Below are 57671 nucleotides of genomic sequence, written 5' to 3'. Positions count from 1 at the left end.
TCTGCAATGGCTTCAGCAAAGTTTGCGAACAGCAGTGTGAAAAGCAGGATGAAAAACACGGTAATATTAAAGCCTATGCGTTCTTGAGAATTAAAGTAATTTGGAAAAATAGTCATCAGCAGAACGATAACCGTCCCTACCTCGACAACAAACATAACTGGATTTTTCATCATCGTAACTGGATTTAATTTCACAAAGCTATCTATGACGGCATGTTTAACCGCATCTCCCGACAGCAAATTATTCTTCTTATTTTTATTCATTATCGTTCACCTCATCCGTTAGCGGAGTGTCAAATATTCTGCAACCGGCCCAAGCACGATGACCGGCAAGAAGGTTAATGCACCAATTAAAAGAACAGTACCAATTAGTAATATAGTGAAAAGTCCATTATCTGTACGGAACGTCCCGATTGTTTCTGGAACAGGCTGCTTGCGAACAAGAGATCCTGCAACCGCAAGCATCGCAATCATCGAAATATAACGGCCGGTCAGCATGACTAGCCCAGTACTAATATTCCAGAACGGCGTATTGTCGCCTAATCCCTCAAAGCCGGAGCCATTATTCGCTGCCGATGACGTATATTCGTAAAGCACCTGGCTAATGCCGTGGAACCCTGGATTCGTTATCGCCCCGTGACCCAAATCCGTCATAAAAGCAATGGCGGTAGGCACTAATATAATGAAGGGATGAACTAGAATTGCTATCGCTATCAGTTTCATTTCTCGCGGCTCTACTTTTCGTCCCAGAAACTCTGGCGTTCGCCCGACCATCAGCCCGCATATAAACACAGCTAGTATGGCGTACATGAGCATATTGATAAGCCCTACTCCCTTGCCTCCAAAGACGACATTAAGCATCATTTCAGCAAGCGGGACCAAGCCGCCAAGCGGTGTAAGCGTGTCATGCATATTGTTGACGGTACCCGTTGTCGCAGCGGCTGTTACCGTTGTGAACAGTGCTGATTGCGCGATACCGAACCTTACTTCCTTGCCTTCCATGCTTCCTTGAGTAGCGTCGATTCCTAGTGCGCTCATTGCAGGATTGCCTGTTTTCTCCGATGTGTAAGCAAGGCTTAGAAACACTAGAAACAAACACATCATGGCGGAGAATACAACCCAGCCCTGCTTTTTGTTTTTAGCAAAAAGCCCAAATGCATAAGGCAGTGAAGCCGGCAACGCCCACATCGACAAGATTTGAATCACATTCGTTAATGGATTTGGGTTTTCAAATGGATGAGCCGAGTTCACTCCAAAAAAACCGCCGCCGTTTGTGCCCAAATGTTTGATGGATTCAAGCGAAGCTACAGGACCAATTGCAATTTGCTGCATGGCTCCCTCTAGCGTTTTAATTGTGAATGTCGGATCAAGCGTTTGCGGCACCTGAAGAGCGACAAGCACTAGCGTGATAATAAAGGAAATCGGAAGAAAAATTCTTGTGTGTGCTTTTACAAAATCCTCGAAAAAGTTGCCGATCGTCGTTCCTTTACTCGTAATCCCACGAACAAACGCGATGGCAACCGAGAAGCCCGTCGCCGCTGACGTGAACATCATCATCATGATGACCGCCATTTGGGAGAAATAAGATAAGGCACTCTCCCCGCTGTAATGCTGAAGATTCGTATTGGTAATAAAGCTGATGACTGTATTGAAAGTCAGTGTAGGCTCCATGGCTGCCATGCCATTTGGATTAAACGGCAGCGCATTTTGGAACCGCAATATCAAATAGCTGAAAGCAACTAAAATTAAATTGGTTGCAACAAAGCTGAGTGCGTATATCTTCCAGCTCATGCCCTCTCTTTTTTTGAGACCAATAAGCTTAAATATAAATCGCTCCGTCCCTCCGAATACTTTGTCTAACCGATTGTGTTCATTTGAGAACACATGATAGACGTAAGTACCAAGCGGCTTAACTAACAATACAAGAACGGCAATGACGATAAGCAATTGTAAAATATCCATCTTGTAAATCCCCCTCTATTAAAACTTCTCCGGATGAATTAACGCATAAATCAGATAAACGAAAACAAATACAGCCACTATCGCTATGACAGTCATTGGCCCTCGCCCCCTGTTTTCTCAATAACACTGGAGCACCAAGTTAAAAATCCGTAAAATAAACCGAAGCTAGCTAACAACGCCCCGAACATATAAAAATCCTGCATGTAAACCCCTCCTGCATTATTTGTTGCTTAATAGAAAACCGACTTCACCGGTATGAGAGAATACGATATGATCCGCTCCGAGCCCCTTGTAAATAGCCCTTGGATTCCATTGTTGTGTGATGACGTAAATGGACTTTGAGGTCCAAGCTCTGCAGCACTGAACAAAGCGGCAGCTAAGCGCCAAGCTGCTCTCGAATATAAATACCTCGCTAATGTTCATCGAAGGAACATTCCAGCTTTGACGATCATTCGTATTGATATACAAAACATTGCTGATGCCCTGCTTGCGAAGCTGTTTTTGTTCCTGTTTGCTATTGGTCAAAACGATAAATTTTAATTGATGAAACTGCAAAGTTCGTATAAATGATTGGCCGGCCTCGTTTAGACCAGCTACAATAATATGCTCTTCCTGCAACCGAATTCTCCTCCATATGGTAAAAAAGGCAACAAAAAAGAAGCCTTGGGATAAGAGGAACTTTTCCCGCGGCTTCTTTGCCCGCAGCAGAATAAGCCGCGGGAAGCACGATGGCTGTTGCCTCTCTCGAGTACACTTACGAGGTTAGCTGTCGGATTCGGGCCTTGAGAGTTGCCCTACGCTTGATCATTTTCAAGCGATTCACCCCATGAAGCGAAATCGTGATTACACACGAATCGTTCGTTGGTTCCCCCGTTCCTGCTGCTGCAGGACTCAGCGTTTTCTTACATTTTGTAGCAAATAAAGCTTTTTTGGGCACAAAAAACCACAGAGGTCTATGACACTCTGCGGTCGAAGTTAATCGATCACAAGCTTCATCATTCCTCTCTCGGTCCACGCTTACGAGGTTAGCTGTCGGATTCGGGCGGTGAGAGTCGCCCTACTTTGACCGGTATCCATGGCACCTGTCAAAGATTCACCCCTGCTCTGCGTTTGTTCGACTCTCACATCGAACAGGCGCATCGCGTCATTATTGGTTCCCCCGCTTCCGCTTTCACGGAAACTCAGCGATCAGTAAATCGAAACTTATTTATAAATCCTGTATCGAATATTACTCCTCGCTATAAATACTGTAAAGGCAGCCTGCTACCTAATTTAGCCAGTTTCAGCCTTGCAGAGCGATTCGCAACGCTTACATTCATTTCGATCTCTCGATATCTCACTATTTCTCAATTTTACTCTTGTTTTCAAAAATAGTGTTCATTCCCTTTCTAACGATTTTATGCGTGAATAATCAGATTTCTCTATAATCGAGAATGGAAGAGAATAAACGAGTATTTCGAAGAATAAATATCTTTTTGCTGCCATAACGAATGGATTTCTTTTAATATGGCATATGGCTGCCTTTTCACGATATACCACAGTTTTACAATATTGCATTTCGGGTTTACCATAGACGGCAAGCCAATATGGCTGAGTATTATCGGTGAATTATTCAAATCGAGGAGAGATCTCATTGATGTCTACACCAGTTGAAGTACCCTTACCAAGCTTGGATAATCATCCTGCTGCCTTGTTTGAAATTAAACGAATTCAAATGTTTGTGCTGCCGGCTTCCATGCTTGAATCGAATGGTTACCGTGTTTGCCTAAGACTCTCCACTGCTGGTGGTCATGGCTGGAGTGAGCTGTTTATTAAAAAATCCGAGAAGCCTCGCGACTGGATCAGATGGAGCAGTATGCTGCTAAGGTTCATCGGCACACTTCCTCTTGCGTCACCTTTTGTTTTTCAAACAGATCCAATGATGAAGGACGAGCGTATATATCATTTGTTTGCAGCCGCTGCATTGCATATAGAATCCAATCATTACTCTTTTCCAAACTGTGAATATGACCGTGAAGAGCATACTTTATTTAAACAAGCTATCTCCTATGTATCGTTATTTTAAGCACTTCTGATTTACAGATGCGCTAATGAAGGGTATAATTAAGAGTAAACTATTTACGCTGAATTTTTCGAATGAAAAAGCGGGGGAACCATCGCGATCGACCGAAATCGATTCGCAAGGGGTGAATCCAGGGATTTGTAACCCTGGTAGGGCTTTCTCTCTAGCCCGAATCCGACAGCTAACCTCGTAAGCGAATAAAGGAGAGATGTATATGTTGACAAATTGTGCACGAAATCTGCATCTTTTTACGGAACAGACCCCTTATTTATCTGTCACACGAATCGAGCTATTCGTCATTCCTGCTCTTGCCGTCGATTCTGCAGGCCATCGCGTATGTCTTCGTTTAACAAGCAATCAAGGCTTCGGCTGGAGTGAACTATTTGCCAGCGACACAGAAGAGCCCCTTGACTTAGAACGATGGAGCGACCTACTTCAGTCTTTTATCGGCAGCATTCCTCTACCACCTCTTAACCAGTATCATTATGACAAAACGGATCAGGATGGGCGCGTTCTCGACTTATTCGTCTCCGCCGTCAAGCATGTCCTAGCACAATCCGCCGATGCAGCCCCGTACAGCAACGACCATGAAGAGTCTGTTTTGCGTCAACGTTCCGTCTCCTACATCTCTTTGGATTAATTTCGTTCATAAGAAAAAAAAGACAGTCCAGAACAGATAACCTAGTTCTGGACTGTCTTATTGTATTTAGGATTTAAACCTTCGCTAATGCAGCACGCTGCTCTCTGACTTGGTAAGTAGCCAGCATCATGTTGCGCAGTGAAGCAACCGTTTCTTCCATTCCGCGTGTTTTCAAGCCGCAGTCCGGATTAATCCAGAAGAGCGTAGGATCGAGCACTTTAATGGCGCGCTCGATCATGCTGACCATTTCTTCCACGGACGGTACACGCGGGCTGTGAATATCGTAAACGCCTAAGCCGATGCCTTGGTCATAGGTGTTCTCCTCAAAGCTATGAATCAGCTCGCCATGGCTGCGCGAGGTTTCAATGGAGATGACATCCGCATCCAGCGCAAGAATGGAATCGATAATATCATGGAACTCACAATAACACATATGTGTATGAATTTGTGTTGTGTCACGCACAGCTGAAGTCGATAGACGGAACGCATGCACGCCCCATTTTAAATAGGCATCCCAATCACTGCGTTTAAGCGGCAAGCCTTCTCGCAAAGCTGGCTCATCAACCTGAATCATTTCGATGCCTGCAGTCTCAAGCACCTTTACTTCCTCTGAAAGTGCAAGCGCAATTTGGTATGCAACCTGCTCCCGTGTGATATCGTTGCGGACAAATGACCAGTTCAAAATCGTAATCGGACCCGTCAACATCCCTTTTACCGGACGACTTGTCAGCGACTGCGCATACACGCTTTCGGTTACTGTCATTGGCTCAGTAAATACAACATCGCCATAAATGACCGGCGGCTTTACGCAGCGGGAACCATACGATTGAACCCAGCCGCCTTTTGTAAATGCGAACCCATCCAGCTTTTCTCCGAAAAATTCGACCATGTCCGTACGCTCAAATTCACCGTGAACGAGGACGTCAATGTTAAGCTCTTCTTGGATTTCAATCCAGTTTTTAATTTTATCGTTGATAAATGAAGCGTAGTCCTGTGAGCTGAGCTCATTTTTTCTCCATTTTTGCCTTGCTTGACGTACATCCAGCGTTTGCGGGAAGCTGCCGATTGTCGTTGTTGGAAGGAAAGGCAAATTCCACTTTTGCTGCTGCAGCTTTTGTCTCTCCGCAAATGGCTTCTGCCTCGTTGAAGGATGCGCCGCTACCGCTGCTGCATCAGCAGCTTGGCGATTGCGGGCAGGAGAAATGGATAAATGATGAATCCGCTCGCCGTTAAGCTTAAGCTCAAGCTTGCGCAGTTCTGAGATGTCCGCCTCATTTACTGTCGCTGTTTCACTTAGCCACACAATTTCATCCAGCTTTTCTTCCGCGAATGCAAGCGCCTCACGCAGCTCTACTGGCAGATTGGTTTCGTTTTTTGCTGTTACCGGCACATGCAGCAGGCTGCATGACGATTGAACGATCGTGCGCTCAGCTGGAATGTATGCCGAAATCCTTTGCAGCAATTCGAGCTTTTGCTTATAGTCTGAGCGCCAAATGTTGCGTCCGTCTACAAGTCCGATACCAGCGAGCTTATCCTTCGGATAACCAAATTGCTCAAGCGACTTCAAGTTTTGCTCCAAACCATGAACGAAATCCAAACCGATCGCTTGTACCGGGAGAGCAACTACAGCTTCATAATGCTCAACTGCCTCAAAATACGTTTGAAGCATTATGTTAAGCGCTGGCGCTGCTTGGTTCAGCCTTGCATAAATCGATTCAACCCATTGCATCTCTTCCTCAGAAATAGAGGTAACAAGGATGGGCTCATCGATTTGCACCCATTGTACGCCTTCTTGCTCAAGCTCCTTAAGCAGCTGAGCATAAAGCGGTATAAACTGCTCAATGAGCTGCGGAAGCTGCTTGGCATCGTAGCCCTTCGATAGCTTGAGGAAGGTGTATAGACCGATAATGACAGGTTTACCTTCAATACCAAGCTTTTCTTTGGCTTCGCGGTACGCAATCAGCGGACGGTTTTCCGTCAGTACCGGAGCAGCATCCGCAAGTTCTGGCACGATATAGTGATAGTTGGTATTAAACCATTTGGTCATCTCGCAGGCTTGTGCTTCCTGTGTCCCTCTCGCCATTGCGTAGTAGGTCTGTACGGGAACAGGACCTCCATCATAGGAAAAACGATCTGGCACAAGGCCAAACATCGCTGCAGTATCCAGCATTTGATCATATAACGTAAAATCATTAACAGGGATTAAAGAAATTCCTTTATCCTTTTGCAGCTTCAAGTTGTTAAGACGAATACTTTCAAGGGTTTGAAGAAATACCGTTTCGTCCAAATCACCTTTCCAAAAAGCTTCAAGTGCTTTTTTCCATTCCCGATTTTCGCCGATACGCGGATATCCAAGTACACTGTTTTGCAGCTTGCTCACGTTCATATTTCCTCCTAATAAATGTAATTATTATGAAATAAAAGCACAAAAAAGAGCGTCGTTACCTTAAAGAAGCAAAGGTAAAGACGCCCGGCGTTTTAATAAACAGCGGTTCTGTCTTAACACCTCCCTATCTCCCGTAGGTAAAATCAGTGTCGTTCAAATAGGCAGGTCTCCTGGCTCCAGAATCATCATCGTAAGCTTGCCTTCCCAACCGGTTAAGATCAGTGGCGTTAGCGCTTAGACTCCTCTGTTACAGTGGCGGGACCGCGTCGGTTTTGCACCGGACTTCCCTTTTAAGCTCAAGCTATACAGCAAGAGCACCTATTTCCACTTATTTCAGTTGTTGATCGCATTTTTTAGGATCACGAATAACTATACACGCAAAATAATAACCATACAATGGAAATCATTATAGTATCAAAAAAAGACTCTCCTCTAAGCAGCCTGCGCTGCAAAAGGAAAGCCTTATTGGTTTTTATATAATTACCTAACCAGCCAACCGCCATCAACAGCCAAGATATGGCCGTTCATATAATCAGAAGCTGAAGAGGCTAGGAATACCGCTGGTCCAATCAAATCCTGCGATGTACCCCAGCGTCCCGCTGGTATGCGCTGCAAAATTTGAGCGCTGCGAACAGGATCCTCGCGAAGCGCTTCGGTGTTGTCTGTACTCATGTAGCCTGGGGCTATCGCATTTACCTGCAAGCCTTTAGCTGCCCATTCGCTAGCAAGCGCTTTGGTAAGACCGGCAACGGCATGTTTGCTGGACGTATAACCCGGAACATTAATTCCGCCTTGGAAGGTTAACATCGACGCAATGTTAATAATTTTCCCTGAGCCCTGTTCAATCATATGTTTCCCAGCCAGCTGGGAAAGGAGAAATACAGAATTCAAGTTAACGTCGAGTACATCCTGCCAGTCCTCGTAGCTATGCTCTGCAGCTGGTGTGCGGCGAATGATACCCGCATTGTTGACCAAAATATCGATGCGTCCCAGTTCTTCAACTGTACGATCAACAATTCCAGCAAGCTTCGTTCGGTCAGCAATATCGGTCTGAATTGTAATCGCTTTGCGTCCAAGCTCTCTTATCGCTGCTGCCGTTTTGTCAGCAGGCGTTTGGTTCGTGACAAGCGCGATATCCGCACCCGCTCGTGCTAATCCAAGCGCAATCGCTTCTCCAAGCCCGCGCCCTGCACCTGTGACGACAGCTGTTTTACCCGTCAAATCAAACAAACTCATCGGCTCAGCTCCTACCTTTAGTACGCTTCCCATTTTCCGAAAGCGCTGCTTTCATCATTTTTATATTTTGTGACTCATACCTCGCCGCAACGTCCGCATCTATACCTTCGTCTGTGATGATATAGTCAATTTCATGCAAACCGGCAAACGTTATTAGTGCACCCTTATCGAATTTGTTATGATCGGCAAGGCAGTAGACGACCTTGGCATTTTCCATATACAGCTTCTTCAGCTTCGTCAATTCTTCTGTGAATATGGTAAGCCCATATTCCATATGAATGCCGGTTGTGGAAAGAAATAGCTTGTGTACATTCAGTCGTTTAATCCATTCCTGCGATTCTGCGCCGATAAGCAAATTGTTATGCCGGTAGCCCCCGGGAATAACAAGCCTTACTTGGTCCTTCGCAGTCAGCTCCCGAATGATAAGCAGATCGTTCGTAAGCACCGTAACCGGGATGTTGGGCAGACGTTTTGCCATTTCGAGCGTAGTACTGCCAGCATCAAGCGCAATAATATCATTAGGCTCGATGCAGGAAAGAGCAAGCTCTGCAATCGCCGCCTTCTCCCGCTGATGCTTGCTGTTTGGGAATTGCAGCGGATAAAGGCTGTCTTCGCCTCTATGCTGGGGCACAGCTCCGCCATGAGTCCGTTTCAGCAATCCCTTCTCTTCCAGCTTCTCTAAATCTTCACGAACCGTTTTCTCCGTGACTTGAAACAGCTCGCTTAGCTCGGAAACTTTAACCGCGCCAAGCTGCTCCAATTTATCTATAATCTTACGATGCCGTTCGGCAGCAAGCATAGTGCACCCCCTGTAGCGAATGTTTCTATTTTAGCTCGCTTGCAGGTACGGCGTCCATATCTGTAAATGTGTAGTTCTCTCCAGCCATCGACCAGCAGAATGTATAATTGCTTGTGCCCACTCCTGAGTGGATCGACCATGGCGGTGAAAGAATCGCTTGGTCATTGGCAACAACAAGATGTCTCGTCTGCGAAGGCTCGCCCATCATATGGAATACGCGAGCATCATCATTCATGTCGAAGTACAAGTATGCTTCCATGCGGCGGTCATGGACATGAGAAGGCATCGTATTCCAGACGCTTCCCGTTTTCAAGCTCGTTACACCAAGCATAAGCTGGCAGCTTTGGATGCCGTCTGCGTGGATATATTTATAAAGAATACGTTCATTGGAAGTCTCCTGCGAACCAAGATGAGTCGGATTCGCTTCCTCCATCGTCATCTTGCGTGTTGCAATTTCAGCATGCGCAAGCGCGGAACAGAAATAAAGCTTCGCAGGGTTTGCTTTATCTACACTTGACAGCAGCACCTGACGTTTGCCCTTGCCAACATAAAGCACGTCGAGCTTATTCAGCTCGTATACTTCCCCATCAACGGAAATCGAAGCAGGTCCGCCAATATTCAAGAAGCCAACCTCGCGGCGCTCCAAGAAATATTCGGTTTTTAGCGTTGCAGCATCCTCCAGCTCAAGCGTCTCGTTCACAGGCAATGCTCCGCCTACAACCATTCTGTCATAATGCGTATATGTCATTTTTAATTGATCTTGCTCAAACAAGCTTTCGATCAAAAACTCGCTGCGCAGACGTTCCGTATCATATTGCTTCACATCAGTAGGATTCGTAGTATGGCGTACTTCCATTGGATAAAAGCCTCCTAAAAGTTATTTGCGTTAGACTCGCCTCGCAAGCTACGCTAATGTTTGTTATTGTTCGTTTTTATAATAACACACATTTACGAACATAAAAAGAACATTTTAAACATTTTGGATTAGCATGAACATTTTATTATCGAGAAGATTGTACAACAAAAAAAAACGACCTCCGCGCACATCATTTGCGAAGAAGCCGTTTGTTGTTTTAGAGGAAATCTAATGAAGCTTCCACCTTCGATAAACATAAAGAGATACCGCCATAAACATGCCGTATACTAAGACGGTAACGAATACGTTTCTTGGATCCGTCATAAGCGTATCACCGATCGTGGCGAACAGCAGCATCGCTGGAATTTTGCCAATCGATGAGGCGATCGCATAAACGGTAAAGGAAACACGGCTTAGCGCCGAGTACATATTAACTGCAATGGATGGAATGAACGGAATGAGCCGAGCAAACATAATCGTTAGAAAAGCATTCTGCTCAAACATCACCGTTAGTTTGCCGATGCTTGGATAACGGTAGAGAAACTTCTTCCCCCACTCTTGGTAGCCATAGCGGATAAACAGAAACATCACAATGGATGCTGCCGCTGAGCCAATCCATGTCACTGCCGCGCCTAACACTGGGCCAAGAGCAGCACCAATGAGCCCGCCGATTACGGGATACGGGATGACAGGAAATAGTGCGACGAGCGTTGCCATAATGACGACGAGCGGCACATTATCCGCTTGCTGAAACCACGTCAAAATCACATCGCCATAATGATAAATAAGATAAGCAATACTGGCATACAAAGCAGCTAAACCTGTTTTTTTGAGCATTGTTGTACCCCTGAATAGTAGATATCTCCAGCTTATCATTATTGATGATAAATACGAGCAATGCATTGTGTCAAATTTAAGATCGCCAGTGATCAGTCGTTCAGTTCTTGTTTAAATGCAGCAGCGCATATTCCTTCGGAAGCAGTACAATCTTTTGTGCTTTCCATGCAATGGTGTAAGCACCCGAATCCCATTCCATAAAACTCTCGACCTCTATCCCTGCGCGCTGAAATTATGCTCTTTCGTTAAATCCACAATGAACGATTAGGATCAAAGCATCCACCGAAACCAACGGCCATGACCATCTGTTTCCGCTAACGTTTCCGTTTGCTCCTTGCCCTCCAAATAATAATCAAGATGAAGATTTGGGTCCCACATATTATTGTTTCGCTACTCTCCTAATGTTGTCTGTTAATTCAACTTTGTCTTCATGAGTCATTTGATTAGCTACATGGGTGTGAAACACACCAATAACACAATCCGCCGTTATTTTAGCAACCATTTCTGCAAGTCGTTTCACGCCATTCCCCTGAAACAACTCCATCTGCTGCCCTTTTAATAAAGAAGCTGCTTTGCCAAAATTCACAATCCGCTCATTATGCTCAGGCCATATCAACGATTTTAACCAAAGATAATCGTCTGCCTCTTCCAGATTATTAACATGCAAATCTATTCCTATCCTTGTAATCACTGGCGGACTTTGTTTTAGGAGATGCAAGGCAACGTCTCCACGAACTTCCGAGTGCAGTACCAGTTCAGCATCTATACTTCCATAGGTTTCACTATCGTTATATTGATAACTATACTTATCCCAAAAAAGCTGCAGCCCCGCACTTGTTCCGATTTCAATGATTGCTAATGGTTTTTTCGTTTTTTGATACATGTAACAAAATGCAGGATACAAGAATGCACAGCGTCTAACCTCATTCGTTTGTACAAGCTTGTTTTGGAGAAGATGAACAATCTCGTTTTTATGCTGATGGCAAAAGTGTTTAAAAAAAGGGAATGCCTCCGCCGCCTCTCTCGGATCGTTAACTATGCTGCCGTAAAACTTTTGCAGTTCGTGGCTGCTCTCTTTGCGCAGCAAGTACTGCACCGCAGCAAAAAAAAGATTGGGAACTGGCTGGCCTTCTCTGCAATGAGAAGCCATCTGAAGCATTTCATCATCATCTGCAATGGCTAATGATAGCTGTTCATATAAACGGCTTGAGCCATTGCATTCCCTCGTCGCGAACACCATAAATTGCTCAGTCAAAATAGGCTTGTTCAACAATGCCATCCCTCCAATTTCCCACTTAACGGCATTGTATCATGGCTATCGATAAATCATATTTCAATGATTTTATAAACTATATAGATTTCTTTTATCAAGTGTATGAAGGATGATAAAGGATAAAAAGAGCTATTTACCCAAAAAACCACCTTCAGATTTTATGACTTGCCCGGTTATCCACTGCGATTCGTCACTCGCCAAGAAGCAGATTGCTTTAGCCGCATCCTCCGGCAAACCGATGCGTCCCATAGGGAACATTGGCAAAAAGCCTGCTTTCATCTGCTCATCCATCCAGCCAGAATCGGTCGGACCTGGATCAAACCCATTCACTGTAATTTGAAGCGGAGCCAACCCTACAGATAACGGCTCGATTAGCCCGATCAATGCGCCTTTAGTTGCTATATAAGCCAAATTATTAGGATCGGGCCCTTTTGAAACCATAAAAATAATTCTGCCCGATGTCCCTTTAATTTGGTTTTTCTCAAATCGGCTCGCAAACGCTGTGCTTAACAATATCGGCCCGCGGTTATTCACGGCATAATGTTGGTCCAATATATTTATATCCAAGCTTTTGTAATTGGAAGGTACGCAATAGGTGGCGTTGTTAATTAATATCGTCGCGTGGCCTAACGACCTTTCTACTTGTTCCATAATAAGGGATGGTGTTTCCACATTAGTAAAATCCGCTTCCATATGACTTGCCCTCACGCCTAAGTCTTCTAGTTCTTTACGCAGCTGCTCAGGCCAGTCCTTCTCTCCCCCATTGCCTTCCGTTTCATCAAAGGCATGCCAATGCGTAAAGAAAATGTCCGCTCCTAAGCGTGCAAGCGAACGGCAAATCGCTGTTCCAATTCCCGTGGATCTGCTCGCTCCTGTAACGATCGCTATTTTATTTTTTAATGAGATCATTGCATTACCTCCATATTCCTTTGTCCTAAACTTATAAGCTATCTATTAGATTTAATACATGCTGTTTAATCTGCTTTTTCTCATCGTCAGATAGAGCACTGGATCGAAAATTTTGTAAATTGTCATCAGGTATGATAATGGTTGATGGCTCCTGAAGCTCTTTTTTTCGATTATCTCCATCTTCAGACATCGTGATATGAGACTTGCTGAATTTCGTATGTACGATTTCTGATTTAACGTATTTTCCATCCAGATCATAATAATCCACGACCATTTTGGTTTCAGAGCTTAAATAATTTTTATTTTCTGCAAAAGCAGTAATAGAGTTCACCTTCTTAAAGCCTGTTTGTTCATAAAAGCCATCTTTATTTTCCTCTGAAATTTCTATGCTAAATGCCTCGATATGCTCGACTTTAACTGTATTGCTGCAAGCGCTTAACAATACAACAAATGCAGATATTACGCTTAACTTCATTGCAGCAGCTAACCAATCTGATATTCTCATGACTTTCATAGCTTCACTCCTCATCGCAATTTCCAATAAAATCCCATTACTTTATGATTGCAAAGCTTTCCTCATTTGTAAAGGTTTTATCTATAGACAAAAACAGCCCTCTACCATCGCGGCAAAGGACTGAATATTGTGCTTGTCCTAACAAAAAACGAGGTGGACAAATCTCCACCTCGCATCCAAACTCATTAAAATATTTTCCGACCAGCCGCATCAGCAATGCCCGATTTGCGGTAGAAATACGTATTGATCACGTCGCGCCAGTGCTTCGCATGATCAGCTTGAAAGGCCAATCGCTCAGCAACATGTGCAAACCTTGCTTCATCGATTTTACCGGCCAAACCAGCCCAATCCCGCTTCATCTGCTCTGCTTCCTCCGCACCCGCAAAATGGGTATCGTAGATATGCTGAATGACCGTCTTGCCAGAATGGAGTACATGGGTATAAGGCACATGATGGAAAAATAACAGCAGCTCATCTGGACAAGTGTCCAAACTATCATACTGCGAACGGTTTGGTTCATTATACTGTGCGGTATATCCTGTTCCGCTCGCCTGCGTCCGGTCAACGCCGATACCGTCACGATCTGCAAAATGGTAGGTTCCCCATCTTGAATACTCGTAGCCATCGATATCCGGACCAAAATGATGGTTAGGTGTGATCATCCAGCCTACGCCAAGCGGCGCCGTATAGCTTTCATATAACAGCCACGACTTCATCAGCATGTCACCGATTGCTAAAGCTATCACAGGATCATTGCCAAACGTTGCGGCTATCCACTCGTGCGAAATCTCCTCGGCTGTTAAAGCCGGGTTCCAGACCAGCCGGCCATATCCGTAAAGATTGGCTTGTGCGAGAATATGCCCTGTCCAGCTCTCTTCATTCCCAATATTGCTTACTGCTGCAATTCCGCTATATTTCATGCCGTACAATGTACCATCCACCACTCGCTTAACTTCAGTCGATGCACCTTCCGCATAGGTATCGAAATCCATTACCTGCTTCCACTGCGGGACGAGATAACAAAGATGCTTCTGTTGACCGGTATATTCTTGAGTGATCTGGAACTCCATCATCTGGTTCGTTTTCTTCATCGCGCCAAACAACGGGGATACGGGCTCGCGAACCTGAAAGTCCATCGGTCCATTCTTAATTTGCAGAATGACATTACTCCGAAAACGACCATCGAGCGGTTTGAAATGGTCAAATGCAGCACGCGCTCGATCGATCTTCCGATCACGCCAATCCTGCATGCAGTCATAAACGAAGCAGCGCCAAATGACGATGCCATCGTGAGCTTCCAGCGCTTCAGCGAGCATATTCGCTCCATCTGCATGGTCACGTCCATAAGCAAATGGCCCCGGCCGATGCTCAGAATCTGCCTTCACGACGAAACCACCGAAGTCAGGAATGAACGCGTAAATCCGTTCAGCTGTTTCCTTCCACCACTGCTGCACACCAGCATCCAGCGGATCCGCAGTGGCCAGACCTCCGATTTGCAGAGGAGCAGCAAAGTTAACACTCAGAAACAGCGTAATTCCGTACCTGCGGAAAATGTCTGCAATAACCGCAACAGCAGGAAGCTTTTCCTCTGTGATGAACATCGTTTCAATCGCATGGACATTCACATTATTGATAGAAATCGCATTGAGGCCAACGGATGCGAGCATTCTCGCATAATCGTTTATTCGATTAAAATCACTCGTTATTTCTCCGTTTTGATAAAATATAGACTGTCCCGCATACCCTCGCTCTACCGAACCGTCAGCATTATCCCACTGATTAATCATTCGAAGCGACATGGCTGGAGATTGCTCGGCATTCAGTTCTTTCACTGGCTTACCGGCGCCTAATAGACGCAGCAAATGAAACACACCATATAATACGGCTGTATCTGATCCGCCGACAAGAGATAAATTGCCATGGCCTTGCTGAGAGCTATACCGAAGCATATATCCCGCTTTGGACGGCTCCCATCTATCCGAATCCATTAATACGGAGTCCACCATAATATGAAGGAAACCAGCCGTCGCAGGCTCAGCCCGCTCCTTTACTGCCGGAATTATGCCGATTAAGGCATGAATGCCATGCTGCAGCTCTTTGATTGCCGTTTCCAAAACGCCAGTCGCCACGCCACTAAAGACGATCTGACCAAAAAGAGCCAAATACTCCTTTTTCAAATGCAAATCCTCTATCCGCTGAGGATTCAGCCAAGCCTTATACGTGTGACTGTCCATTTATTAACGTGCCTCCTTGTAAGCTGGCTCAGAGAGATGAGTGCTGCTTCATGATGCGCCAGAACGAACCTTTTGGCTCATGGTTCTCATCAAATAGCATTGGCCAATTTTTCCGTCCACGTACAGGAAAATCACTGAGCCACGTATAATCATCCGCCGCTCCCCAGAACGTAACCGCATCAATATGATTGCGATATTCCGTCAGCAAATGAAAAACAGCCTCATATCGTTTCTCCTGCAGCTCCTGCATTTCTTCAGTAGGCTTTGCTAAGTCGGTTCGTACATCATCATGGCGGAACATCGATATATCAAGCTCTGTTAATTGCAGTCTTAGGCCAAGTGAAGCGTACTTCTCGATAGCAGCCCGTATTTCATCTAAATGAGGATGATATAAGCTCCAATGCGCTTGAAGGCCAACGCCATGAATCGGGACATCCTGCTCTAGCAGCGATTTAACCAATTGATAGATTTTATCGCGTTTCATAGGGTTCGACTCATTATAATCATTATAGAAAAGCTGAGCTTTAGGATCTGCTTCATGTGTGAATTCAAACGCTTTGGCAATATAGTCCACTCCGGCGATATCCAGCCATTTGGTTGGACGCAGCATAGCTGCGCCTTCGTCAGAAATGACTTCATTTACGACGTCCCAAGCATAAATATCATCTTTATAACGGCCAACAACGGTATGAATATGCGATTTCAATCGATCCAAAAGCTTCTCGCGGCTAACTGGGCTGCCATCCGCTTCTTCAAACAGCCAATCGGATGTCTGATTATGCCAGACCAGTGTATGCCCTCTCATTCTTTTCCCATGCTCTCTTGCAAATGCGACGATTTTGTCTGCTTCTTCGAACGTATAGGTATCTTCGGAAGGGTGCAAGCTAACAAACTTCATTTCATTCTCAGCAGTCAAGCTGTTAAAATGGGTGGCAATGAGATCGCGAGCCTGAACAATGGTACGCGGATTAACCGCTGCGCCTATATCAAATGAATCTTTAAATGCTTCGTATAACTTAGGAACAGAACTCGCTGTATTGCTGCTCATCTTATTTCCCCCTGTCTATTAACCTTTCACGCCGCCTACGGTCATACCTTTTACAAAGTATTTCTGTAGAAACGGATATACCATAATGATCGGCAAGGAAGCCACAATCGTCATCGTTGCCCGAACCGCAAGCGGTGTCACCGAATTCCCTCCAGAATTGGCCGCGCCCGAGAATGCATCGGCAGCCGTCTTCGCCGTCAAGGATGCATTGGAGTTCTGAAGAATTTTTTGCAGCTCATACTGCAGCGTACTGAGATCGATATTCGAGGAATTGTACAAGAACACGTCAAACCATTGATTCCACTGATACACGGCTGAGAATAAAGCAACCGTTGCAAGTACAGGTACGCAAAGCGGCAGAACGATGCTGTAGAACATTTTGAAGTCGCCTGCGCCATCTATTCTTGCTGATTCCAAAATACTCTCTGGCAGCCCTTCAATAAAGGAACGAATAATGATTAAGTTAAATACGCCGATTAAGCCTGGGAAAATATAGACCCAAAAATTGTTGATCAAGCCTAAATCACGGATTAACAAGAAGTTGGGAATAAGTCCGCCATTAAAATACATTGTCAAGATGAACGCAATCGTTACGAATTTTCTAAGAACGTATTCTTGCCTAGTAATCGTGTAAGCGACCATCGCTGAGCAAAAAACGGTAGCAATCGTTCCAATTACCGTTCGAAGGATTGAAATCAGCGTTGCATGGAATATCGTTGCTTCTTTTAGCACATAGGCATAATTGTCCAGTGTCCATATCCTTGGCAGCAAATATATGCCGCCCTTAATCGAATCCGTCGCATTGTTAAGTGATACGGCGGCCGTATTCAAGAAAGGATATAAGGTCACAACCATCAGTAAAGTAAGAAATATATAATTACAAATATCAAATATGAGATCGCCGCGTGATGAGCGGATGCGGCTTGGTTTGTTTGACACAGCTTCCGATGCCGAATGACTCATGTTGTACCCCTCCCTCTAAAACAGTCTGGACTCGCCCATACGTTTTGCAAGATTGTTCGCTGCGAACAATAAAATAAAGCTGATAATGGTTTTAAACATGCCCGCTGCAATCGATAGCGAGTAATTGCCTTGCGCAATCCCGTATTTAAGAACAAATATGTCAAGGTTTTCGGAAAAATCGACGTTCATGCCGTTCCCCAGCAAATACTGCGGCTCGAAGCCCGATTCCAGCAAATACCCGATATTCATAATGAGCAATACGATAATAACCGGTTTAATACCCGGAAGCGTTACATACCACATCCGTTTAATTCGGCCTGCTCCATCCATCTCTGCTGCTTCATATTGCGCAGGGTCAATCATCGTCATTGCCGCAAGGTAGACGATTGTATTCCAGCCTACATCTTTCCATACAGAGCTTGCTCCAAAAATGGTCCAGAATTGTTCAGGTATACCGAGAAACAATATTTCCTCGCCTTTTTCCACCCATCCGATCCAAAGCAGCATTTGATTAATAATGCCATCTGGAGATAACGTTGTTTGAATAATGCTTGCCGCAACTACCCATGAAATAAAATGGGGCAAATAGCTGACCGTTTGAACAATACGTTTAAAAGCTACCTTCCTGACCTCATTTAACAACAAAGCGAGTGTAATTGCCGTAACGAAGCCGAGAACCAGATTGATTCCGCTCATCGCTACTGTATTTCTTAAGACCCGAAGAAACCTTTCGTCCTCGAATAAAAATTTAAAATGATCAAACCCAACCCATTTCTGCTCACTAAAGCTTTTCGCTGGTTTATAGGCTTGAAAGGCGATCGTCCACCCCCATAGAGGCATATATTTAAAAATAAACAACCACGCTAGAAACGGCACAGACATAAGAACAAGCACGCGCTGCTCAATGAGCTTTTTCGCAAAATTCTTCAGTCCCGACGGCTTCTTAGGCAGCACCAGGTTTGACGATGACATATCGGGCTTATGTTCCATCTTGAATCTCTCCTTCCGGACTGAATGATGCTGGATAGCAAGCAAAAGCGTCTTCGGCGACCTCTGGACGCCGAAGCAGCTTTGACGGAGAAATATAAGGCATTTATAAGCTAATAAACTTATAAATTCTTATATTTGAAGAAAGGCCGGCATATTGCATGCGCAAGCCGGCCTTTCACCGATCCTTCTATTTTATTGCTTGGATGCTTCAATCAATTTCTTGACTTCATCTGTTGTCCATTTCTCGTAGGCAGCTGTATCCAGCTTGCCGAATGCATCTGTATATTCTGTCCATACCTTCTCAAAGTCAGCTGGTTTCGCAAGGACAAGCTTAGGGAAGTATTTTTTCGTAAGCTCATCTTTTTTCGTTTCCCAAATTTGCTGCGTGGAGCCTTGCTCCTTCGGAATGCCCCAAGCAGGGTACCATGGACGATCGTCCGGTGCTGCAAACAGTTCGGAATACGTTTTCACGCCATATTTTTCAAGAATAGTCTTGTCTTCATTAGTTAGGCTCATTTGGAATACTTCTGCTTGCATTCCTGGTGATACGGAGTTGCCATCCGGCAGAGATGAGCCATTGTTGTAAAGCGGCCAGTTCCAAGAATAATATTTAAATCCAAATTTTTCGTTGAAAGCTTCATCGATTTTGGCGATTTGTTCCGCTGTACGGTACATTCTGCCATTTTCATTTACTTCGTACGTTTCCCCTTTAATTCCCCATTTCTGAAGAATTTGGTTCTCATCTGTTAGAAGATTATCCAAGTATTGAACAATACGCGCAGGATCCTTCGCACTCACGGTAATACCCATGCCGCGGTTTTTAACAAAGCCTGGAGGATCCAGGTATTGATCCTTTTGGCCGTCAAAAGTAACTGGCAGCGGGAAGTATACGAAATCATCCTGTGTTGGATCTTGTTTAGCGGCGTCTTTGAGCGCATTTTGAGCATTAGCAAACTGCCAGCCGTAATCGAAGAAGCCAACCACTTTATGCGAAGTCAATTTAGCTAAATATTGATCAAAATTATCTACGAAGGAAGCTTTATCGAACAAGCCTTCAGCATTGATCTCATTTAGCTTTTGAAGCCAGCGCTTCGTATTTTCATCCGCAGCGTATGTTTTTGCTTCGAAGGTGTTCATATCCACGATGACGTTGCCGTCATTCGGGTAACCTGCCAAATGGTTTGGAGGGTTGGAAGTTGCGAAAAATCTCCAGTCATGTGTCAGTGAAACATAACCAGTCAAATCCTCATCCTTGTGCTTCTCTACGAAATTTTTAATGAGATCCATGTAACCATCAAGCGTTGTTACTTTCGGATAACCCGCTTCTTTTAATACTCTGCGTTGTACCCAGAATGCACCTTGGTTAATGTTCGGATCCGGAATATACTCGCCAACTGTATTAGAGAATGGCAGAAAGTAAATTTTGCCGTCCGCGGCTCTCATTTGATTGAAATACTTGCCGTATACCCGTTTAATATTAGGGCCGTATTGCTCAATAAGATCGTCCAGTGCAATAAACGCACCTGCATCTAAAATCTTGTCGATTGCAGCATCCGGAATCATAACATCTGGATAAGCGTTGGATGCGATCATCGTGCCAACCTTTGTGTTCAAATCGCCAACCAAATGCTCGATTTTAAAGTTAACGCCCGTTTGATCCTCCAAAATTTTACCAATCGTCGTCTCGTTGCTGTTAATGTCCTTAGCTGCTGCAACACCATTGAAATAAGAAAAAGTAACTTTTTCAACCGGCTTATCTGTTTCTTTCCCTTCACTTGCAGTATTTGCAGGAGTGTTTGTGCTGTTTGTTGGCTTTGTTTCTCCGCCATTGCCGCTGTTCGAGCATGCAGCAGTAAAGATCATAAAGGCAGTCATACAAGTCAATAATATTTTCTTTTTCACTTTCCCCAGCCCCTTTCGAGTGCAACTTTTTTGTAAGCACTTTCATTATAAGTAATCTAAAATACTTTGTTTACCCAATAAACTATAGTTCAAACTTTAAAAAACATATACGATATTCGTTTTACGAGCACCTCATATTTCAACAGGAACAGCAACCCGAATAAATGTACCTTGTCCAGGCTCACTCTCAATTAATAGTTGAAAACGGTCTCCATAAATTAGCTTCAAGCGATAAATGACGTTCTGAACGCCAATTCTTTCACCCAGCTCTTCGTCGCTATCCAAATAGCCATAAAACTGTTTTACTTTTTGTTCATTCATGCCAATCCCATTATCTCGGATCGAGAAAATTAACGTGTCCTCCTCGCGCTCAACTTGCACCTGGATGCTGCCTCCATGCCTTAGCGGCTCAATGCCATGGATGCTTGCATTTTCTACAAACGGCAAAAACATCATTTTTGGTACCTTACACTCTTTAGCAGAAGGATCGATATGAATATGGTAATTCATCCGATCTTCAAAGCGGTATTTCTGAATTTCGAGGAAACACAAAATAAATTCAATTTCTTCACTAACCATAACGCGGTCCTTGCCCCAAGTGAGCGAGGTTCTAAATATTTTTGCCATATTGTGTATGATCTTGGCCGTCTCCATCTCATCCTTGATAAGGCTTCGCATTCGAATCGTTTCCAGCGCATTAAACAGAAAATGAGGATTGATCTGGCTTTGCAACGCATTCAACTGCGCTTTCCTCCGCTCAAGCTCCAATGTTTTTGTCTGAATATCCGCAATATAAACATCATCAATCAAGCTTTTCACTTGTATCGTCATTCGATTGAATTCACTCGTTAATTGTCCAATTTCATCCAAGGATTCCCCTTGCTTTATCGTATCAAAGTTTTGGTTTTTCACTTTTTTCATATGTCTCAAAATACGAATAAGCCGTTCATGCAAAGAACGTGATATCCATAATATAATCAGTGTCGGTATAACAATATTTAAACAAGCCAGCACGAAAACAAATTCTCTGGACTGTCTAACATCCTTAAGCACCTCTTCCTCCGAAATCGTCCCTACAATGCGCCAATTTTCCAAATAACTCACATAGGAATTCGTTGAAGGAAATTGGATCGAATCCTTTGGAAAAACCAATTCATCAAACGATACCGGTTTTCCGCTCCAGTCCACCTCAGGGTCTGTCGTATACTCCACATGACCTTTATCATCAATTAAATAAATGTTGCCCTGCAGGTTCTGATTTCGAAATATTTGGTCAATCGTGCTCGTTTTCAAATCGATTTTCAAATACTTTTGCCATTTATTTTTGGATTCAAAATAATTCATCTCACGGATAATGCTGAATGTGTTCCGCCTATCCGCGCCATCGCTTTTCAGATACAAATCCTCCTGCTGCGTTCGAATGAAAATAGGGTAAGAATTGTCTCTTTCTTTGAGCAATTGGTACCAGTCAGACTGTTTAATTTCGTTTGATAAATAACCAACGCCGCCTGAATGCAGCATTGTTGGATTTTCTACGAAAATTTTTATGCTTTGAATGGAGGCATAAACAGGAGTATAGCTATTCAAAATTCTCCGGAAATACGTATCATAAGCTTCTACATAAGCAGCAGGCTCTTGGTAGTCCGTTTCTAAAATTTCGTTTAAGTTGTAATCGGTATAAAACACAGCGGAAATGGTAACGGCATCCTCGACTTCGGCGCGGAATTCGTTGTTGATCTGTTCTACTGCTCGTGTAATATCCTTCATCCGCTGATTTCTCACATTATCCGTCGTCACATTATAAAAAATAACATTGGTTAACACGATTGGAAGAAACACCGAAAAGATATAAAGGATGAGCAGCTTATTCCGCAGACGAACATTGTTGAGACTTAGGCTCAGCTTCACGGATATTCTCCTTTTCTTGTGCTAACGGATGGTTTAAGAAACTACGCCTACAAAAGCTTATTTCGGTATTCTGTAGGAGTCATATGCTCGATCTTCTCGAATTGCGTTACAAAATAATCTGCATTGCTGAAGCCAATTTTCTCTGCAATCTCATATATACGCATGGTGCGCGATTGTCTCAGCAGCTTTTTTGCCTCATTCACTCGAAGCTGGAGTAAAAATTCATTAAAATATACGCGGTATGTCTTTTTAAATAATTGGCCTAGATAGACCGGATTGACATAAAATAGCGCAGCAATGCTCTTCAAGCTGATGTTTTGCGAATAATTAGCTTCAATATAGCTTTTAATTTTTTGAATATCACTCTTCAGCTGTTCCTTCCTAAGCTCTGCAATACTTTGCTGACTCTCTTCGATAAATGCATGAAACAGTTTTTTTAGTTCACCGAGCGATAAATTAGAATCATGCCAGTTTAGGAGCGGTCCCAGTGTATGCAAGGAGTTTTCATCCCCCTCCATATTGCGGATCGTTTTCAAAATCCCCATCAAGCATAGCTGGATGTTCATCTTAACCGCTTCTGGAGCATATCGTTTCTCGCGAAAATCTATAAACCATTTATCAACAATTGTTTTCACTGCCTCCAGCTGCAGCTCTTCCATTTGCTCCATAAATAAATTAAATTCAGCAGGATCAAACCCGATATAATTGAGCCTCTCCAGCTTTTTTTGATCGAAGCTAACGATGCGATTGTCCTCGTATATATATTTGTGTAAGCTGGCTTCCTTGGCGGTCTTGTACGATTCTCGGATCTCCGACAAATGTTGAACAGCAGAACCTGCGTAAAGAAATACACCTTTTCCCAAATGTGCATCCAGCGCATCTCGAAAGGCCGTTAACAATCGCTCGAGATCTCCACCGCATCTTGCCAGTAAATAACTAGGCAGCAAAATCCCGATACGATTGCGATGCTCATTTAAGCAAATAGGCTGATCTGCAGAGGTTATACGCGTAAGCTCTTGTTGAACAAGCTCCTTGAAGCGCGTGTAGGGAACTTTCTCCTCATACGGATGCCAGTTGTAGTTATCGTTCAGCTCAGCAAGCAAATAATATAAACGATCAGCTTTACTCAGGTTCAAACGCTGCTCCCATTCTGCAATGGACGCCTCGCTCGCTTCACCGAGAATGAGTGATTTAATCATTTCACCGCCAAGCAGCCTTTCATTTCTAGCCAGTTCCTCTTGCTGCAGTATTAATTTATCTTTTAATTTAGTTAACGTAGCGGCGAATTCAATCTCATCGACCGGTTTAACAACGAAATCATGAACGCCATAACGCATCGCTTGCTGGGCATAATTGAAGTCATTGTAACCGCTAATGATAATAAAATAAGGTACTGCTATATTTTCCAGCATGACGCATCGAATCAGCTCAAGTCCATCAATGACCGGCATACGAATGTCCGTTATGACAAGCTCTGGCTGCACACGCTTGATCAGCTCAAGCGCATCCTCTCCATTGTCAGCTTCCCCTACGATCTGAAAGCCGCAGGTTTCCCAATCGATCAGCTTCATTAAGCCTTTGCGGGTAAATGGTTCATCATCAACTAGAATAGCACGATGTAATTGCATCATATTCCTCCTCTTATTGGGGGTTAGACCACTTTAAAAACGGGATCTACAGGCAAGTAATGAACAGGAATAGTAGAATATTTATGGCGAAGCCGATCAGCCAGCAGTTTCATACCCGGCTGCTCGCTTTCGGAATGACCTAGAACAACTAGTGCTTGGTGCCTGCCCAGGTGGACGGCATCCCTTACATACTCTGGCGTCTCCCACTCCGGGCCTTCACCGTATATGATCAAGTCCAGCTTATAGTTTGCAAATAAAGGAATCGCGTTGTCCCCTCCACCTCTGTAGCCGGCCAACAATCCAATCCGGCTGCAACTCATGGATAAATCCCCTACTGTACGCACATAACGGATTCCCAGTTTTTTTTTGATATGCTCGATCACTTGCTCGAGCTTCATCGGTTGAACGGCAACGATTGATGCGGCGGGCAAATGCTCCGTCACACGATCATTCCAATCCAAGGCGTGAATAAGCCCCTCCATAATGCCGTCTGGCTCGTACCGATGCCAATAATCGTGGAAGCGATAAATCGCCAAACCCGATTCTTCAATAAATCGGCTTTTAGCCTTATAAATAGGATCATTCACGTAAGTAGATTCCTTGGCATCATGGTGGCTAAAAAAGGTTCCTTCATGCGTAATGATGAGGTTCGCCCCCATTGCGACAGACCATTCGAGCACCTGCTGCGAGGCCATAAACGCAACGACAATGCCCTTGACTTCCGTTTGTGGATTTCCGAACTTTAACGTATCCACGCTGCCTGTAATTGGAGTAACAGGGGCCAATAAATCATCCACAACATTTTGTATTTTTATCATTTTATAGGTGCACCCCTTCAGATTTATTATGACATGTAATTGAATAAAAAGATGAAATAAAGCGTATTCATATTTAATTAAATTGTAATTTCAAAAAATAAACTACACAATGTAAAAAGTATAGTGTCAACCCTATAAACTATATATTTTGCAACAAAAATTCTCCACCATCTGCAAGAAACACAGCCTCGAGAAAATCACGCGCAGGTTCGATTTTCAGGCGGCTGACACCATACTTAAAGGTAACGTTGGGAGCTTCATATCCCTTACCTATACTACAAACTAAAAGTATATTATCTTCTTTTGGTTCGACAATGTGATACTCCATCCACGGAAAGTTCGCTGTGAGCGTCTCACGTAGCTCGTTGAAAATCTTTTTAGCACCTGGATTTTCAACGAGTGTTTCCTTAGAAATGATCCATACCTTCTTTGATGGGTCTGGATCTTTTATAGCATGCTCAATCATGAGCTACAGTCCGATCCTAGAGTCCATGCCCCGCTGTTTAATAAGCCAATTAACGAATGCTAATCATAGATTTTTTTATCCTTGCGCGCGTGATGGATAGTAACTCATCATTTACCTCCAGCACCTCCGGTCGGTGCAGACATGAGAACTAGATGCGGAGAAGTAAAAGAAAAAACGCATCAACGGAAACGGGCGCGACATGAATGGATCATGTCCCGCCCGTTTGATTGCATGTCATTCTAGTTTCCGTTGTTAGCCACCATATCGCCAGCTATTGATTACTTTAATTACTAATTAATTCTTCTAGTTTCTCCTTACTTGGTTTCATTCTCATTCTATAAAGCGCGTATTTAAGATTATGATTTGCTAAATCAATATCCTCTTGAAGTGCGCTCGGGTTTTCGGATACTTCTTTAGCATTTGCAAGAGCATCTAAAAGTTCTGCTTTTCCTGTTTCCAGATAATGATCAAGATTCAGGTTTTGGGAAAATTCAATATGGGCATCAAGCCAAGCTTTATTCACTTCGGGAGAACTTTTCAAAGAAAATTTAGCGTATACGGTAATGCTTGCGGTAATAGCTGTTTCGCTTGTAAATTCATGTTTAAACGTATGGTCATCCAGAAACCAGCCTTCAAATATAAAGCCGCCCAATAATGTTGATGTTGGAAGCTCAGGGATTGTGGCGCCATGTAAAATTCCCGTAATCGGGCTAACCGCGGCTACTGCACTGCCTCCGTTTGAGTTAAAGCTAACCGTATAATTGACCGGCTTAGCTTCTTTCGTATTGTAAACCTCGAATTCGCAAATGCTTGGAAAATCCCCTTCAGCTTGTACAACAAACAATCGCACTTTTTGGGCTTGTACCGATTCAAACGTAAATACATTAGACCCTTTGGCAAAGCGATCTCCCGTCTTTATTGTTTTCCAATCTAAACCGTCATGGTACTCAAGTCTCCAGTTTCTAATCGTTTTAAGATAATCAAATTCATAAATATCGATTTTGTCAAAAGTGACGACGGATCCAAAATCCACTTCTAGCCACTGGTCATTAAATGCTTTTGCAGCCCATCGACTGTTATCCCAATCTATACGATCTCCATCAAAAGCCTTGCTAACCGGATAAAGAGGATCTTCCGAGCTTGCTTGGTATGTTACGCCTGATTGTCTTGCAAGGTTTTCATTCGATGTTGTTTGTATTTCCATCCCGGCTTGTTTATCTTCGGCATATACAGAAAAAAAACTCGGAAAAATCGCTGTCATCAAAATAACCACGGATAGCAACGTGCTAATCATTTTTATTTTCACTGCATTCACTCCCCGTAAATTTGTTCCGAACGTTGGCGGTCACCTATTATACAAGTTATAAAGCACCACAGCTGCCTGCGCTCTAGTTGTCGTTCCTTTCGGATCAATTCCACTGCCGTTGCCCGATATGATTCCTTCTCTCACCAATGACGCTACGCTCTCTAATGCATATGGAGATATTTCCTCCACATCAGCAAATGAATCTAGATCAGACTTATCCCCTAGGCTAGGCGCTTTTCCTGCAATCTTCAGCGCTCTATCTATCAGTACGATCATTTCCTGTCTGCTAATCTCGGATTCCGGATTAAAAAGATTGTTTCCTACACCGGACGCCAAGCCAAGCGCCTTGGCTATCGCAATCTGCTTATAATAGTGTGCATCCTCTGCCACATCATGAAAATTATTTTTGGCGTCTGCGCTAAGCTCCAAGATGTCTACTAACAGCTTCAAGAAGTTTGCTCTTGTTATACTCTTTTCAGGCGAATAGCTAGTTTCACTTGTTCCATTTATGATGCCTTTGGATGCAAGTACCGATATCTGTTTTTCAGCCCATTTAACGCTTGATGTATCGTCAAATGTCTTTTTTACAAAACCTACCGCATAGATTGCATTTGCTTGTCCAGATACTGTAACTGTTCCGGTTGCCGCAACATATTTGCCATTAGCTACAATGGCAATTGAACCGTCTTCCGCCACTTTATATACTACAATATATTCAGAATCAGCCCGTTCCTTTTCATTTGGAGCATAATTTATGGATACTTTTGCGGTTGCATTTATTTTTTTATTATTTTTCAAAAGTTTCACATCCACAATCGGTCTATCTCCTACAAGTCGCTGTGTCTCCTTCGTCCATTGATTTTTGTCAGAACGACTTATGATTATATCAATCTTGCTGTTTTTATCATTTGCCAGCTCTTTTACGACATGATTCAGTAATGAAACGCTGCCAATTGCTGTCTCCAGCACAATATCAACCTTTTCCTTTGCAGCCGTATCTAAAGGAATGGTTATCGTATATTGTTGTATATTTTCCTTGCTGTTAAGTCGTACTGTTATTTGCTTACTTCCATCTTTTTTGACTTCTGCAGCTTTTATAGCCGCATCCATATCCAGCTCACCGATCAGTACTATTGTATTTCCGTCATTGTTCGGCTTTAGGTTTTTAAAGATGATTCCGTCTTTCGAAATTTCTGGTGTTGATGGTGTCGGCTGTGTCGGTTGTGTTGGCTGTGTCGGTGTATTCTCTACCCATCTCGCATGCAGAGTAATGTTTCCCGTTACTTTATCCGTTGAAAAATTCCATGCGGTTTTAAATGTCGCTTCTTTATACCAACCGTTAAAGGTATATCCTGTTTTGGCAGGAGTATTAGGTGCCGTGATCGTGCTGCCGCTAGTAACATTGGACAGGTCAGAAACATCGCTGCCGCCATTGCTGTTGAAAGTTACGGTATAGGTGGCTGGCACTATCGTCCCCAAACGATCGATTGCTCTTTGTAGTTCGTTTTTTGCCAAATCGATTTCAGCCTGTAATACATTCACATCAGCTAATGTATCCTTCGCTATCGCCAATGCCGCCTGAAATACTCCCCATACTTCGTCAGGCACATCGCCTTGCGCGAGGTCTTCATGTAAGTTATACAAGTGGCTCAATTCCGTCTTGTTGCCTGTAAAACTCATTAAATGCACTTTCGCAAGAAGATTTTCATATGCAGCCGTGATTTCTGCTTCGGATGCATCATCCTTCATATAGATGACATATGCTTCTACCAGCGCTTTTTTGATAGCTTCCTTGACCACAGGTACGAGATAGGAATAATTCAGCGTTAATTTTTGTTCTTCAACATAATCGATTAAATCTTTAATCTCCTTTTTGTGCGTAGATGGACTATTAACAGATTCTTCTATTCGGAAAGAATACACCTCTACATAGCTATTCGACGACGCTTGATTTTTGCTGTCCTGCACTTCAATTTTGATCGTGTGCTGACCGCCTCCCAAATCTTCCGAACGGAACAGCAAAGCTCCGGTCTCTCGGCTCGTCGAATACAGATCTACATTCGTCACATATTGGCCGTCGATATAGACATCGGCAATGCCATGATCGTCGCCGATAACGCCATACCATTCGATGAAATTGCCCATAAAGCTGAAGCTGGCCGTTGCACCCGCCTCTGTTGAATCGATCGATTTATTGGTAGCTCTCGTCGTCCACGTGCCCTTCTTCACGATAGCCGGATCGTTTCCGTAGACCGTTGTCACTTTCGGCAGCACTTTGATTGTAATAAGCTTCTCTGCAACGATTGCCCCATTTGATTTGGATTTGGCAATAACCTTAACCGTTCCCGTTGCCTGATTGGATGTCAGCAATCCGTTGCTGTCGATCGCAGCGAGAGTTGTTGTACTACCGTTAACTTCCCCGACAGACCATTCAACCGATTTGTCGCTTGCGTATTGCGGGATGACCGAAGCCGTCATTTGCATAGACGATGATAATCCCATCTCATGGCTTTCGCTGGAAATCAGCACATTTTTTACAGGATAATCTTCTTCTGGCGGCTGAGTCGTATTGTTATACACTTTAAACGCATCCAACTGCGCCTCTTGGGCTCCGGACTTATACACCACTTTAATTTTATGGGGCCCGTATGGCAGATCCGTCTTTTTGTAAGCCTCGAATTGGTTTTGTTCGGGGCTGCCGTTAAAGGCCCCGCTGCCCGTAATCGTGCCCGTCGCGATATCTTCATCGATATAGACGTCCATATTCGCAGACCATGACGCTTTATTGCCGATCACGCCGATGCCGGTACCCGTAAACTCAAATTCGACGGACGGCGATGCCTCCGTATTTTTGGAATAGTGGGTGTCGTTGTTATGGTAGCCGCTGTAGACGTTCGGGCCATAGGTCCAGCCGGTATTCTCGGAGTACTTGATCCGGGCGTCGTTATCGTTCACCAACACTTCCGGCTCAGGCTCTGCTTGACGGATCGCTTTCTTCAACGCAAAGAGAGCTTGAATGGTCGAATCCCCGGTCGTGCCGCCCTCCCACATTTTGATGTTAAGCGCTATTGGCACCTTTCTCTCCGATGCGCTCTTTACATTGGCAATCAACGTATTCGTATTGACCGTCAGATCAATCGTTTCGTTCTGGCTCGTAATGCCCCAGTTGTCGTTATTCAGCATTGGCATCCCCACTTGCTGCAGGCCTGCTTCTCTGCCCACCTTGAATATACCGTCCGCCGTAGGCTCCGTAATGTCTCCCCAAGTGCCTTCGCCAAAAATCATATCTTGGAACTCGGTGATCTTCGTCCCTTCCCAGGAATTATAAGATACAATCCGATTCGGATTGCCCGCCTTCGTCGCGAGGGCCATTCTCTCGAACGGCGCAGGATAATAGACACAGCCATCGTCGAAAAACCAGCCGTCCAAATTCGTTCCCAGAGTTGTGCCTATTTCCTTAATGACTTTTTCCCAGTTATCAACAAATGTACTGCGATCTCCGACTCCGTATTTTGTAAAATCGTTCGGCCAATTTTGTTTCGACTTCCAAGCCGGCTCCTGCTGAATACCTTGGTGGTAATACAAATAAAAGTCGATGCCTCTGGCTTTGGCGGCAGCTGCGATTTCACCCACCAAATTGCGTTCTGTCGTCAGCGAAGAATCGCCCATGATGTCATCAACCGCCTGCACAGGCATTTGCATTCTGTACTGCCACCATGTGATCGACCAGATGACGAAGCTTGCGCCCGTATCTTCCAGCATGTCCACAAACGCTTCGACATCAAAATCATTCGTGGAATCTTCCGCGTTCTTTTTCGATCCGAATTGCGGGTACCCCCATGTGCCGTACTGGAAAAACAAACCGTAGCCAGAATTGCCGAATTTGGCCCGTTGCTCGCTTCCAGCGGCTTTATAAGAGGCTGCCCTGTCCAAGTATGCCGCCTTGTCGGAAAGGCGGATCATATCAAGCCCCTTAATGGAAATATTCTGATTGGCACTCGTCACCTTCGTAAGCGTGATCATGCTTTCCCCCGGCGGGATTTGCAGTGCGCCGACTTCCGCTACTTCCCAACCGTTGTGCTCTTTGGTGAAATTCGTTTCGGTAGAGGATTGATTTTGCGTAACGGTCAGTTTGAACTGCGTACCCGCCGATGCTTTCAAATGCAGCCAAGCAAAATAATCGGTTGTTTCGTTCAAATCCGAACGCACGGTCCATTTCAAATAGTCGCTGCTTCTTGCACCAAAATTGTTGATCCAAAAATATTTCGGCACCCCGGCGTTAAATATGGTGATCGCATCTTCCCGTTCCGCCGCCGCCGCCGGCAGCATCTCCAAATTATCGATCGTTCTTGCCGGGTTAAGCACAAACGTTCCGCCTTGCTGGGCTTGTGCCGACACATTCGCCGCCGGCAGGAAAGGAAGTGTCAAGACTAACGCCAATATCATCGCCAACCACTTTTTTGCTCTCATTTTTCATTTGCCTCCCTCTTATTTTTCACTCATGATAGAAGCTGATCCTTTATGACATAACGGTCTCACCTCCTTTCCGCAAAGTCGAAAGCGCTTTCATTTAATGCTATTAAATTCCCCACTTAATAGTATTAAGCAGGGTTATGGTGAGAACGTCTCAATGCTTGGCCTTCGTGCTGATAGGACATGGGTTCCGTTATTTCAAAAAATATGGCCTCGTCAGCACCTTCAGCGGACATCCATTCCGTTATTCCAATGAAATACGGGTTCGATCTTACAAAATACCCTCGTTAGCGGAACGGATGTCCGGATTCAATCGGGAATGGGTAGATTGACTCGTAATAACGGATCAGATGTCCGCATCTTCCTCTCCTAAGTATCCGAGTCAGCCAAAGTCAGGGAAGTCATCTTCCAAGCCGAATTGATCCATCGGAAAGTTGCGGAATCCAAGCGCCAACGCGGGGGAATCCGGTCTAACGCGATAATCGCCTCCCTCGGGATCGATGAACAACGGGGCGCCAAATACGGAATGGACGTCCCAACCCATCGCTTGCCAATCGGACCATTCGTACGTCTCGGTCCGGCTCCCTAACGGACGGTAATGAACTCTAGCAAGAAACCGTCCCACATCGTTGTAGAATACATTGCCATCCAGTTCCCGCACCCACGCGCCATGAACGGGAGGGCCGATGAACTCATACAATACGCCTTTGGACACGCCTTTCTGGAAATCGATGTCGACCTCGGGGTTGTCCCATTCGCTGTCCGCGACGACGATGTTCCGGATGAACCGGTCGCTGTTCCCCTCGTATCCGATATGGATGCCGGGAGGATTGGCCCCGTTCACGAAAATATTGTTTTCGACCGTTCGGTGATCGCCTTCCCGCAGTTTAATCGATACGCCAATGCACAAGTTTTCCCGCACGACGTAATTGGAAGAGCCGTCATCCAGGTCGATGCCCCATCCTTTGCGATCGCGGAACCGATTGTTGCGGATGACGACCGGCTTCCTCGCATCCAGACAAACATCCCCGGCGCCATGTGACGCTGGTCCGTGGGATTGGGACATGCACCAGAATCGGTCTCGTCCCCATGAATTGAAGGGGCCGTGATCCCCAGTCTCCCTAACCGTGTCGTAGATATCGTTAAACTCAATGACGTGCCCGCCCCAAGTGCCGTCGTTTATGCAGATAGCAGCTCGCGGCAGCCGGAATATTTCGTTATGGCTGACGATATTGTCCCGGCTGACCGAGATGAACACGCCGGCTGTCTGCTTCCCGTATACGCCGATATCGTGGATTTTGTTGCTGCTGACCGTAATTTCGGCAGGGTAAGCATGCTGGCTACCGAGCGTGAGCGGCTTCGAGCCGACCAGACAAACGCCGCTTTCTCCGATGTCATGCATCCAGCAGCCATGTACCCGGTTCCCCCGGTTGTACAGGCTCATGAACACGGCATTTCCACCCACGGCGTCGAAGCGGCAATACGCGATCTCGCAATGCTCCGCCCCTTCCAGTAAGACGGCTCCTCCTCGGTGGATCGTCCAGTCTCCAAGCGATGGCGCCTCGTAAGCTTGGAGGTAAGTCGGCGCCGCATGCCTAAAGGTTAGTCCGATAAACGATACATGCCGAACGGGATTCCGTTGCGTTCCCCTGCATAAGACGATACCATCCAAGACCGGCACTTCCACGACGGCAGCTCGGAGATCGAGGCCGACAGGCGGATAATAATAGAGATATCCACATTCCCGGTCCGCATACCATTCGCCCGGCGCATCCAGCTCCTCGAACACGTTCTCGATGTAATAATCGGAACGCTCGTCGATGCCGGTGCCATCGGCCCCTTGCATAATGTCGTTAATCTGATAGCCGCCGTCGCCCAGATGTATGAAGCCCGCTTCACGGTCGACTTTCTTCACGCGCCATTGCAGGTTGCCCCATCTGGTTTTGCCGAAGATGTGCACGACAGCATCTTCCGGGTGCGCCCAATCCTTGCCGGTAAATGTGGCGGGGTCGAAGGCGAATTCGGCATGAGGCCACGTAGCCGGTTCATGGAGAGGACGCAAATAAGCAGGTTCGCCATTTAAGGTATTCGGATAGCGGGCCCGTATCTGCCTCGCGCCGTTCACGTACAGCTCGGTGAACAAGCTCTCCTTCGAGACGCCTCGCCACTCCGGGATTTCGCATACCCAGATGCCGTCCCGGTACGGCTCCCATTTCCCGTGAAGCCGCATGCCTCCGCTAACGACGGGACGCTCGCCGGGGTAAGCCTGGTAGCGAATCGGAGCTTCTTCCGTCCCGGAATCCTCCGCCGTCAGCGCGAACGTCTCGCCCACGTAATACGTGCCTTCCCGCAGCCATACCGTTGCCGAGCGCACCCCCGCGGTTCCCGTACTTCTAAGTTCCCTTCTTGCCCGATCCAAGGTGGCGAACGGCTCTCTCTCCGTTCCCGGAGCGCGGTCGTCCCCATGCAGGCTAACGTAATAATTGACCTGCGTCTGTTCTTCCTGTCGCATTGTTCCATCCTCCTACACGCTTTGACTTCGCTAGCATTTACCTAATCTTTGACTGCTCCAGAAGTAATTCCACTTGTGATGAACTTGCGCGCAAACGTAAAGATGATGACACCCGGCATCCCCAGCACAACTAGCGCCGCGTTGAATTTCCCCAGGTCGGCGGGAGAAAAGCCGAACAAGCCTTTTAGCGTATTGACGGCAACCGTAGCCGTCAGCACGGACTTATCCGTCAGGAACATAAGCGGCAGTAGAAAATCTTGGAACGACCACATGATCGAAAGCACCCCGAGATTAATTAGCGCAGGGATGGATAGCGGCAAATAAATGTGTATGAACGCCTGCAGCTTGGAAGCACCGTCGATCGAAGCCGACTCCATCAGCTCGGGCGGCAGATTGTCGTAGTAGTTCCGCAGCATCAGGACGGCGAACGGCAGCGTAAGAACCGCTTCCGAGAAGATGACGGCCCAAAGCGTATTGTAGAGATCCAAGTTTTTCAAAATATAATAAAATGGAATCAAAATGACGACGCCAGGTACGGCCAGACATAGTAGAACCGATACATAAATGGCTTCCTTCGCGAAAAATCGAAGCTTGGAGAAGGCGAAGGCAGCAAGCGCGCCTATCGACAGCAGCAGAAATGTCGAGCCGCTAGCAATAAGCGCCGAGTTCCAGAACGTGCCTATAAGCGAAATGCCGTTCAAATCGCTGGTGAACAAATCGACGTAATTCTGAAACCCGTTCACTTTCAGCGAATTGCGGATAGCGGTATAAAACGGAAACAGCCAAACAAGAGCGAAAGCATACAAAAATACGCTAATGATTCTCTTCTGCTTGCGGTTTGCGAGAGCGAAATTCATGCCCGTCCCCCCTTTCCCGTCCGAGGACGATAAGCGATAAGCTGGATGACGGATATCCCCAAAGCGATAAGGAGCACGATGACGGATGCCGCGCAGACGTAACCGATATTCGCCCCGGCGGACCGGGCAAAGGAATAGATATAGACGCTCGAATTCTCCGTTGTGCCCGCCGGACCGCCTTGCGTAAGCAGGAACACCCTTTCGAATTCACGGAAGCTCCCGAGCAGCGTAGACAATATTATCGTTTTATGGGCGTTCTTGAGCAGCGGAAACATAACGCTCCACAGCATACGTCCAAGTCCCGCTCCATCGATAACGGCCGCTTCGAGTATGCCGGCATTAATCGTCGTCATATCTGCGTTATAGTACATCATGGGTAGCCCGATTAGAAACACAGAGATGGAGATGATGGACATGTAAGCGAGCGTCGGATCGCTTAACCACCGTTGGGCAAGGAAATCGAGACCGATGCCGTGCAGCAGCTGATTCAGCGTGCCAAAGCGAAACTCCAGCATGATGGAGAATACCATCGCGATCAGAGCCAGCGGCATGAAAGACGGGATAAAAAACAGCGATCCCAGCAGCTTAGAGCCTCTGATCCCCATATTCAAAACGACGGATACCAAAAATCCGACCGACAAGCTGATGAGAATGGCGGCCGCCGAATAAGCCAAATTGTTGACAATAGAGCGCAAAAATCGGTTGTCCGACAATGCGGTGACATAGTTGTCCCAGCCCACGAACGTCGCATCCCTGAACGACAGCGTCTGGTCGTAGAAGCTGGCATGCACGATAAAATAAAATCCATAAACCAAAAAAACGGAAAACAAAAGCAGCAGCGGAGCGATAAACATAAACCCGACTACATGTTCCCTGCCTGTGATTTTCATAAGATGCACACTCCCTCCTTAGCAGGACAGGAGCAGCGACATGCCGCTCCTACCGGGCTATCATTCGTTCGGGTATTTGCCCGTCTGAAATTCTTTTTCAATCGCTTTGGCCGTCTCTTCAGGTGTCTGGCTGCTTATGAGCAGCTTCTGAAGCTGTTGGCCCGCGACATCGGAGAACGGGGAATTGTTGTTCCGGTCGGCCGTCGGGAAGCTGAGCAGATCGGTTAACGTCTTATAGGATTGCTGCGCCGTCGGTGTCGTCAGAAGAGAAGCATCCGGCGCGAAGCCCGTCTTGTTGGTCGAGAAGGCGAACGTCGAGGCGAGCATGTCGTTGCCTTCGCCGAATACGAGGAAGTCGATCAGCTGCATCGCTTCCTTCGGATGTTTGGAATGCGCCGGTATGCCGATGCCGAGATCGATGAAGGATCGGATCGACGGTTTGCCGTTTGCTTCGATGGCCGGAATAGGCAGGACTCCTACGTCGCCCACGTCCACTTGGTTGGACTTGCGGAAGCTCTCCAGCAGCAGGTTCGCCTCCCAAGTGCCTTGGATAAAAAACGCCGCTTGGCCGGAAGTAAAGGCGGTACGGGAAGACGTATAGTCCATATCGAGTACGTCGTCTTTGCTTATGATGCCGTCAACGAAAATTTTCTGGAAGCTAGCAACTGCCTGCGTAAACTCGGGTCCGTCCAGCTTCTTTCCGTTGTATCGCCACTGGTTGAACAGGTCGGATTGCTGACCGGCGATCGTCCAGACGAGCTCATCCAAAATCCATGCGTCCTTGCCGCCGACGGCTACGGACAACTTGTCGCTCTTCGTCTCGCGAAGCTTATCGGATACGTCCTTCAACTCCGCGTAGGTTTGCGGTGCCGGCAGACCAAGCTCATTCAAAATGTCTTTGTTGTAATACATAACCATAGAGCCGACAGAAGCCATCGGTAAGAACTTCAGGCTGTCCGCTTGGGACTTCGCTTGCGCGACGCTGTTCTCGTTAATGACCGATTGCCAATCTGGCCGCGCTTCGGACAGCAGCTCCTCCAGCGGCAGCAGATCCGCCTGGATTTGCTTCGGCATCGCCCCGGTCTGAACGCCTACGACATCCAGGTCTTCCTGCGTGCTGAGCGCCATCGGCATCTTCGTCTGGAAGTCTTTGCTCTCCATTACCGTAAGCTCGACTTTAATGCCCGGATTAGTTTCTTCGAATTTCTCGATAACCGGCTTGTAGAGATCCGCGGACGGATGCCACGTCCAAAATTTCAAGGTGACAGACTCCTCGCCGCTCACCGTCGCGGACGGCTTGTCGCTTTCAGCCGGTGTACTGGCATTTGGCTCGCCGTCCCCGTTCGATGTGCCGCACGCGGCCAGCGTCATGGCAAATACGAGGAGCACGCTTAGCAACGAATAAGCTTTGTTGACTGGTTTCTTCATGAATAAACCCCCTTCGAGCATGTATAAAGCGCTTGCAAAACAAGCATAACATGCGCCGAAGGGGGCACCTATGGACATTCCACATGAGTCGATATGGAAATCTTACATCGTTTTAGCGGGGATATTGGAACTCGGGGATGCCGCGATCAATCGCGGCTTGCTTGCGGTAATTGTCCATACCGGTGAGCGCCTCCCGGGTCGTAATGGCGCCTGTCATCGCTTGCCGGACCCACTTGGCCATCTCATACTGGCTGTAGCCTACGATAAACGGAGTGACGGAGGGAGAAGTGTGACGATCGATCTGCTCCTTGTTCTCCACATATTGAGGGGTTGGCTGATTCGTCGTCACGCTGTAGAAATACGTTCCCGTCTTCAGATCGCGGTAAATGTCATTCAGCACGGAGGGCTGTGCAAGGAAACGGATGAACTGCATCGCCTCCTCGGCATGGCTGCCGTTTTTGTTGACCATAAGCATGGCTGCATTCGGTCCTTCGTACAGCTTGGCGTCCTTGCCGCCTACGAAGAGGGGCATTATCCCAAAATCGCCTGCCAAACCGGGATATTTCTCGTCCAGATCGGAATACAAATAATCGTCCCATGACATGACCATAGCGTAATCGCCGCTATGCAGCGCGGTCGGCAAGCCGTCCCAGTTGTTGCTGGCCGAATCGCTACCGAAATACCCATGATCATACATCGTCTTGTACCAATCTACGACTTCCTGGACAGCCGGCACGTCGGCCAAATTCACTTGGTTCGAATTCAGTGCTTCCACCAAACCCGGCGTTCGTTTGGCTGCATAATCCATGCCGAATTGAGGCATTAGCGGCCATACGTCTTTGCTAGCCAAATAGACCGGAACGATGCCTGCCTCAAACAGCCTCTTGCATAAGGAAAAAAATTCCTCCTGCGTCTCAGCAACCCGCAAGCCCAGCTTTTCAAATATGCGTTTATTATATAAAGTCCCACTGGTGGAGGCCATCCATAGGGGCAAGCCGTACAGCTTGCCGTCCTTCGACAGGCGCGGCTTCACCTCTTCGGTTAGGTCTGCCACCCAGTCCTCACCGCTCATATCGACGAAGTTACGCTCCGGATGCAAGTCGCTGAGCGCAGCCCCTCCGAAGTGCATGACCAGGTCCGTAATTTCGCCAATCGCGACCCTCTTGCTGATTAATGTATCGACTGTATCGATCGGAAGAGCCTGCAGCTCGATCCGGTTGCCGGTCTGCTCCTCGTAGAGCGCGATAGCCCGCTTCAGAATCGGCTTGACCGTCCAATCCTGGTTGCCCATCAGCGTTAGCGTAATCGCCTGCGACTTGCCCAGTGCGACCTCCGTCTCATTATTTCCTGTGCTGCATCCGAAGAGGAGCGCAGCGAAGACGAGCATCAGTATAACACTCGTACGGATGAACTGCCCGTTACAAGCCCCCGTTCTGCCCATCCTTGGCCCTCCTATCCTTGTATTCCCTAGGGCTGATCCCCGTCGCGTTTTTGAATACTTTGCTGAAGTACAGACTGTCTTCGTAACCGACGAGCTCCGCGATCTGGCGGAGCGACAGCTCCGGCCGATCATGGATGAGCGCGATCGCTTTGTCAATGCGGAGCTTCGCCAAATATTTTCCAGGCGGCATGCCGACTACGTCGCTGAACACGTTTGAGATATACGTTTTGTTATAGCCGAACACTTGCTGAAGCTTGTCGCTTCCGATCGGCTCCATGAAGTGTTCGTCCAAGTAACGCCGGACGCTTTCCATCAAGTCTTTTGCCGAACGGTCCGGGCGGCTCTTAGCCAAAGCCGCATATCCCTCCTTCATATATCCGCAGAACTGTTTTACCGCTTCATCCAGTGTTCGGCAGACGGATAAAAGCTCGTTCGCATCAAAAGCGGCCATTGTCGAAGCGATTTCCTTCGGCCAATGTGCATGGAAGGAACGGACGATCGCTGCGAATAAGCTCTCCACCTCGGGCTGCCCGTAGCCTTCTTTACGCCACTCTCTGACCCATCCTTGCATAGCCTTCTCGAACGATTCATAGTAGGCCGAATGAGTCAGACTGCGGCAGGCTTGATCCAGCTCAGACGACAAGACGAAGCTAGGACGCCGCATATCGCCTTGCATCCATACACGCGCTTCGCCGAATCTCGTCTCACGGGCCAATGCTTCCCTGAGCTTACGAAGCGTAACCGCGAGATTCTCCTCGGCAACAGGCTCGGAGACGGCCATATTAACAACCCCTTCATCCGCTTTCGCACGGGATGTCCATGCTGCCAGCATGGATTCCGCAGCCTCCCGGTGAACGTTTCCCGATTTGGGGCCCATTAAGGCGCGAACCATGACTCTCTCATTCGACGCCCAACCGCTCATCCACCATACGGGATCCGCTTTCCATTCGGGGCTTATCTCCGCCTCCATGGCGTCATCATCCCATTGGCTATAGAAGTCGCCTGGCGAAGGCAGCCGATCTTCCCAAGCGCCTGTCCGGTAGGGTCCTCTCCTTATAAGCAGCAGCTGATAATGCAGATACCCCGGATTAGCGGGTTCCTCTCCAAAGTCATCAGAGAGCTGCAATGCCCGCTTTATATAGGCTCGTTCCGCTTTAGATTTGCGCTTGCGAAGCATGACGGAAGCTTTGGCCAGCGCTTGCTCCAGATGGTCTTCTTTCAGCGGCTTAAGCAAATAATCCCATGCGTTTTGCTGCAGGGCTTCGCGGGCGTAGTTAAAGTCGCTGTATCCGGACAAGATGATGCAAGGGATCTCGTACCCTCTACCGGACAGCACCCTCATCAATTGAAGCCCGTCCATAACCGGCATCCGGATATCTGTCACGATCAAGTCCGGCTTCGCTCCGTCCTCCAGCAGCTTTAGCGCTTTCGCACCGTTGAACGCCGTATGCGATACGGCAAAGCCTTGGGGAGAAGACTCGATCATTCCCTTAATCATTTGAAGGATGGGCGGTTCGTCTTCAATGAGCATAATTCGGTTCATGCCTTATCGCCTCCCCGTTATCGTAAATACCGTGCCGCCGGCCGGAGATTGATCCACCCGAACCTCGACGGCCTCGCCATAAAATAAGTGTAGTCGGGCAACCACATTCGCCAGGCCGATGCCATTGCCCTCGCGTATCGACAAGCCGCCATCCGCTTCTGCCACTTCAGCAAGACGATCCGTTTCCGCTCCGGGGTCGTCTCGGAGTCGCCCGATTTGCTGTCGTACTCTCTCCAGCAGCTCCGGCGACAAGCCGATTCCATTATCGGCGATAGAGACGGTCCACGTGCTTTCGCCGACCGTACCCGACACGGCAAGCTTCCATGGCGGTTCGATTCCCGCGAATCCGTGCTGGAATGCGTTTTCGACGAGAGGCTGCAAAGATAATCGCGGAATGGAAACGGGACCGATCGCCTGATCGATGTTCATTTCGATCTCCAGAAATCCTTCGTACTTGCTCCGCATCAACGTTAAATATTGCTCCACATGTTCCATCTCCGCCCCGACGGTGGAATCCTTTCGGTCGAACTTCATCGTGTAGCGAAGCATATCCGAAAGCGCAATGCACATTTCCACCACCTTCGGATTGCCCGAGCTTCTGCCATTGGCCGCGATTACCGTCAGCGTATTATGGAGGAAGTGAGGGTTGACCTGCGCTTGCAGCGCGTTCATCTGCGCGACCATCTCTCGTTGCTTGGCCACCTCCTCTTGGCGCATCGTCCGCTTCAGCTCGTCGAGCAAGCCCTGAAACGCCAAGCCGAGCAGTGTAATTTCGTTGCGGGTTCTCAGCTTTGATGGGAGCAGCTCCAGCTTCGCAAGATCGACATTAGCCAGAGAATCCTTCAGTCTACTTAGCGGTCTTGTCACGCGGCTGGTATAGAGATAGAGTGCCAGCAACAATACGGCCATCACCGCCAAAAAAATCGTAACGGAACTATGGCGCAAATACGCGATAGGCCTGCGGTAAACGGATACGTCCTCGATCAGCAGCACCGTCCAATCCACCTCCGTCAGCTTCGAATAAAACACCATCTCGTTTGTCCCGGAAAACTGCATCTGAAAATGCCCGAATTCTTCATCCAGCAGCATCTTCAAGCGGTCGTTCTCCTCAATATTGCCGGCAATGTCCGGACTTAAGCTGCTGAACAATTCGCTGCGGTCGGGACCGAGAATAAGCACGTTGCCGAAGGACAGGTCGTTGCGGAAGAAAAAGAGGTTTTCCAGCTCTTTTACCGAATAGCTGACCTCCACGTATCCGTACACATTGTAGTTATCCCTAAGCGGACGTACGATCGAGACGACCTTATCTCCCGATTCGGACCATGGATCAGGATGGGGCGGTAAAAACCGTTTATAATCGTCCATGTTCAAGTATTCTCGAAACATAGGCATGGCGCGAACTTGGAATTTGTCGGCTTTCACATTGTCCATCTTATTGCTTAATCCCAAATAATCGCCGAAGCGACTGACGATGCTAATTCGTCCTTTGAGCGGCTGCAGCGACGTGAAGGATAGCAGTGTATTGCGCACTTCCGCACTAATTTCCGGGTGTGCGGTGAAGTAGTTCTCCTCGGAATTGGACGCGATCCCCTTCAGCACACCCAAAATCGAGTCGGATGCATTGACGGAGATTGAAAGCTTGTCCATTTCCTCCAGCATGTCGTCGACTTGCTCCTGAAGCTTGATCGTCGTCTGCTGCTTGTTTTGCGCCATATCGTTTTCGATCAACGATTCATTACGGAAATAATGAATGACGTTAACGATCGTAATCACGGAGAACAGGAAGATGGACAATGTCAAAAATATGCTAGTCTGATATCTTAACGATCCGAACATGCCGCCCCCTTGCCGCGCGAAAAAGTAAGCGCATTCTATATTGCTTCTACTAATGTAACAAATAAGGAGTGTTGAGTGAACAGGACAATCTACAGATGGCGGTATGGAAAATTTACGGAGCAGAAAAAAGGCCATCAAGTCGGGTCTCCCCAACGTGAATGGCCTTCTCGCTATCTAATCTTATTCAATGCCTTGCTCTTTCGCTTTCGCGTTTACTTCCTCGATCTTCTTGTCTAGACCTTTGGCCTTGTAGCTGTCTTTGGTCGGAGTCGACATGTACGCCAGACGGATGTCGTAGTCCGGCACTTTCGTGTTGTACAGAATCCATTTGATATAATCGACCCCAGCTTGTCTGATGACTTCATGGGTAATCTTCGTGTTGTTCATGTCATAAGCGTCCGCTGTTTCGTAAGCTATCGAGTTTTTTCAGGGAGCGATAAGCGATTACTCCCGAATAATTTTCGGTTAGCAATGACAAGTTATGTTCTTATTTTCCGTTCAAAAATGCTGGAATTCCAAGTTGTCTATATACGTTCCTTCACCCATACCGCCATCTCGCCTTTGCCGCGATTCGCCCATGCGTAATAGGGAATAAACGTAACATCCGTCTGCTCAAGAGCTGCATCTGCGTTGGTGCGGTAAAGCTGAGTGCCCCAATCCTCGAATTGAAGCTTAAGCGCCTGCGCCTTAATCACTTGGATGCCGCCAATCAGACTTTGTTCAAACGTTTCCTCCAGCTTGGCATCCTGCGGCAGAAGCAGCTGCTGAAGCTGCTTCCCGTTGTCCGCTTCCTCTAGGCAATAGACGAGCGGCCCGCGCTGCAGCGCTACCTTTCCAGCATTTTGCTTCACTAGCGGATGGCTTCTTACTCGTAATATAGGCATATCGAGTGCAAGCTCCACAACGTCGCCGGACTTCCACTCCCGATCAATTCGCGCATAGCCGTCCACGATTTGATTCGTAATGGAATAGGCTTCTCCGTTTATGAGTATCGCTGCATTGGAAGACCAGTCTGGTATACGCAGCGCCAAAGTGAATACTGCCGGCTCGCCGAGTGTCACCTCAAAGCGTGCTGAGCCTGCCCAAGGCATATTTGATTGCTGATGAAGCTTGATTTTTGTATCACCTAATGAAAGCTCCATTTCCCCGCCGATATACAAATGCGAATAAATGGTATTACCTTTTGTGGAATACAAATATTCGCCAAGCGAGGCAAGCAAGCGAGCAATATTAGGCGGACAGCATGCACAGCCGAACCACTCTTGGCGGACAGGCTTCACATGGTTAAAGTTTTTGTTTCTTCCTTCACATACATCAGGCGTTACCTCCAGCGGATTCACGTAGAAGAAATGTCTGCCGTCGCGCGACATGCCTGCAATAACAGTATTGTACAAAGCACGTTCCATGACATCCGCATAGCGGCTGTTAGGCTCGAGCTGAAGCATGCGATGAGCGAAGAAAATGAGGCCGATTGATGCGCAGGTTTCTGAATATACCGTATCATTTGGCAGATCGTAATCGAATGAAAAAGCTTCGCCCTGCGCCATTGATCCAATACCGCCAGTAATGTACATCTGCTTGGAGGCTATGTTGTTCCACAATCTGCGGCATGCCTCAAGCAAAGACTCGTCGCCCGTTTCGCGTGCAACGTCCGCCATACCCGCAAGCATATAAACGACACGTACCGCATGACCAGTCGCCGCTTCCTGTTCACGTACTGGAAAATGCGCTTGGAAATAATCCGCTTCGATATGAATTTTATTATTGCTCCAATGCGAAGTTCTGCCCCTGCGGTCAGCCTCTGCTTCGAAGAAGCTGGGCTGCTGGCCGCGCTTATCAATAAAGTAGCTGCTTAGCTCCAAATATTTGCGATCACCCGTTGTCTCATATAATTTCACAAGCGCCAGCTCAATCTCTTGATGGCCGTCATAGCCTGCAATTTGCCCAGGTCCATCACCAAACACGACAGCAATATCATCTGCAATGCGGCACACAATATCAAGCAGCTTCTTCTTGCCTGTTGCTTTATAGTAAGCTACTCCAGCCTCGATCATATGGCCTGCGGTATAAAGCTCATGGCACTCTGTCAAATTTGTCCACTTCTTGCCCGGCTCTTTAATCGTATAGAAGGTATTCAAATAACCGTCAGGCTGCTGCGCCTTTTCAATAATGTCGATCATTTCGTCAGCAATTTGCTCTAGACCAGCATCTGGCTTTGTCTCAAGCAAATAAGCGACCGCCTCCAGCCATTTGGCTACATCGGTATCTTGAAATACGAAGCCGTAAAAATCCCCTTTTTCTAAACCTGCCGCAATTTTAAAATTACGAACCGCTCCGCTTCGTTCGGCTCCCTCTACTTGATCATTTATAGCATCCCATTGATAGGGTACAACAACATCCCTAACTAGATTAATATAATAATTCCAAAATGAATCTTGAATATTGATCTGCTTAAGTGATACGGGTTTAGCATGGTCCCTGCTTGCGATTTGCTCCATTTATTAAAACCCCTCTTCCGATATGAATAACTTTCATACTGCTGATCTCTATTTTATGGGTTAAAATAAAACTTAAATACAAACGAAAATAACTAAATACTTATAAAATTTCACACAAGCAGGGAGTATAATTGATTATGATAGCAGCATCAGAGCATATTTATTTTGCAGCCCCTCCGCTTCCCTATTACTTAGAGAGCGGCGTTACGAATCACGAACGGGGCGATCAGCATCCGAGCCGGAAGCAGCTAGGCGTATTTGATCTTCTTATCGTAGAACATGGCTGCTTATTTATAGGCGAGGATGAGCGGAAATGGCAATTAACAGATGGTCAAACCTTGCTTCTGCTGCCTGACCGCTATCACTATTCTGTAAAACCTTCCGAGGAACAAACACGCTTTTACTGGGTTCATTTTCAAGCGGTGGGGGAATGGCAGCAAACGGAGCTCGATCACTCAGGCATTAACCAAGAAGAGCATTACAATCGTTTCTTAACTTCTCCTTACTCCCTTCACCTGCAGAAAGCATGGACGCTCCCCTATCCAGAGCAAGCGTTTCGCTTAATGCGTACGCTGAACAAAGCTGGAGGAGAGCGTCAGTCGAGTGCATTCTGGACGCAGCAGCAGACATTCGAAGAGCTGCTGCGCATGATGGATCTGCGGCAAAATGACAACTATACAAGCCCCATTGTCACCCTAGCTGAGAAAGCGGAGGCTTATATAAAAAATAATTATCGATTCGAAATTTCAAGCAAAATGATGGCTGAAGCTCTCAATTTTCACTATAACTACATTACCCGCTGCATGAAGCAGGTGTATGGCATGACACCTATCGACTATTTATCCAAATATCGGCTTGAGCAAGCCAAGCTGCTGCTGCTCAAAACAGAATGGCCGGTCGCAGAAATCGCGCAATATGTTGGATTTGAAAATGTTCCATACTTCTCCAATTGCTTTACGCAGCAAATCGGGTTGCCGCCTACGAAGTTTCGCAAGCAATATACGACGTAATTTAAGGCGATAACGTTTGCTTCAACCAATCGTAAGCCAGTCGGCCGCTTATTTCATGCTTGCCCGGAAATACGTCCGTTAAAAGCTTGTCACCAGCTCCATCCGCCTCATAAATGGCCTGAATCTCTGCTGCCGCCTTCCGAAAGCCTGCTACCGGAAAAATCGGATCATTTTCTCCAGATTCAAGAAATAATGGACGCGGAGCAATTAATCCGATCAATTCCGGCAGCTCCGCGTGAACGAGTAAACTTGGCGTGTAATTATCAATGCAATGATGAACAGCAAAGATGCTGTCTTTAACTGTGCTCGCGAAGCCAGTCAATACCGTTGCATTTATGCGCGCTTCCAGCACAGCCGTCACAAACCCAATTAAACCTCCCCCGGAAAAACCCATGAGGCCAATCCGATCAGCATCCACCTCTTTGCGCGTAGACAAATAATGAAATGCTTTTAACGCTTCTGATACGCGCAGGCCGGTCAATGTCTTGCCAAGCATCATCAGCTGCGTTGACAGCCGGTAGCACGAGCTTGGCGTATCTGGATTAAGCGCAAGATCGGCATGGAGCCTGCGCTCGCCGAAGCCGATGACGTCTGGTGCGATCACGACCATGCCCCGTTTCACGAGCTGAACGGCAAAATGCTGATGGCTGCCCGGATCTTCATCATCTTGTGATCCATCCTGCCGCAAACCAACAATTTGCCTGCTCCCATAACCATGACCATGCAGTACCAGCACACTCGGCTGCGGCCCCTGCACATCAATCGGAATAAGCACATACGCGGCAAAGGTCAGCTCTGGCGTAGCCGACAGCTCCACGCGTTCGCGAACATATCCATCGCATTGAACGCGCTCAAGCACCTTCGGTATATGTGCGGGATTAGGCTCGAACTGGCCTACCAACTCTCGCAGCGCTGATTTCAGCTTCGGCCTGCGTTCATTTCGGAGCTGCAGAGTTCGAAGCTGTTGATGCCGAGCAATGGCTTCGTCATATAGCTTCGTTAAATAAGAATCACCATTCCACATCGTGATCTCTCCTCTTTATTTGCGTTTTTGTTGTCCACTTCCCTACATTCTGTTGTCTTTAATAAAATTCAAGCAAAGTGGTTGAATCTTTATTCTTAATGTTGTATATTTATGCAATACAATGAATAACCGGGAGGCACGTAAATGATTCAGATGGAAAAGTCAGCAACAAAGGCATTATTAGAAACGGCGGAGAAATCGGTTCTTTTTACGGCGCACCGTCCCAGCGTCGTGATGGAAAAAGGCAAGGGTATGTTTTTGTGGGATACGGATGGAAATCGTTACTTGGATTTTGTCGGCGGCTGGGCGGTTGCAAGCTTGGGGCATTCCCCTGCTGTATTGCAGGAGGCATTGTCACGTCAGGCTTCAACGCTTGTTCATGCAAGCCCCGGTTACTATAATAAACCAATGATTGAATTCGCCGAGATGCTGACCAGCGTCAGCGGTATGGATAAAGCTTTTTTTGTAAGCAGCGGTGCTGAGGCGAATGAAAGTGCAATTAAGCTGGCAAGAAAACATGGCTCTGTTAATTTGAATGGAGCATATGAGATTATTACGTTAACGAACAGCTTCCACGGACGCTCGCTAGCTATGATGTCTGCAACTGGGAAAGCAAAGTGGAAGGATCTATACGCTCCAAAGGTCGAGGGCTTTAAACATGTACCTATTAATGACCTTGATGCTTGCTTTGCTGCGGTTACGAACAACACCTGTGCAATTATGGTCGAGCTCGTGCAAGGGGAAGGCGGCGTTCATTCCGTAGATGAAGCGTATTTGTTCGGATTGCGTAAAATATGCGATATGTACGGCATGCTGTTAATATTTGATGAAATACAGACGGGGATGGGCAGAACAGGCAAGCTGTTCGCTTATGAGCATTACGGTATTATGCCTGATGTCATCACCTTAGGCAAAGGCATTGGTGCTGGCTTTCCGTTAGCGGCGATGCTGACAAAAAGCAAATATGATTTATTTGAGCCGGGAGATCAAGGCGGAACCTATACAGGAGCCCCGCTTGCCATGGCCGCAGGTTATGCCGTGCTTCAGGAACTGCTGGAGCAAAACTTGGCAAACAACGCTAAGCTGCAAGGCCAATTTCTAGAAGGCAGCCTTCGTGATCTTTCTCACGAATTTCCGATTGCGAATATTCGCGGCAAAGGACTTCTGCTCGCATTTGACGTACCTGAGAACACCGCTGATGAGCTTGCTGCGATTTGTATGCGTGAGGGACTGCTTATCAATGCACTGAATTCATCTACCATTCGCCTCGTTCCTCCATTAATTGTAACGCAGAAGGATATCGATCTCATGATATTCATCCTGCGCCGCTCTTTCCGTCAACTGCTTGCTGCTAAATAATGACTCATTCGTAACGAGCCAGCTGATCCAGCGAATGCTGAATCGGCTGGTTTATTGAAGTGAGCTCTTGCGCTAGCCTCAGCTGCACAATCGAATCCGCGTCTCTAGCTTCTACCAATTCAGCACATTGCCTGCATAATCCACGTATTCACAATCTGCTGCCGCAGCATCCAAGCTTATGCGGGCTTCAACTAGCTTTAGAATAGAGGACGCCGATTGCTCAGGCGTAAGCGTTGCTGCAGCATCTAACTTGCCCTGCATATACGTCTGCACCCAGCCTGGGTGCACAACTAGTACACGGCCTCCCAGCTGCTTAATGCCATTATGGATCAGCTTGGATTGCATGTTCAGCGCTGCCTTTGACATACAATACGCATACCAGCTGTCCCGGTAGCAATCACTTATGCTGCCCGCCTCCGACGAAATATTGAGCAGAAACTTTGATTCTCCCTTGAGCAGGAGCGGCATAAAGGTCTGACTCATCCGCAAGCTGCCTATAGTATTCACATTAAAAACATCAAGCATCTCCGCGTAATGAAGCGGATCCAGCACCGTTGCTGTAATATCTCCCAATATCGCTCCGTTATTGATTAATAGGTCCAGCTGATCCGTCCTTGCAGCTGTTGCCGCGAACGCCCTCGCCACACTCTCATCACTTGATATGTCCAGCTGCAGCACCTGCAGCCGATCTGCATGTGCTTCTTTTAACTCATCAAGCTGCGGTACATGGTCCGCATATTGTCCAGCAAAAACGTCATATTCCAGCTCAAGCAAGCATTTCACGAGGGCCAAGCCTACTCCTCGATCTGCTCCGGTTACGAAGGCTGTTTTCTTCAATACAATCACTCCTATTATACTTATTGAAATCATTGCGAATGATGGATAAGCTGCTCCGCATAATCTAGTTACGGTTGTAATGCGCCTAATTAGCAGGAGGGCTCCCATTTTGCGTACACGAGCTGCCAAAAAAGAAGAATTTGAAATATACATTGTTCCCGCCTGGAAATGGAAGGAGTTCATTGCCTTTGAGCTCATCGGCGGCGCGGCATTTTATTTGCTATGCCGAAAAGCAGTGCATTCCGAGCTATTCGGAATTGCCGCGAATATAGCCGGACCGCAGATGCTCAAATTTTTGATGGCTGCTTATCGCTTGGATACAAAAAAACGTCCCACAGCCCCCGCTGAGCTAGCGGAATTGTAGAACGTTTCAAGCACGCTAGAAGCCGAAGTAAGCTTTAGCGTTGCGATAAGAAATATTTTGAACCATTTGCCCCAGCAGCTCCATATCTTCCGGCGCCTCGCCATTCTCGACCCATTCACCTAGCAAATTGCAGAGCAAACGCCGGAAATATTCATGTCTGGTGTACGAGAGGAAGCTGCGAGAATCGGTCAGCATGCCAACAAAGCGGCTAAGCAGTCCTTGATTGGCAAGCGTATTCATTTGATCAAGCATACCATTTTTTGTATCGTTGAACCACCATGCAGAGCCAAGTTGAATTTTCCCAGGCACCCCGCCCCCTTGGAAGCTTCCAATAATGGATCCCAGTACATCATTGTCCTTGGCATTTAGCGAATACACGATTGTTTTCGGAAGCGCGTCGTCCATATCCAGCGCATCAAGCAGCCTCGTTAGCGGGTAAGCTACGTCGCTATCATTGATCGAATCAAAACCCGTATCCGGTCCGAGCTTGCCAAACATGCGCGAGCTGTTGTTTCTAGCCGCATTGATATGGAACTGCATCGCCCAGCCGCGCTCGGCATACAAACGTCCCAAGAAGAGCAGCGTGAACGTTTTGTATTGCTTCTCTTCTTCTAGGGAGACCGTTTCCTTGTTCAAAGCTTTGGCAAAAATAGCGGCAGCATCAGCCTTCGTTGTCTCTGCATACGCAACGTAGTCCAGCGCATGGTCAGATACTTTGCAGCCCACCTCAGCGAAAAACTTTACTCTTGCCTCAAGCGCATCAAGCAGCGCGTCATAGCTGTCGATCGTCGTTGCAGCCGCCTCTTCAAGCTTGCCAACCCATTCTAGAAAAGTAGGACGATTGATTTCCAGCGCTTTGTCAGGCCTGAAGGAAGGCAGCACCTGTACGTTAAAATCATCTAAAGCTTTGATCGCGATATGATACTCCAGCGAATCAACAGGATCATCTGTCGTGCAGATGACCTCAACCTTGGACATGTTGACCAAATCACGCGCTTTAAATTGGCCTGTCGCGAGCTTCGCGTTAACCTGTTCCCATATGGACGGCGCATTTTTCTCATTAATAAGCTCATAAATGCCAAAATAACGACGAAGCTCCAAATGCGACCATTGGTACAGCGGATTGCCGATCGTTTGTGGAACTGTTTTGGCCCATGCTTCAAAGCGCTCGTAATCGGTTACTCCCTCGCCGCCTGTTACAAAACGCTCCTCTACTCCATTCGCACGCATTGCCCGCCACTTGTAGTGGTCACCGTACAGCCATGCCTCCGTAATGTTCTCAAAGCTTTTATTCTCAAAAATTTGCTGCGGACTCAAATGGCAATGGTAATCAATGATCGGCATGTCCTTTGCAAAATCATGATACAGCTTAATCGCCGTTTCGTTTGACAACAAAAAATGATCGTCCATAAATGGCCTCATTCCAGCTTCCTCCTCCGCAACCTAGTTATGAAATTTCACAAGCTCATCAATTTGTACTGCGAGTCCCGTCTGGATTGAACGGTTTGCTGCAATGCCCGTTAGAATCGATCTTGCTCCATCAATATGATTCGCCGCCCTATGGAATGGGTCCTCTACAGGCGTTCCAAATAGATCGTTCAGCAATACCGGATCGCCGCCGCCATGACCGCCAACGCCTTCCTCTACCTCAACCTCGTAAGGAGCAGCAAACATTGGAAATACTTTAATCGACTGCTCTTTCAGCGCGCCCTCATCGGATTTCTCGCCGCCGGAATTCACATACGATTGTTCCACGATATTCATCTCGATGCGTCCCTTTGTTCCATTAAATGCAATGCGGTAGCCTTCCCATGGCAAATATGCGTTTAAGGAGTAGGTTAAGATCGCATTGTTTTTGTAGCGGACAAGCACGCCCATCGTATCTTCAATATTAATGCCGTCACCGAACACGCTTTGATCGCGGCGGTAGCCGTCCTCATGCTCCGCGTCCAAATACATCGCTTTCAAATGATCATTTTTGTCCAAATGCAGCGCAAATGGATCATTCTCAGCCAGTGGATTTCCCGTTGCGCGCTCATAAAATTGCGTCTCCCCGCGCTGCTCTGCATTTTCGCGACCATAGAACAAGAGATCACCAAAGGCAAATACCGACTCCGGCTGCGAGCCGATCCAGAAGTTCACGAGATCAAAGTGATGCGTCGATTTGTGCACCAGCAAACCGCCGCTGTTCTGCTTGTTGCGATGCCATCTGCGGAAATAATCTGCGCCATGCTGCGTATTAAGCAGCCACTCGAAGTGAACGGAGGTTACTTTGCCGATTGTACCATTAGCAATCAGCTCTCTAGCCTTCGTATGATGCGGCGCATACCGATAGTTGAACGTTACACGCACATTGCGCCCCGTCCGTTCAACCGCATCCAAAATTTGCTGGCATTTTTTCTCATCCACCGTCATGGGCTTCTCGGTTACAACATCACAGCCAAGCTCCAGCGCACGAATAATGTACGTATGATGCGTCCGATCCATGCTCGTAACGATGACCGCATCCGGCTTCTCCTGCTCAATCATTTGTTCAAATTCATTTGACTTGTACGTTTTTACAGCCTCATGGTTATATTTATCAACTAATATGCGATTCGCATAGTCCATCCGAGTTTGGTTAATATCACAAAAAGCGAGCAGCTGCGACGTTTCTCTGAAATCGGTTGCAAGAGCACCGTAGAAAAATTCTGCCCTGCCGCCGCTGCCTACCAATACATACCGTTTTTTTGCCATACTCATTATTCCTCCTCGATTCCAATTACCTTCATATTACTGCATGATAGTGATATAATTCTCTGCATATCCTGCTCTATTTCGATCAAACACCGCTTATTTTGCGATAAAATCAAAAGGAGTACATCCCTAATGAGCATTCAGCCCGACATCTACAGCTTTGGCTCTATATCCGACCTATACATTGAGTATACGAAGCGGACAGCACCCTACACGATGGAATACAATCACTACCACGACTATTATGAAATTTACTATATGCTGTCAGGGCAGCGGATTTATTTTATACGTGACCGTTCCTATTCCGTTGAGCAAGGCGACCTCGTCTTTATTTCGAAGCATGAGCTGCACAAAACGATGCAATCCGGCGATGCCGCTCATGAACGAATTATCATACACTTTGATGATGCCATGTTGAGCAAATTGGCAGGAGCCCATGCCAGCTTCTTATTGACGCCATTTGAACAGCAATCCCATATTATTCGTATGCCAATGCAAGAGCAGCTGGCGACAGCACAATTAATGAGCAGAACGCTCTCAGAGATCAGACAGCAGCCCGCTGGCTTCGAGCTGTTTCCTGCGTTTGCTGTAACGGAGCTTCTGCTGACTGCCGCTAGACATATTCAGCAGCATGAGCCAGTGCCTCTGCACCACGCAACTCCCATGCATGCCAAAATTTCAGAGGTTATCCGCTACATTAACGCTCACTTTGGGGAAGCGCTTCGGCTTGACGAGGTCGCAAAACATTTTTTCATCAGTCCCTATTATTTAAGCCGCATGTTCAAGGAGCTTACAGGTTTTACCTTCTCCGATTACATCATTCTGACCCGCATGAAGGATGCCCAGCGTCTGCTTCGCGAGTCCGATAGGAGCATTACCGATATTGCCGCTGCGGTTGGCTTTGATAACTTCTCCCACTTCGGTAAAACCTTTAAAAAGATAACCCGCCTATCCCCGCGTCAATATCGTAAGCAATATAGGTAAGAGAATTTAAGAGAAACAAATTTTTGTCGTAATTTCATACAAATATGGTCATTAAATTACACTAAAAATAAGCATAAAACTGTGTTAAATTATAGCTGTTGTCATAAATTTATATATGCAATGCAAATTCGCTAATAGATGCCCAGGGAGAGATGAACCTATGATTCGAATTGGTAAAATCAGTTATTGGCATGTACACGCATGGGATTATACGAAACAAGCTCAGGAGCACCCTGGTACGGAAATCGTTGCTGTATGGGACGAAATCGCAGAACGCGGTCAAGCAGCTGCCGAGAAGCTTGGCGTTACTTTTCATTCCGATCTTAATGAAATGTTGAGTCGCGATGATATTGACGCTGTTATTGTTGACGCTCCAACTTTCAGACACCAAGAGGTTATCGTAGCAGCGGCTAAAGCCGGCAAGCATATTTTCACAGAGAAAGTTATTGCCCCAACTCTTAAAGAAGTAAATGTTATACTAGATGAAGTAGCTAAAAATAATGTAAAATTAACTGTATCGCTTCCTCGTCTAAATGACGGCTATACACTGGCGATTCGCGATATTTTGTCACAAGGCGTACTTGGAAAAATCACACTCGTTCGTGCTCGTCTCTCACATAACGGAGCAACAGCGAACTGGCTGCCTGAACACTTCTACAACCTAGAGCAATGCGGCGGCGGCGCTTTAATCGATTTGGGCTGTCACCCAATGTATTTGACTAGACTTTTCTTGAATGAAATGCCAAAAGAGGTTTCTGCTCACTTTGGTTATGTGACTGGCAAAGAAGTAGAAGATAACGCAGTTGCGATATTGAACGCGCCATCTGGAGCAATCGGAATCGTAGAAGCCGGCTTCGTTAACAATCATTCACCATTTACGCTTGAGGTGCATGGAACTGAAGGAACGCTATTGTATGGCAATCCTGAGAGCCAGCTGCTGCTTCGCACTTCTACACCAGGAGCACAATCATCTGAGCAATGGACGGCACAAGTGATTCCGCCGAACAGAGAAAGTGCATTTGACCAATGGGTACAGCACATCGAGAACAACACGTCCGCTGACGAAAATGTAAGCCTTGCCATTGACTTAACAAAGCTGATGGAAGCTTCAAACCGTTCTGCTAATGAGCACCGTGCAATCCGCATCGATGAGCTGAGCGAGTAATACTACACACATAATTTGAACGACTCCAAGGAGTGATCGGCATGCCTAACTTTCCGTATGAGGTCATGCATGAACGCCAGGATGCGCTTGAACGCCTGGAGCTGTGCATCAGATGGGGACCCTACGACATCCATGTACTGCGCTTCCATCTGACGCAATTTCCTCCCGGCAGAATGATTGGATTTCATAAGCACGCGGAATATGAATTTCACTTCATACCGCAGGGCAAAGGAAAGGTCATTATTAGCGACCAGGAGTATGCGTTAAAACCTGGCATGCTATATTTAACTGGACCTGAGATCATGCATTATCAAGAAGCAGACCCGCTTGAAGCGATGGATGAGCTTTGTCTGCATGTCGATATCATTGATCGCACCGAGCAGAATAACGGCGAGGATGTTCATTCCTATGACGACTGGGAAGCTGCTGAAGCGCGAAATTGTATCGAGAAGCTCAAGGCACTTCCATTGTATCCAACAATGGATCTTCATCAAGCGATGCCTCGCTTTCTTGAAGCATATCAAGCTTGCAACGATAATTTTGTCGGCAGCTATACTACCATTAAGCAGACAGTTATCCAGATTTTAATGCGAGCGGTTCGCGCTTATGAAACAGCAAGTGAACAGAAGCATTTTCCAACGCGGGATATGAAGGCTTATCGTTATCGACTCGCCTTGGAGTATATTTACGCCAACTATGACGGCTTCATCACGCTTGAGGACGTTGCGGACAAGCTTAATTTAAGCTCTCGGCAAATTCAGCGATTATTCAAGGAGCTCCATCACGGACATACATTCAGCCGTATTCTTGAAGACATTCGGCTAGCTGTCGTATGCCGTGAGCTGCTCGAGAGTTCGCATTCGGTGGAGAAAATAGCTAAGTTATCCGGCTTTGCCGGCGGCAACTATTTACACGCTGTATTTCGCAAGAAATTCGGCGTCACTCCTTCCGAATATCGCAGAAATGCTCGTCAAACCGTTTCTCAATAAAAAAAATCATTATACTACTAGGAGGCTTTATAACATGTCTAAAGTATACAAACTTGCTATTATTGGCTGTGGCGGAATTGCAAACGGTAAACATCTACCTAGCTTGAAGAAACTTAAAAACGTTGAAATCGTTGCATTTTGCGATATCGTTGAACAACGTGCGATTGACGCAGCTGCTCAATACGGCGCAGAAGACGCGAAAGTATACACGGATTACACGGAGCTGTTGAACGATTCTTCCATTGAAGTTGTTCACGTATGTACGCCAAACGATTCACATGCGAACATTGCCATTGCTGCGCTTGAAGCTGGCAAACATGTTATGACTGAAAAGCCTATGGCCAAAACAGCTCACGATGCACAACGCATGGTTGACGCTGCTCGCCGCACTGGCAAGAAACTTACTGTTGGCTACAACAACCGTTTCCGTCCAGACAGCCAACACTTGAAAAAATTGTGTGAAGCTGGTGAGCTTGGTGACATCTACTACGCGAAAGCGCATGCTGTTCGTCGCCGTGCAGTTCCAACTTGGGGCGTTTTCCTTGACGAAGAAAAACAAGGCGGCGGACCGCTTATCGATATCGGTACTCACGCACTTGATTTGACGCTTTGGATGCTTGACAACTACAAGCCAAAAGTAGTGCTTGGTACTTCTTACCACAAGCTTTCGCAACGTGAGAACGCTGCTAATGCATGGGGCCCTTGGGATCCTGCGAAGTTCACGGTTGAGGATTCCGCATTTGGTATGATCGTTATGGAAAACGGCGCTACAATCGTGCTTGAATCCAGCTGGGCACTTAATACACTTGAAGTTGACGAAGCAAAATGTACGTTGTCTGGTACTGAAGGCGGCGCGGACATGAAGGATGGCCTTCGCATTAATGGCGAGAAGCATAGCCGTCTGTTTGCAACAAAGGTTGATCTGAATGCAGGCGGAGTTGCTTTCTACGATGGCAAAACAGAAAGCGATGCTGATCTCGAAATGAGAATGTGGCTGAAAGCTATTGAAGAGGACACTGAGCCTGTTGTTACACCAGAGCAAGCTTTTGTCGTTTCTCAAATTCTTGAAGCGATTTATGAATCATCCAAAACCGGCAAAGCCGTATATCTATAAGCTACACAAAAGGAACTGCCTCGCTTGGTCTATACAGACTTTGCAGGCAGTTCCTTTTTTTGTTCTTCTATTGAATTACTCCTTAGCGAAAAAAGAGGCCAATAAAATGACAGGAGCATTATAATCAATCGCGTATTCATTGCTCGAATAAGAACCTCTTACATCCAAATAAGCCATGGCAGGTGCGAGCCTATCCTTGACCGCATCCATATCAGGATCTCCGCCGTAACGATTCGGACCTCCAACGACTAAGCCTGGAATCAATACTCCAGTAGCTGCATTAATGCGGTGATGAGGCTCCAGCGGGAATTGACTGCCTATTCCCGTCACATAACTAAACCCCGTTGCACTTCGGCCAAATACATGATGCAGCTGCTCAAGCGCAGTAGCTCTGAAGCTAGCTTCTTCAGGCTTCATTAGGTTTGCAATCAGAAGGATACAGCCATAAGCAGCTCCGGATTTCACCGATGCCCACGTGTATTCCTCTGCGTTCAATAGGTTGAAATAGCCGTCTGCTTCGGATCTTGCAACAAGCTCCTTCGCTCGATCAATTACTGCTGTACGAATAAGCTCCTTCCACTGCTCATCCGCTTTCTCCGCACGATAGTACGCCCATTGACCAAGCAGCTGGGCATTCGCCCAGTTGACCGCCTGTGGGGAGCTCTTCAACAAATAATCAAACCGACTAGTAAGCACGTCGCTATAGCTGCTATTTCCCGTAGTGCGAAACAGCTCAGCAAGTGCCCACATCCTCTCTTCTGCATCGGTTTGCTTGCCATATCCGCCAGAGCCGTTATCCTGCATCGGATCCTGCCGGAAAGCAGCGGCTTCGTTTGCGCTCAAGTAGCTCTGTGCTTTCTCAGCCGCAGCTAACAAACGATTAGAAAATTTCTCGTCGAAGGGTTTATATATTCGAGCCGCCAGCGCTGTTGCACCCGCAAATTGAGCGGTGCCATACGTCGACAAACCATATACATAACGAGTTTGTGTATCCGTATCTGGCGTAACAAATCCAGTCCAAGCGGAGCCGCTCACTTTATGATAAACCGCACCGTCTGCACGCTGCATGCGCAGCATCCATTCCAGCTCATAACGCACCTCTTCCAAAATATCAGGAAGCGAGGAATTCGCAGTCTTTAACCCTTCAGGAAGCTTAAGTTGTCCCGCAGGAAATGCTTCTGGATTGAGGTCATAGGCGAGCAGCAGCTGAGCAACTGTAACAGCTGCAGGAGGTATGTACTTTCCATAGTCGCCAGCATCGTACCAACCGCCGGATACATCAATGAGATCACCTTTATGCGATACTCCATCATCAAAGAAGATCTCCGCTTGCGCATCTTGTAAATGTCCCGCTGTCTGCTTCAACTTCGTAATTGGATCGTCGATCGTTACGCCCGAACGCTGCAATGTATAAGATCTGAGCAGCGTAGCGAGCGCATCATCATATGGAGTATCTCCAATGACAAAAGGATAAGAACTGCCCGCCCCAGCGACCAGCAGTTTATATTCTCCAGCCGTTTGGAAGCTGGAGAAATCCGCTCTTCTTATTGTCTTTTGCGATGCTGCATCCGCAAGCGGCTCAGATAAGCTGCCCGTAAACATCGTGTTGCCATTGCTGTCTACTAACGAGAATTCCGCTCCGCTTGGCAACTCACCCTCTACGATGGCAAACTTCGCATGCGCTGTTCCATAGCCAACCTGATCCACCTTGACTTGTGTTCCTTGCTTAATTTCTGGCTGCGAGTCAGGTTCCGTTGCAATTGGCAATTCAGCATTGTTTATTGGAGCATTTCCTTGTTCCTGCTGCTTATTCAATGTATTCCCGCCTTCTGACCCTGATAACAGTCGAAATGATATCGTCACAACTAACAAAAG

At 46.8% G+C, this 57671-nt stretch carries 45 protein-coding genes, 1 pseudogene and 4 riboswitches (2 of these 50 running past the window's edge); of the genes and pseudogenes, 9 read left to right on the top strand and 37 right to left on the bottom strand.

The genetic code is table 11. The features are described from left to right. From kdpB to ACIFSR_RS12070, 4 genes are all read right to left on the bottom strand, one after another. Positions 1 to 263: the start of a potassium-transporting ATPase subunit KdpB gene (kdpB, locus tag ACIFSR_RS12085; RefSeq protein WP_430057573.1), read on the bottom strand. The gene continues 1771 nt to the left of window position 1, outside the view; the window shows 263 of its 2034 coding nt (coding positions 1-263); it begins with the start codon at positions 261 to 263; its stop codon lies off the left edge, out of view. 18 nt (positions 264 to 281) lie between these two features. Beyond that, positions 282 to 1961: a potassium-transporting ATPase subunit KdpA gene (gene kdpA / locus ACIFSR_RS12080; RefSeq protein WP_339207644.1), complete on the bottom strand. Its 1680-nt coding sequence runs from the start codon at positions 1959 to 1961 to the stop codon at positions 282 to 284. 18 nt (positions 1962 to 1979) lie between these two features. Next, positions 1980 to 2057 (bottom strand): K(+)-transporting ATPase subunit F, encoded by a 78-nt coding sequence (gene kdpF / locus ACIFSR_RS12075; protein ID WP_430057831.1) that lies wholly within the window; start codon positions 2055 to 2057, stop codon positions 1980 to 1982. Between the two features lie 123 nt (positions 2058 to 2180). Beyond that, positions 2181 to 2579, bottom strand: a complete 399-nt coding sequence (locus ACIFSR_RS12070) for an NAD-binding protein (protein WP_430057572.1) — start codon at positions 2577 to 2579, stop codon at positions 2181 to 2183. A gap of 118 nt (positions 2580 to 2697) precedes the next feature. Beyond that, positions 2698 to 2868, bottom strand: a riboswitch (cyclic di-AMP (ydaO/yuaA leader). Between the two features lie 91 nt (positions 2869 to 2959). After that, positions 2960 to 3158: riboswitch (cyclic di-AMP (ydaO/yuaA leader) on the bottom strand. A 439-nt stretch (positions 3159 to 3597) separates the two neighbouring features. On the opposite strand from ACIFSR_RS12070, the gene ACIFSR_RS12065 reads away from it, so the two are divergent. Both ACIFSR_RS12065 and ACIFSR_RS12060 read left to right on the top strand, forming a co-directional pair. Beyond that, positions 3598 to 4026, top strand: a complete 429-nt coding sequence (locus tag ACIFSR_RS12065; protein ID WP_339207641.1) for a hypothetical protein — start codon at positions 3598 to 3600, stop codon at positions 4024 to 4026. A gap of 46 nt (positions 4027 to 4072) precedes the next feature. Further along, positions 4073 to 4234, top strand: a riboswitch (cyclic di-AMP (ydaO/yuaA leader). A gap of 3 nt (positions 4235 to 4237) precedes the next feature. Next, positions 4238 to 4663 (top strand): hypothetical protein, encoded by a 426-nt coding sequence (locus ACIFSR_RS12060; protein WP_339207640.1) that lies wholly within the window; start codon positions 4238 to 4240, stop codon positions 4661 to 4663. Between the two features lie 73 nt (positions 4664 to 4736). Here ACIFSR_RS12060 and metE read toward each other — a convergent pair whose 3' ends face one another. From metE to ACIFSR_RS11920, 28 genes and pseudogenes are all read right to left on the bottom strand, one after another. Continuing rightward, on the bottom strand, positions 4737 to 7043 hold the full coding sequence (gene metE / locus ACIFSR_RS12055) for a 5-methyltetrahydropteroyltriglutamate--homocysteine S-methyltransferase (RefSeq protein ID WP_430057571.1): 2307 nt from the start codon (positions 7041 to 7043) through the stop codon (positions 4737 to 4739). 149 nt (positions 7044 to 7192) lie between these two features. Further along, positions 7193 to 7386: riboswitch (cobalamin riboswitch) on the bottom strand. A gap of 143 nt (positions 7387 to 7529) precedes the next feature. Further along, on the bottom strand, positions 7530 to 8285 hold the full coding sequence (kduD, locus tag ACIFSR_RS12050) for a 2-dehydro-3-deoxy-D-gluconate 5-dehydrogenase KduD (protein WP_339207638.1): 756 nt from the start codon (positions 8283 to 8285) through the stop codon (positions 7530 to 7532). Between the two features lie 4 nt (positions 8286 to 8289). After that, complete coding sequence (locus tag ACIFSR_RS12045; RefSeq protein ID WP_430057569.1) at positions 8290 to 9084, bottom strand: DeoR/GlpR family DNA-binding transcription regulator; 795 nt, start codon at positions 9082 to 9084, stop codon at positions 8290 to 8292. 25 nt (positions 9085 to 9109) lie between these two features. Continuing rightward, positions 9110 to 9940 (bottom strand): 5-dehydro-4-deoxy-D-glucuronate isomerase, encoded by an 831-nt coding sequence (gene kduI / locus ACIFSR_RS12040; protein ID WP_076267940.1) that lies wholly within the window; start codon positions 9938 to 9940, stop codon positions 9110 to 9112. Positions 9941 to 10168: 228 nt separating this feature from the next. Beyond that, positions 10169 to 10777: a TVP38/TMEM64 family protein gene (locus ACIFSR_RS12035; RefSeq protein ID WP_339207636.1), complete on the bottom strand. Its 609-nt coding sequence runs from the start codon at positions 10775 to 10777 to the stop codon at positions 10169 to 10171. A 270-nt stretch (positions 10778 to 11047) separates the two neighbouring features. Continuing rightward, positions 11048 to 12050 (bottom strand): annotated as a pseudogene (locus tag ACIFSR_RS12030) (DUF2332 domain-containing protein). Positions 12051 to 12179: 129 nt separating this feature from the next. After that, positions 12180 to 12959, bottom strand: a complete 780-nt coding sequence (locus ACIFSR_RS12025) for an SDR family oxidoreductase (protein ID WP_430057567.1) — start codon at positions 12957 to 12959, stop codon at positions 12180 to 12182. Positions 12960 to 12990: 31 nt separating this feature from the next. After that, on the bottom strand, positions 12991 to 13473 hold the full coding sequence (locus ACIFSR_RS12020) for a hypothetical protein (RefSeq protein ID WP_430057565.1): 483 nt from the start codon (positions 13471 to 13473) through the stop codon (positions 12991 to 12993). Between the two features lie 185 nt (positions 13474 to 13658). Continuing rightward, on the bottom strand, positions 13659 to 15707 hold the full coding sequence (locus tag ACIFSR_RS12015; protein ID WP_430057564.1) for an alpha-glucuronidase family glycosyl hydrolase: 2049 nt from the start codon (positions 15705 to 15707) through the stop codon (positions 13659 to 13661). A gap of 28 nt (positions 15708 to 15735) precedes the next feature. After that, the gene (locus ACIFSR_RS12010; protein ID WP_430057562.1) at positions 15736 to 16755 is read right to left on the bottom strand and encodes an endo-1,4-beta-xylanase; all 1020 of its coding nucleotides are present in this window, start codon (positions 16753 to 16755) and stop codon (positions 15736 to 15738) included. A gap of 18 nt (positions 16756 to 16773) precedes the next feature. Further along, positions 16774 to 17718 (bottom strand): carbohydrate ABC transporter permease, encoded by a 945-nt coding sequence (locus tag ACIFSR_RS12005; RefSeq protein WP_339207630.1) that lies wholly within the window; start codon positions 17716 to 17718, stop codon positions 16774 to 16776. Between the two features lie 15 nt (positions 17719 to 17733). Beyond that, positions 17734 to 18708 carry an ABC transporter permease gene (locus tag ACIFSR_RS12000; protein WP_339207628.1) on the bottom strand — a complete coding sequence of 325 codons (975 nt, stop codon included), beginning with the start codon at positions 18706 to 18708 and terminating at the stop codon, positions 17734 to 17736. Between the two features lie 192 nt (positions 18709 to 18900). Then, positions 18901 to 20610 (bottom strand): ABC transporter substrate-binding protein, encoded by a 1710-nt coding sequence (locus ACIFSR_RS11995; RefSeq protein WP_339207627.1) that lies wholly within the window; start codon positions 20608 to 20610, stop codon positions 18901 to 18903. Positions 20611 to 20742: 132 nt separating this feature from the next. Further along, positions 20743 to 22518, bottom strand: a complete 1776-nt coding sequence (locus tag ACIFSR_RS11990; protein WP_339207626.1) for a sensor histidine kinase — start codon at positions 22516 to 22518, stop codon at positions 20743 to 20745. Between the two features lie 47 nt (positions 22519 to 22565). Further along, positions 22566 to 24149 (bottom strand): response regulator, encoded by a 1584-nt coding sequence (locus ACIFSR_RS11985; RefSeq protein ID WP_339207625.1) that lies wholly within the window; start codon positions 24147 to 24149, stop codon positions 22566 to 22568. 20 nt (positions 24150 to 24169) lie between these two features. Further along, entirely contained in the window at positions 24170 to 24964 is a 795-nt protein-coding gene (locus tag ACIFSR_RS11980) for a Nif3-like dinuclear metal center hexameric protein (protein ID WP_339207624.1), read from the bottom strand. Positions 24965 to 25103: 139 nt separating this feature from the next. Then, complete coding sequence (locus ACIFSR_RS11975) at positions 25104 to 25430, bottom strand: hypothetical protein (protein WP_430057558.1); 327 nt, start codon at positions 25428 to 25430, stop codon at positions 25104 to 25106. Between the two features lie 283 nt (positions 25431 to 25713). Next, a complete protein-coding gene (locus ACIFSR_RS11970; protein WP_430057557.1) occupies positions 25714 to 26736 on the bottom strand; it encodes a discoidin domain-containing protein in 1023 nt (340 codons plus the stop codon). Between the two features lie 39 nt (positions 26737 to 26775). Further along, a complete protein-coding gene (locus ACIFSR_RS11965) occupies positions 26776 to 31206 on the bottom strand; it encodes an S-layer homology domain-containing protein (protein ID WP_430057556.1) in 4431 nt (1476 codons plus the stop codon). Between the two features lie 385 nt (positions 31207 to 31591). Beyond that, positions 31592 to 33721 carry a right-handed parallel beta-helix repeat-containing protein gene (locus ACIFSR_RS11960; RefSeq protein ID WP_430057555.1) on the bottom strand — a complete coding sequence of 710 codons (2130 nt, stop codon included), beginning with the start codon at positions 33719 to 33721 and terminating at the stop codon, positions 31592 to 31594. Between the two features lie 41 nt (positions 33722 to 33762). Beyond that, the gene (locus ACIFSR_RS11955; protein ID WP_430057553.1) at positions 33763 to 34578 is read right to left on the bottom strand and encodes a carbohydrate ABC transporter permease; all 816 of its coding nucleotides are present in this window, start codon (positions 34576 to 34578) and stop codon (positions 33763 to 33765) included. Beyond that, positions 34575 to 35468: a carbohydrate ABC transporter permease gene (locus ACIFSR_RS11950; RefSeq protein ID WP_054028439.1), complete on the bottom strand. Its 894-nt coding sequence runs from the start codon at positions 35466 to 35468 to the stop codon at positions 34575 to 34577. Before ACIFSR_RS11950 ends, ACIFSR_RS11955 begins: the two co-directional genes overlap by 4 nt. A 60-nt stretch (positions 35469 to 35528) precedes the next feature. Continuing rightward, a complete protein-coding gene (locus ACIFSR_RS11945; protein WP_430057551.1) occupies positions 35529 to 36896 on the bottom strand; it encodes an extracellular solute-binding protein in 1368 nt (455 codons plus the stop codon). A 112-nt stretch (positions 36897 to 37008) separates the two neighbouring features. After that, entirely contained in the window at positions 37009 to 38337 is a 1329-nt protein-coding gene (locus ACIFSR_RS11940; protein ID WP_339207617.1) for an ABC transporter substrate-binding protein, read from the bottom strand. Beyond that, positions 38315 to 39880: a response regulator transcription factor gene (locus tag ACIFSR_RS11935; protein WP_339207616.1), complete on the bottom strand. Its 1566-nt coding sequence runs from the start codon at positions 39878 to 39880 to the stop codon at positions 38315 to 38317. Before ACIFSR_RS11935 ends, ACIFSR_RS11940 begins: the two co-directional genes overlap by 23 nt. A 3-nt stretch (positions 39881 to 39883) precedes the next feature. Further along, positions 39884 to 41716 carry a sensor histidine kinase gene (locus tag ACIFSR_RS11930; protein WP_430057548.1) on the bottom strand — a complete coding sequence of 611 codons (1833 nt, stop codon included), beginning with the start codon at positions 41714 to 41716 and terminating at the stop codon, positions 39884 to 39886. A gap of 180 nt (positions 41717 to 41896) precedes the next feature. Beyond that, the gene (locus ACIFSR_RS11925; RefSeq protein ID WP_339207614.1) at positions 41897 to 42103 is read right to left on the bottom strand and encodes a hypothetical protein; all 207 of its coding nucleotides are present in this window, start codon (positions 42101 to 42103) and stop codon (positions 41897 to 41899) included. A 137-nt stretch (positions 42104 to 42240) separates the two neighbouring features. Continuing rightward, positions 42241 to 44214, bottom strand: a complete 1974-nt coding sequence (locus ACIFSR_RS11920) for a glycoside hydrolase family 127 protein (protein ID WP_430057546.1) — start codon at positions 44212 to 44214, stop codon at positions 42241 to 42243. Positions 44215 to 44351: 137 nt separating this feature from the next. Here ACIFSR_RS11920 and ACIFSR_RS11915 point away from each other — a divergent pair, with 137 nt between their 5' ends. Continuing rightward, complete coding sequence (locus ACIFSR_RS11915; RefSeq protein ID WP_430057544.1) at positions 44352 to 45224, top strand: helix-turn-helix transcriptional regulator; 873 nt, start codon at positions 44352 to 44354, stop codon at positions 45222 to 45224. 1 nt (position 45225) lies between these two features. Here ACIFSR_RS11915 and ACIFSR_RS11910 read toward each other — a convergent pair whose 3' ends face one another. Beyond that, positions 45226 to 46248, bottom strand: a complete 1023-nt coding sequence (locus ACIFSR_RS11910) for a dienelactone hydrolase family protein (RefSeq protein WP_430057542.1) — start codon at positions 46246 to 46248, stop codon at positions 45226 to 45228. Between the two features lie 144 nt (positions 46249 to 46392). On the opposite strand from ACIFSR_RS11910, the gene ACIFSR_RS11905 reads away from it, so the two are divergent. Continuing rightward, complete coding sequence (locus tag ACIFSR_RS11905) at positions 46393 to 47607, top strand: aspartate aminotransferase family protein (RefSeq protein ID WP_430057540.1); 1215 nt, start codon at positions 46393 to 46395, stop codon at positions 47605 to 47607. A gap of 111 nt (positions 47608 to 47718) precedes the next feature. On the opposite strand, the gene ACIFSR_RS11900 is transcribed toward ACIFSR_RS11905, so the two are convergent. Further along, positions 47719 to 48453, bottom strand: a complete 735-nt coding sequence (locus tag ACIFSR_RS11900; protein WP_430057538.1) for an SDR family NAD(P)-dependent oxidoreductase — start codon at positions 48451 to 48453, stop codon at positions 47719 to 47721. Between the two features lie 100 nt (positions 48454 to 48553). On the opposite strand from ACIFSR_RS11900, the gene ACIFSR_RS11895 reads away from it, so the two are divergent. Then, complete coding sequence (locus ACIFSR_RS11895; RefSeq protein ID WP_339207608.1) at positions 48554 to 48808, top strand: hypothetical protein; 255 nt, start codon at positions 48554 to 48556, stop codon at positions 48806 to 48808. A 15-nt stretch (positions 48809 to 48823) separates the two neighbouring features. Here ACIFSR_RS11895 and uxaC read toward each other — a convergent pair whose 3' ends face one another. Both uxaC and ACIFSR_RS11885 read right to left on the bottom strand, forming a co-directional pair. Next, positions 48824 to 50230: a glucuronate isomerase gene (gene uxaC / locus ACIFSR_RS11890; RefSeq protein WP_430057536.1), complete on the bottom strand. Its 1407-nt coding sequence runs from the start codon at positions 50228 to 50230 to the stop codon at positions 48824 to 48826. Positions 50231 to 50251: 21 nt separating this feature from the next. Next, positions 50252 to 51544 (bottom strand): Gfo/Idh/MocA family protein, encoded by a 1293-nt coding sequence (locus tag ACIFSR_RS11885; RefSeq protein ID WP_339207606.1) that lies wholly within the window; start codon positions 51542 to 51544, stop codon positions 50252 to 50254. Between the two features lie 132 nt (positions 51545 to 51676). On the opposite strand from ACIFSR_RS11885, the gene ACIFSR_RS11880 reads away from it, so the two are divergent. The 4 genes from ACIFSR_RS11880 to ACIFSR_RS11865 all read left to right on the top strand — a co-directional run bounded on the left by ACIFSR_RS11880 (position 51677) and on the right by ACIFSR_RS11865 (position 55796). Beyond that, a complete protein-coding gene (locus ACIFSR_RS11880) occupies positions 51677 to 52528 on the top strand; it encodes a helix-turn-helix domain-containing protein (protein WP_430057534.1) in 852 nt (283 codons plus the stop codon). Positions 52529 to 52688: 160 nt separating this feature from the next. Further along, positions 52689 to 53693 carry a Gfo/Idh/MocA family protein gene (locus ACIFSR_RS11875; RefSeq protein WP_430057532.1) on the top strand — a complete coding sequence of 335 codons (1005 nt, stop codon included), beginning with the start codon at positions 52689 to 52691 and terminating at the stop codon, positions 53691 to 53693. Between the two features lie 41 nt (positions 53694 to 53734). Further along, positions 53735 to 54682: an AraC family transcriptional regulator gene (locus tag ACIFSR_RS11870; protein WP_076267964.1), complete on the top strand. Its 948-nt coding sequence runs from the start codon at positions 53735 to 53737 to the stop codon at positions 54680 to 54682. A gap of 34 nt (positions 54683 to 54716) precedes the next feature. Further along, on the top strand, positions 54717 to 55796 hold the full coding sequence (locus tag ACIFSR_RS11865; protein WP_339207603.1) for a Gfo/Idh/MocA family protein: 1080 nt from the start codon (positions 54717 to 54719) through the stop codon (positions 55794 to 55796). Between the two features lie 75 nt (positions 55797 to 55871). Here the strand turns inward: ACIFSR_RS11865 and ACIFSR_RS11860 are convergent, their stop codons facing one another. Next, positions 55872 to 57671, bottom strand: partial view of a glycoside hydrolase family 9 protein gene (locus ACIFSR_RS11860; protein ID WP_430057529.1) — the 3' portion only. Its footprint extends 48 nt past the window's final position; only the last 1800 of its 1848 coding nucleotides appear in the window; its start codon lies off the right edge, out of view — the gene reads right to left on this strand; its stop codon occupies positions 55872 to 55874.

It is taken from the genome of Paenibacillus sp. NRS-1760 (genome assembly GCF_050467785.1).
In the GTDB taxonomy this organism is placed as follows: Bacteria; Bacillota; Bacilli; order Paenibacillales; family Paenibacillaceae; genus Pristimantibacillus.
Note: the sequence above shows the minus strand (reverse complement) of the source record. Positions and strands in the feature narration are given on the sequence as shown.

What these genes read in the sequence shown, in the direction of transcription:
- kdpA (WP_339207644.1), bottom strand. Translation starts at nt 1,961, where the DNA reads ATGGATATTTTACAATTGCTTATCGTCATTGCCGTTCTTGTATTGTTA.
- kdpF (WP_430057831.1), bottom strand. Translation starts at nt 2,057, where the DNA reads ATGACTGTCATAGCGATAGTGGCTGTATTTGTTTTCGTTTATCTGATT.
- ACIFSR_RS12065 (WP_339207641.1), top strand. Translation starts at nt 3,598, where the DNA reads ATGTCTACACCAGTTGAAGTACCCTTACCAAGCTTGGATAATCATCCT.
- ACIFSR_RS12060 (WP_339207640.1), top strand. Translation starts at nt 4,238, where the DNA reads ATGTTGACAAATTGTGCACGAAATCTGCATCTTTTTACGGAACAGACC.
- kduD (WP_339207638.1), bottom strand. Translation starts at nt 8,285, where the DNA reads ATGAGTTTGTTTGATTTGACGGGTAAAACAGCTGTCGTCACAGGTGCA.
- ACIFSR_RS12045 (WP_430057569.1), bottom strand. Translation starts at nt 9,084, where the DNA reads ATGCTTGCTGCCGAACGGCATCGTAAGATTATAGATAAATTGGAGCAG.
- kduI (WP_076267940.1), bottom strand. Translation starts at nt 9,940, where the DNA reads ATGGAAGTACGCCATACTACGAATCCTACTGATGTGAAGCAATATGAT.
- ACIFSR_RS12035 (WP_339207636.1), bottom strand. Translation starts at nt 10,777, where the DNA reads ATGCTCAAAAAAACAGGTTTAGCTGCTTTGTATGCCAGTATTGCTTAT.
- ACIFSR_RS12025 (WP_430057567.1), bottom strand. Translation starts at nt 12,959, where the DNA reads ATGATCTCATTAAAAAATAAAATAGCGATCGTTACAGGAGCGAGCAGA.
- ACIFSR_RS12020 (WP_430057565.1), bottom strand. Translation starts at nt 13,473, where the DNA reads ATGAAAGTCATGAGAATATCAGATTGGTTAGCTGCTGCAATGAAGTTA.
- ACIFSR_RS12015 (WP_430057564.1), bottom strand. Translation starts at nt 15,707, where the DNA reads ATGGACAGTCACACGTATAAGGCTTGGCTGAATCCTCAGCGGATAGAG.
- ACIFSR_RS12010 (WP_430057562.1), bottom strand. Translation starts at nt 16,755, where the DNA reads ATGAGCAGCAATACAGCGAGTTCTGTTCCTAAGTTATACGAAGCATTT.
- ACIFSR_RS12005 (WP_339207630.1), bottom strand. Translation starts at nt 17,718, where the DNA reads ATGAGTCATTCGGCATCGGAAGCTGTGTCAAACAAACCAAGCCGCATC.
- ACIFSR_RS12000 (WP_339207628.1), bottom strand. Translation starts at nt 18,708, where the DNA reads ATGGAACATAAGCCCGATATGTCATCGTCAAACCTGGTGCTGCCTAAG.
- ACIFSR_RS11985 (WP_339207625.1), bottom strand. Translation starts at nt 24,149, where the DNA reads ATGATGCAATTACATCGTGCTATTCTAGTTGATGATGAACCATTTACC.
- ACIFSR_RS11980 (WP_339207624.1), bottom strand. Translation starts at nt 24,964, where the DNA reads ATGATAAAAATACAAAATGTTGTGGATGATTTATTGGCCCCTGTTACT.
- ACIFSR_RS11975 (WP_430057558.1), bottom strand. Translation starts at nt 25,430, where the DNA reads ATGATTGAGCATGCTATAAAAGATCCAGACCCATCAAAGAAGGTATGG.
- ACIFSR_RS11965 (WP_430057556.1), bottom strand. Translation starts at nt 31,206, where the DNA reads ATGAGAGCAAAAAAGTGGTTGGCGATGATATTGGCGTTAGTCTTGACA.
- ACIFSR_RS11960 (WP_430057555.1), bottom strand. Translation starts at nt 33,721, where the DNA reads ATGCGACAGGAAGAACAGACGCAGGTCAATTATTACGTTAGCCTGCAT.
- ACIFSR_RS11955 (WP_430057553.1), bottom strand. Translation starts at nt 34,578, where the DNA reads ATGAATTTCGCTCTCGCAAACCGCAAGCAGAAGAGAATCATTAGCGTA.
- ACIFSR_RS11950 (WP_054028439.1), bottom strand. Translation starts at nt 35,468, where the DNA reads ATGAAAATCACAGGCAGGGAACATGTAGTCGGGTTTATGTTTATCGCT.
- ACIFSR_RS11945 (WP_430057551.1), bottom strand. Translation starts at nt 36,896, where the DNA reads ATGAAGAAACCAGTCAACAAAGCTTATTCGTTGCTAAGCGTGCTCCTC.
- ACIFSR_RS11940 (WP_339207617.1), bottom strand. Translation starts at nt 38,337, where the DNA reads ATGGGCAGAACGGGGGCTTGTAACGGGCAGTTCATCCGTACGAGTGTT.
- ACIFSR_RS11935 (WP_339207616.1), bottom strand. Translation starts at nt 39,880, where the DNA reads ATGAACCGAATTATGCTCATTGAAGACGAACCGCCCATCCTTCAAATG.
- ACIFSR_RS11930 (WP_430057548.1), bottom strand. Translation starts at nt 41,716, where the DNA reads ATGTTCGGATCGTTAAGATATCAGACTAGCATATTTTTGACATTGTCC.
- ACIFSR_RS11925 (WP_339207614.1), bottom strand. Translation starts at nt 42,103, where the DNA reads ATGAACAACACGAAGATTACCCATGAAGTCATCAGACAAGCTGGGGTC.
- ACIFSR_RS11920 (WP_430057546.1), bottom strand. Translation starts at nt 44,214, where the DNA reads ATGGAGCAAATCGCAAGCAGGGACCATGCTAAACCCGTATCACTTAAG.
- ACIFSR_RS11915 (WP_430057544.1), top strand. Translation starts at nt 44,352, where the DNA reads ATGATAGCAGCATCAGAGCATATTTATTTTGCAGCCCCTCCGCTTCCC.
- ACIFSR_RS11910 (WP_430057542.1), bottom strand. Translation starts at nt 46,248, where the DNA reads ATGTGGAATGGTGATTCTTATTTAACGAAGCTATATGACGAAGCCATT.
- ACIFSR_RS11905 (WP_430057540.1), top strand. Translation starts at nt 46,393, where the DNA reads ATGATTCAGATGGAAAAGTCAGCAACAAAGGCATTATTAGAAACGGCG.
- uxaC (WP_430057536.1), bottom strand. Translation starts at nt 50,230, where the DNA reads ATGAGGCCATTTATGGACGATCATTTTTTGTTGTCAAACGAAACGGCG.
- ACIFSR_RS11885 (WP_339207606.1), bottom strand. Translation starts at nt 51,544, where the DNA reads ATGGCAAAAAAACGGTATGTATTGGTAGGCAGCGGCGGCAGGGCAGAA.
- ACIFSR_RS11880 (WP_430057534.1), top strand. Translation starts at nt 51,677, where the DNA reads ATGAGCATTCAGCCCGACATCTACAGCTTTGGCTCTATATCCGACCTA.
- ACIFSR_RS11875 (WP_430057532.1), top strand. Translation starts at nt 52,689, where the DNA reads ATGATTCGAATTGGTAAAATCAGTTATTGGCATGTACACGCATGGGAT.
- ACIFSR_RS11870 (WP_076267964.1), top strand. Translation starts at nt 53,735, where the DNA reads ATGCCTAACTTTCCGTATGAGGTCATGCATGAACGCCAGGATGCGCTT.
- ACIFSR_RS11865 (WP_339207603.1), top strand. Translation starts at nt 54,717, where the DNA reads ATGTCTAAAGTATACAAACTTGCTATTATTGGCTGTGGCGGAATTGCA.